This window comes from Paenibacillus sp. FSL H8-0048, assembly GCF_038002825.1.
In the GTDB taxonomy this organism is placed as follows: domain Bacteria; phylum Bacillota; class Bacilli; order Paenibacillales; family Paenibacillaceae; genus Paenibacillus_AQ.
The window spans coordinates 7,027,757-7,085,427 of record NZ_JBBODF010000001.1 but is presented as its reverse complement, the minus strand read 5'-3'; the positions used below and the strand labels follow the sequence as shown (position 1 = coordinate 7,085,427).

The window sequence follows — 57,671 nt, the reverse complement described above, 5'->3', positions numbered from 1 at the left end:
CGGCAGAATCTTATGCCGAGGACGAGACGGAGCCGGAAGAGCTTGCCAAGCAGCAGGCGAAGGGTAAGGACAAAAAGAAGGACGAAGGCTGGAGCCTCGGAATGATCTTCGGTGTAGCTGTAATGGGGATTTTGTCTTTCCTGTTCGGCAAGCTGATTTTTACGCTGGTCCCGGTATTCGTAGAAGATTTTTTGTTCAAGAATGTATTTGACAACTATATTCTGCACAACCTTGTGGAAGGCGGCATTAAGCTGGTTCTCCTGCTCGTCTATCTCTGGGCGATCTCCCAGACGCCAGTGATCAAGCGGCTCTTCCAGTATCACGGAGCTGAGCATAAGGTCATCAGCGCCTTCGAAGCCGGTGAAGAGCTGACCGTAGCGAACGTACAGAAATACAGCCGTCTGCATTACCGCTGCGGAAGCAGCTTCATGATGCTGACGATTATCCTCGGTGTAATTATCTACTCAGTCGTCCCGTGGGATTCCCTGATGGAACGGGTGCTGCAGCGTATCGTTCTTTTGCCGGTGGTCATTGGAATCTCGTTCGAGGTACTGAAGGGCACGAATGCGGTAAGAGATATTCCCGGCCTCAAGTATCTGGGGTACCCGGGCCTGTGGCTGCAGCTGTTGACTACCAAGGAGCCTAAGGACGATATGGTAGAGGTGTCGATCGCTTCCTTCAACCGGATGCGGGAGCTGGACGCTGCAATTGAAGCAAAAGGATATTCGGAGGCAAGTGTGTCAGGCGGCATTTTGGATCCTGCGAAAGGATGATTAGCCCATGATCAGACATGCTTTGATATTTTGGATTACAACAGCTCTTGCCGTATGGGGCCTGGTGGTAGATATTATGGCACGCGGCCTGATGGCCCTGTCCATCTTCATCTTACCCCTGATTCTGCTGGGACTGTTGTATTACGCCTACAAGGTAGCCCCCGGAAGAATGGGCGGCGGACCCGGCCGTTCGCGCACCAAGGTTAAGCCTTCAGCCAAGACGATGTCCAAGGTTGCCGGCATCCGCAAGACCACTGGTTCACCCGGTAAGCGCAAAAGCTATCCCTTCCAGGTCATCGAAGGCAGCAAGGGTAAGAATGACGATCAGTTGCCCAAATATCACTGAATACTGAATGTTAACGAAGTAGAGCTGCAAGAGGCATCCCCACGTGATCAAATCACGTGCGGGATGCCTTTTTTTGTTTTTGGGGCCCCCGCAAAGCACCTGACTCATCTTCTAAGCTAAAGCCGCACTTTGTGGGGTTATTTTGTTACCGCCTTGAACCTGCGGGATCAAGGGCTTCCCTCCGGGTGCAGGACGGCGGTGCCGGACGATAGTTAGCGAAGAACTCTTCTCCGGCTGCGATGCCCGCCGTATACAAGGCGTCCGTCTGTGCCTGTGTAATATGAAACTCGGTGGTGGAGATACCCAGCGTAGGGATTTTGACCGTACGAACGAATTTATCCGTCTCAATATAGCGTTCATCATGCGCGGAGAGCATCGTCTCCACCATTGCCTCCAGCATGCTGAATGGCCCCGTAATATGATGAGGCTGCGGAGCCGTCTTCCCGATCAGCTGATAGCCGATCGTTGGTGTCCTGCGCTGCGGCGAGAGGAAGCCGTCCTTCTTCTCATCGAACAGCCAGAGCGGGAAATTACTCAGCACTCCCCCGTCCACCATATAGACCAGCTGCCCGCTGAACGATTTCCCCCGGGCCGCCTCTCCGGCCAGCCGCAGGATCACCGGATCGAAGAAATACGGAATGCTGCAGCTCATCCGCACCGCCTTGGCAACTTCGAAGCGCTCAGGCTCGATCCCGTACAGCACCAGATCATCAGGCAGCACCACAATCCGCCCGTTGGTAATGTCCGATGTAATCACCCGCAGCTTGCCGCGCGGCAGATCCCGGAACGTAACTATCCCCTGCTCCAGCAGCAAGCCGCGTATCCACGATTCCAGCGCCTGACCTGAGTACAGTCCTTTCTTGAGCAGCACACGCAAGGCCGGCCCAACAAAGGCGGTGTTGTAGAGTGCTCCCCGCTTCAGAAAAGAGGTGAACGGTGTTCGCCGGATAATCCGGCTCATGATCTCCCCGCTGTACCCCGCTGCCAGCAGCGAGGCAATGATCGAACCGGATGAGGTTCCTGCTACCCGCCCGAAGGTGCGTCCCGCGCGTTCCGTCGCCTCCACCGCACCTGCCAGGGCAATTCCTTTGACTCCCCCGCCTTCAAATACTGCGTTAATCTCCATACATGACAAACCCCCGTTCCATAGAATGTATTGTTATCTATGAGCACGGGGGACTATTCATGACTTAACTCTTGAAATAGAAGCTGAGCAGACTGGCCAGCCCGTACGGGTCACGAACCACAATATCATTCGCCCGGAACAGGATGCTGCCTGATACCTCATCGTATTTCTCATTATATTTGAGCTGGTTGATAATCTGATCTCCGCTCTGCCATTCCGCTGTCTGCTTGGTATCTCCAACCTTGTAGGAAGCCAGACCGATGTACAGCTTAACCTTCGTTCCCTTAACCTCATTCACCCACCAGTCCACCAGCTTATCATAACGGGCGGCGCTGAAAGAGAGGCTCCAGTAGACCTGCGGGGCTACATAATCGATCCAGCCGTTCTGAATCCAGGTGCGCACATCCGCATACATATCATCATAGGCTGACACCCCTGCTGTAGTATCTGAGCCGGTGCTGTCCGCTTTTTTGTTGCGCCATACCCCGAACGGGCTGACTCCGTAAGAGACGGAAGGCTTCACTGCATGAATCTCCTGCCCCAGCTGACGGATGAACTGGTTGATATTATCCCGCCGCCAGTTGCCTTTGCTGGTAATCCCTTGTGTATTGTAGGTCTTGAAGGCTGTGTCATCGGCAAAAGCTACATTGGACGGATAGAAGTAATCATCCAGATGCACCCCGTCGACATCATATCCTCTGACTACCTCCATCACCGTGTCAATGATATGCTGCCGCGCTTCCGGAATCCCCGGATTGATGTACAGCTTGTTCTCCGCCTTAACAATCCAGTCCGGATGAAGCTTAGCGACATGGTTAGGGGCTAGACTGCTGGTAGAAGCGTCGGTTGTAGCCCGGAACGGATTGAACCAGGCGTGCAGCTGCATTCCCCGGCTATGGGCACTGTTAACCATATAGGCCAGCGGATCATAGCCGGGCTCCTTACCCTGAGTCCCGCTAAGCACCTTGGACCAGGGCACGATCTGTGAAGGATAGAGCGCATCACCGGAAGGTCTGACCTGGACGAATACACTATTGAATCCGGCCGCCTTCAGCTTGTCCAGCAGGCTGTCGAACTCCTTCTTCTGCTTGTCCGGATTGCCTGCCGAAGACGTTGAGGGCCAATCCAGATTATACACGGTAGATACCCAGGCACCCTTCATCGCCTTCCCGGTCTTGACACCAGGAATGGAAGGTACGGTTGGTGACGGCACCGTTGGGATAGGCACAGATGGCGTAGGTACCGTTGGTGTAGGCACTGTCGGAACGGTCGGCGTCACAGGTGTAGAAGGCCCGCCGATCTCCATGCCGGAATATAAGGAAATATGCTTCGTAGCCTGATCCCAGACTACCTGAAGCCCAAGCTGCTCGCTTACAAAGCGAAGCGGTACCATCACCCGCCCCTGCGAGATCTGCACAGAAGTATCCAGACGGACGGCAGCACCGTTAACGATTGCGCTTGTTTTGCCGCTGGTCAGCTGCAGTACATTATTATCCTTGCTGATGGTTGCTGTCTTACTGGCCTGATCCCATTTCACACCGGCACCCAGTCCCTGGCTAATCACTCCGGCCGGCACCATCGTAACGTTAGTACGTGTAATATAAGGCGGCACATCCGGGTTCAGCGTCTCCCCATCCAGTTCAATGGTGATTTGCACAGAAGCTGCCTTGACCTTCGGCGTCCACACCGGAAGACACAATATAAGCACAAGTAATGCCATAATCCATTTACGGTAATTCATAATTCCTCCCAGATTGTAAAATTATATTTATGTACAAAAACAGCCCTCTCATCCTCTGTTCAGGGAGAAGGCCGTTCTTTTGTAAACGGAAGCCTTCCTTAGGTGAAAAAGGAACGGTACCCGTTTTGACGTAAAAAAACTGGAAAGGTTGCGCTAATCAAACAAAAAAAGCCACGTTTATGAATCGCTGGCTATCTCATGGTGAATATCGTACAAGGTCTGCACACGCGCTTCATCCCGGCGGAAATATTCCACCAGCGTTTCGATCCGGGTGATGGAATCCCAGCTCAAGTGATGCTCAATGCCTTCAACATCCTTATAAATATGCTCTTGCTGTACCCCAATAATCCCGAGGAACTCCTCCAGCAGCTGATGGCGGTCCACAAGACGTTTCCCCACTTTTTTTCCTTTGCTTGTTAGGACAAGCCCACGATATTTCTCATAGATGAGATATTCGTCCTTATCCAGTTTTTGGATCATCTTGGTCACAGAGGAGGGATGGACTTCCAGCCCCTCGGCAATATCCGAGACCCGCGCATAACCCTTCTCGTCGATGAGCTTGTATATGCGCTCCAAATAATCCTCCATGCTGGGTGTTGGCATTCTAGCTTACCTCTTTTCTATAATGAGCGTAACGGTGGGACCGGGCCTTGCTCTAACAATGATACATGCTTCTGCCGCTCCTTGGCAAGTCCTGCCGGTCATCCGCTTCCCCGCTTAGTGATGTTTACCATGATTCCATTCGCCTGCGGATTGGCACAATAACGTTATCCTCATCCCTAAGGAGCGTGAAATCATGAGCTTAATCACACCCGAACGCCCTCCTGCCAAAAGAATACGCAAGCCCACCGGCCTCTTCATCCCGGAACTGGTGTTCTTTGAACCTGATGCGCTGAATTATCCCAAAGGGGAGCGGATTATGGAGTGGGTCAAGTCCCGCAATATTCCCTACCGCATGACCACCTCGCATAACCGGATCACCAATCTGCCGGGCGAGACGGAAGTCGAGCAATACAAAATCGCCAAACGGACGCTTGTGGTCGGCTTGCGCAAGACGCTTACTTTTGACCAGTCGAAGCCGTCTGCCGATTATGCAATTCCTATTGCCACCGGGTGCATGGGCCACTGCCATTATTGTTACCTGCAGACCACGCTGGGTGCGAAGCCCTACATCCGTGTCTATGTCAACACCGGGGACATCATCGATGCAGCCAAAAAATATATCACCGAGCGCTCCCCGGAAATTACGACATTCGAAGCAGCCTGTACCTCAGACCCGCTTGGCCTTGAGCATATTACCGGCTCGCTGACGGAGCTGATCGAATTCATGGCGGAAGAGCCGCTCGGGCGGCTGCGCTTCGTGACCAAATACCAGCATGTCGAGCCGCTGCTGAAGCTGAAGCATAACGGCCATACCCGTGTTCGCTTCAGCGTGAACGCAGATTATGTGATTAAGAACTTTGAGCCAGCCACCTCACGTTTCGAGGAACGGATTGAGGCCGCCGGACAGATCGCCCGTTCCGGGTATCCGCTGGGCTTCATCATTGCCCCTATTATCTGGCATGACGGCTGGGAAGAAGGCTACAGCGAGCTGCTGGAGAAGCTGGCGCATGCGCTGCCGCCGGGAATTGGCAAGGGGCTGACCTTTGAGATGATCCAGCACCGCTTCACTAAGACGGCCAAGACCGTGATCGAGAAGCGTTATCCGAAGTCGAAGCTGGAGATGGATATTGAGAAACGCAAGAAGAAATGGGGGAAATGGGGACAGAACAAATATGTCTACCCGGACGAACAGCAAACCGCCCTGCGCGAATTCATCACAGAGCGGATTTTTGAACAATTTCCGGAAGCGGGGATTGATTATTTCACTTAAGTTTCTCTTAGAAAATCAGCCAGCGCGGCGTGATGCCCTGCAGCCAAATCGTAATGCGGAACATCTGGTCGGTGAACAGCAGAATGCCCATGAATACCATCAGCCCGCCGCCCAGCTTCATCAGCAGGTTGGAGTATTTCAGGATCTTGCGCGCCCCGCCCAGGAAAAAGGCCAGTCCGAAGAACGGCAGGGCAAAGCCGATACTGTATGCCGTAATCATTGTAAACCATGTTCCGGGATCACTGGCCGATAACGCAATAATAGCAGTTAGAATGGGACCTATGCAGGGCGACCAGCCTGCCGAGAATCCGATGCCGAAAATGAAGGAGCCGAGGTACCCGGCAGGCTTCCATCGCAGCTCCAGCTTGCGTTCCCGGAGCAGAAACTGCGGTTGGAATATCCCCAGCAGAAAGAGCCCCATGACAATGATTAAGATTGCCGACAACTGACGGATCAAATCCCGCTGGCCATTGAAGAATTCACCGAACAAGCCAGCTCCAAAACCAAGCGTATAGAACACTGCCGAGAAGCCCAATATGAACGCCAGCGTATGCGAGAGGGTCCGGAGACGGACCTCTTTGCTGTTGCTGCCGCTCTTCAGCTCCTGGACCGATAAGCCGGTAATATAAGATAGATAAGAGGGATAGAGCGGCAGGCAGCAAGGCGATATGAATGACGCCACTCCGGCGGCAAAAGCGATTCCTGCATTCAGGTTGGACACGGGCGCATCTCCTTCCATAGTCGGGGTCACTCGGGTCACTTCATGTAGCAACAGTACAGATACAGTTATGTAGTTGGTGCAAAGGGCGGCCGGTTGTACGCTTAATTTTTAGGCTGGCAGCCCTTTTTTGCCGATGAGGGTTAGAGTCAATAGTGCAATTAACAGCAGAACAATCGTTGCTCCCGGAGCCAGATTCCATACTCCAGCAATGACCAGTCCGGAAGTGACAGCAATCTCGGCAATCGCCACCGACAGAATAACTGAAGACTTGAAGCTCCGGGACAGCAGCAGACTAATGGCTACAGGAATGGTCAACAGCGCAGAGACCAGCAGCGAGCCGACAATCTTGATCGCCGTACTGATCACCAGAGCCGTTAACACCGTAATCAGCATATTGAGCAGCTTCACCGGAAGTCCGCTGACACTGGCCGCATCCTCCTCGAAGCTGAGCAGGAAGAATTCCTTGAAGAATAAGGTTACGACGACTACAACCGCAATCGTTACGATTCCCACCACGACAAGATCCGTTGTATTGAGCGTATAGATGCTGCCGAACAAATAGCTCATTACATCTGCATTATACCCTTTGCCCAGGGTGAAAAATAGTGAGGCCAGCGCTACACCGCCCGACATGATGATCGCAATGGACAGCTCAGCGTAGCTTTTGTAGGCTTTGCGCAGCTTCTCAATGGCAAATGAGGCCACGACCGCAAAGATCAGCCCCGCCCCCAACGGATAAAAGCCGGTCAGAAAACCCAGCGCTACCCCGGCAATCGTAACATGCGCCAGTGTATCTCCAATCATGGACAGACGCCGCAGCACCAGAAAAACGCCGATTAGCGGCGCCGTAATGCCAATCATCAGCCCGCCGGCCAGCGCCCGCTGGAAAAAATCACTAAACAGGATTTCCAAGATGAATGTCTCCTACCTTTCAAATATAAACCTTTCATGCGAATCATGCGAAAAGCTTTATCAAACCCTTTATCAAACCCTTTTCGAGATCCCTCCCAAACCCTCCCTTCCCGAAGGGAGGGCCCCAAGGGCTCCGCCCTCTGGACACCCGCTGAGTGCAATTGGCGTGGGAGGACCGATTTTCGCTGCTTAGGGACGTTTGCGGAAGGAACGCTTTGCCTCCCTTCGGGATACGCTTCACTGGAAATGGGATTTAAACGTGTGAGAAATACTTTAACTAATGGCTTGCTGAGGGTTTACCTCGCCCTGATGAAGGTGCACGGGGTAGGCTTAGTTGTAATTTGTACAACTAAATCGCCGGATGTGCCGACAAATCTCCGTTTAGTTGTATTTCCTGCATTTAAAATGCCTCTAGTTCTGGATTTTCGCCCATCCGGGCAAATTTAGTTGTACAGACTACAATTAGACGAGGATGTCCACCCGTTTCACTGTTTTTAGTTGTACAGAATACACTTATCCCTGTTTTTCACTATGAACGCAGCTTCATCCCTTACCCCATTTATGGAATGAAATCACTTGTTTAAGTCTGATGGTCTACTAGGTCGTCCAATGTTGTACAATGGGTGCTCCAAATGATTGACGACAGTTATCAGGACAACGTATGCTGTAAATTATCGACTTCACAGTTCTGCGCCTCATGCGAGTGGCGGCAATAGAAGTTGATTTTACCGTTCTTCTGGACCGGCTCGCTGCCCAGGTAATTCTTCATCATGTCGATATCATGCGACACCATCAGGAAGGTCATATGATGATGGGCATGCATGTGCATGATCAGCTCGAAGAATCCGGCCTGGGTCTCGGCATCAATGCCGACGGTAGGCTCATCCAGAATCAGCAGATCCGGGTGGTTGATCAGCGCGCGTGCCAGGAATACACGCTGCTGCTGGCCGCCGGACAGCTGGCCGACTCTTTTCTCCGCAATATCCTGAATCCGCATGACTTCCAGGGCATCCTCACACTGCCGGTGCTGGGCCTTCGAGACCCGCCGGATCAGGTTCTTGTTGTTGTACAGGCCGGACAATACGACCTCACGGACCGTTGCCGGGAACAACGGGTTGAACGCATTCTTCTGCGGCACATAGCCGATACGCTCCCAGTCTTTGAACTTCCTTACCGGCTGGCCGAACAGCCGGATCTCACCGCTTGAAGCAGGCAACAGGCCGACAATCATCTTAAGCAGTGTCGTCTTGCCGGCACCGTTAGAACCGAGGATACCGAGGAAATCACGTTCTTTTACCGTATAATTCAAGTTCGAAATGACCTTCTGTTCCCCGTAGGAGAAGGACAAATCCTGTATTTCGATCATATGCTGATGGCAGTCCAGGGATACCGGTTGCATGTGAAGTACCGCCTTTCACTTATACTTTCCTTACTTATACTTTCCTTATTATTGTAAGGCCAGAATGAGATTTTGCAAATTTTTCTCCATTAAGGTGAAATAGTTGTCCCCGTTCTTCTGCTGAGCCTCAGTCAATCCTTCTACCGGGTTCAGTACCATCGTGGATACACCCGTCTCACTTGCCAGGGTCTTAGCCAGCTTATCAGAGACAAGCTCCTCGAAGAAAATATAACGGATGCCCTCTGCCTTGACCAGCGCCGCCAGCTTCACCAGATCCTGCCCGCGCGGCTCAGCGTCCGGCGACAGCCCCATAATGGCATGCTGCGACAGGCCGTAGTCACGTGCCAGATACGAGAAAGCCTGATGAGATACGACAATCTCCTTGTTAGGCAGCTTGCCCAGCTCTTCGGTGAACTTCAGATCCAGTGCGTTCAGGCGGTCCGCGAGCTTCTGGTAACGCTCTTCGTAGCCTGCAGTATGCTCAGGATCAACGGCTTGAAGACTATCCTTGATATTCTTGGCCATCACAAGCGCCGACTTCGGGCTTACCCAGGTATGCGGGTCGGTGTGCAGGCTGTCGCCATGCCCGTCTGCTTCAGCGCCTTCACCTTCATGGCCGTGATCATGCCCATCGTCTTCATCCGTTGTAATCAGCTTCACCCCTTGGCTAACCTCTACAGCCTTGGTCTTACTGTCACCATCGAGGCTCTTGAGGAAATTAGGTACCCATCCTTCCAGCCCGGCTCCGTTATAGAGGAACAGCTGCGCTTTGGAGGTACTTATGATATCCTGGCTGCGCGGTGTCCAGTCATGCGGCTCAACCCCTACAGGAAGCAGGTTGATTACATTGGCATCGTCGCCGCCGATTTCGGCAGTGAATTCATATATAGGATAAAAAGTAGTGATAACATTCATTTTTCCTTCAACAATGCTTCCGCTGCTCTTCGGTCCGCATGCGGCCAGTGACAGCGTAAGCAGCAGGACAGCAGCGAGCAGCAGCCCTTTTTGCAAGCTTCTTATTACCATTTCTCTATCGACCCCTTAAATCGTAAAATTTACTATCAGAATTATAATAGTAATCGTTACGATAAGTCAACTCCGATCTGAATTTCGTTATCTGCATGGCTTCCTATGCACTATGATCTTGGAGCAAAAAGAAGCAATCCCCGCTGCTTCTGGCCTGCGGGGATTGCTATTAAATCATTATGCGGATGCTCTTTGCATTCTTATTTCACAATCGCTCCGTTCGGCATGCTATCCGGCACGGTAGCAATGGTCAGCTGCTCGCCCTTGGAGGCGGCCAGGATCATGCCCTGTGACAGCTCACCGCGCAGCTTCACCGGCTTCAGGTTCACAATGCAGATCACCTTGCGGCCCACCAGCTCCTCCGGCGTGTAGAACTTCGCAATGCCGGATACCACCTGGCGCTGCTCATAACCAAGATCCAGCTGCAGCTTCAGCAGCTTATCTGCCTTCTTCACCGGCTCGCAGGCGATGACCTGGGCTACGCGCAGCTCTGCCTTGGCGAAATCGTCGATGCCGATTTCTTCCTTATGCTCCTCTTCCTCCGGATCGGCAGCCGCCGCTTCCGGAGTCACAGCAGCCGCAGCAGCAGGCGTTGCCTCTGCAGCGGCCGGCTTCCCGGCTCCCATCGCTTCGGCGATGTACGCTACCTCCTGCGCCACATCCAGGCGCGGGAAGATCGGGTCGCCCTTCACCAGCCGGGTACCTGCCGGGATCAGGCCGAAGGATCTGCCGCTCTCCCAGGTGGTCAACTCGCCCGGCTGAATGCCCAGCTGCTCCCAGATCTTCGCCGGAGCGCCGGTCAGGAACGGCTGGAGCAGAATGGACGCGGTGCGCAGTCCCTCGACCAGATGTCTCATCACTGAAGCCAGCTCAGCGCTGCGGCTCTCATCCTTAGCGAGCACCCAAGGCTGGGTCTCGTCAATGTATTTGTTCGTCCGGCTGATCAGCGCGCCGATGGCAGTCAGGGCTACGGAGAATTCCATCTTCTCCATCGCTTCTTCCACCTTGGTGTAAGTGCTCTGCACCACCGCTTCAAGCTCGCCGTCAAATGCGGTGACCTGACCGGCATAAGCCGGAAGCTCGCCGCCGAAGTATTTCTCCACCATTGCGCCGGTCCGATTCAGCAGGTTGCCCAGGTCATTGGCCAGATCGTAGTTAATCCGGTCCACGAAGCTCTCCGGCGTGAAGGTTCCGTCCGAGCCGAAGGGAACCTCGCGCAGCAAATAATAGCGTAGAGCATCCAGGCCGTAGCGGTCAATCAGCGTCACCGGATCAACCACATTACCCTTGGATTTGGACATCTTGCCGTCCTTCATCAGCAGCCAGCCATGCGCGAATACCTTCTTCGGCAGCGGTTCGCCGAGCGCCATCAGAATAATCGGCCAGTAGATCGTATGGAAGCGGACAATTTCCTTCCCGACGATGTGAACATCAGCAGGCCAGTACTTCTCGTACAGGCTGCGGTCCTCCGAGCCATAGCCCAGAGCCGTAATGTAGTTGGTAAGCGCATCGATCCATACATACACTACATGCTTCTCGTCGCCTTTTACCTTAACGCCCCAGTCAAAGGTCGTACGGGATACCGCCAGATCCTCCAGACCCGGCTTGATGAAGTTGTTAATCATCTCGTTCTTGCGGGATTCCGGCAGGATAAACTCCGGGTTCTCCTCGTAGAACTTCAGCAGGCGGTCAGCATATTTACTCATACGGAAGAAGTAGCTTTCCTCCTTGACCAGTTCCACCGGATGACCGCTGTCAGGACTTTTCCCTCCGGTAATCTTGCCGTCAGCATCACGTTCAATATCCACCAGCTGGGTTTCGGTGTAGAAGGTCTCATCCGAAATACAGTACCAGCCTTCGTATTCCCCTTTGTAGATATCCCCCTGCTTCAGCAGACGGTCAAAAATATCCGCAACTACCTTCTTATGCCGCTCCTCCGTGGTACGGATGAAATCATCATTTGAGATATCCAGCTTCTTCCACAGGTCCTTAATGCCGACGACAATCCCGTCCACGAACTCCTGCGGGGTCTTTCCGGCCTTACCGGCCTTCTCTTCAATCTTCTGCCCATGCTCGTCCGTTCCGGTCAGATAGCGTACCTCATAGCCGCGCAGCCGCTTATAGCGGGCCATCGCATCACCGGCTACCGTGGAATACGCATGCCCGATATGCAGCTTGTCGCTCGGATAGTAGATCGGTGTTGTCAGATAAAAGGTTTTGTTCTCACTCATTACTTCATCATCCCTTCGTTATCCCTAGTCGTTCATTTCACACAAAAAACTCCCGCCCCTCTATGGGGCGAGAGTAAACTCACGCGATACCACCCAACATTCCCCGGCTCCTCACAGAGCACAGGCTTCGTCAGTTCCTCAAGCGGAACTGTCCATTAACGCTGGAACACGCCGTGCGCTTACGCAGGGCCTCGGCTTCAGGCCTTCCGCTCGAACACAGTTCCTCCCGGACCATATTCAATCTGGCATTCCATACCGGCTCCCAGCAGTACCGGCTCTCTGTAATGGTGTCCACATCTACTTATCCGTTCCTCGGAATATCACTTATTATTCAAAATATAACCATCCCGGCGGCCCGTGTCAAGTCGTATGCAGCGGCTTATCCCCGGAGGGCTGCTCTTTGCGCGGCGGCACCGGGTCAAGGCCTCCCGGATGGAAGGGATGACAGCGGGCGATCCGCCTGGCAGCAAGCCATGAACCCTTCAGCGGCCCATGGACCTCAATGGCCTCCAGCGCGTAAGCCGAACAGGTCGGGTAGAACCGGCAGGTTGCGGGCTTGAGCGGCGAAATGAACTTGCGGTAGACCCGGATAGGGGCCTGCACTGTTCTTCGTAAGCTAGCCATACTCAGCGTCCCTCTTTGCTGCGGGCAGCACCGGCCGGCTCTTCTTCTCTTCCCTGCTCACAATCCTTGCAATAGCCGAATACCTCGAATTTATGCTTGACCACCCGGAACTGATCCGGCGGATCAGTTAGATTCATCGGGCAGAATTGAATCGGGTATGTCTTCATACACTGCAGGCAAATCATATGGTGATGATGGTGATCCTGACTGCAGCTTGCCTTGAATTTGACGCCTTCTTCAAATACAATCTGCTCCAGTACGCCCAGCTCCTCCATAACACGCAGGTTACGGTAGACGGTATCGAAGCTCAGCCCGCTATACTTGCGGCCCATATGCTCATATACATCCTTTGCAGACAAATATCCCGTATTCTCGCCGAATAATTTGGCAAGCGTCTTGCGCTGATCGGTGATTCGCAGCCCCTGCCCCGACATGGCTTCCAGGATTTGATCTGTCGACAGCATTCGCTCATCTCCCATAACATAGGTCGTTTGTGTTGTACTCTCTTTATAATGCCCCAAAAGCACTGCCCCGTCAATAAAAGTGCCTGCCTGAACGCATCCACAGACTTGCTGCAGAATACAAAACGGCAGCCGCCCCCTAAGGAGCGCTGCCGTTTGTATTTTTCACAATAAATTATTTTTTCGCCGGAAGCGGGGTGAAGACAAAGTTAACGGGCAGGTTGCTGCCGGAAGCGACGGAGAACACAATCTCCACACGCCCTTCATACTCTCCGGTACGGTAGACAACAGCATTCGTGTCTGATGATAGGCCTAAAGTGCCCTTATTGGGCAGGTTCACCATTGTGCCGTTTACAATCAGCGGTCCCAGATAAGGCCCCCCGCGCGGGTTGAAGGTGATCAGCGTGTTTGCTGCAACACGATCCAATACGATTTTGTAAAGCACCCCGAAGTTACCCGCATTGGAAACATACGTCCCCTTCATTGGATCAATCCCGTCCAGGTTTTTGTCCAGTTTATTGTCGCCCAGAAGCAGCTTACTTTGCGTGGTCCCCACCAGATCGGTCACGTTCATGATCCGCGTAGAATCAGGGAAGGTTCCCCGGGTATGCACACCATCGCTGTCAAGAACAGGAAGATAAGGAAGCTCAGCAAGCGGGTCCTTGGTCTGCTCCACCATGACTACGTTATACTGAACCGGCAGGTCACTGAACAGATCCGCACTCAGCGACATTACGTCTTTAGGCTTCATGGCAATTTTGTTCAGATCTGTCATGATAATCATGCTCTGTCCCGGCTGCAGGGTAACCGGAGCTTCGGTCGAGCCGGTAACCATGGATTTGAAGTATTTCTCCATCGATACTTTGCCCGTATATTCCGGTGATGTCACCGGACCGGCAATCCCCAGATACTGGGTAGTAATGGTTGCCGGATACAGGTTGTTGTTCGTAGCAATCACATAGAGCTTTTGTCTGGTAGCCATATTGTTCATATGGTGCACAAGGAAACGTGTATTGCCCACAGAGCTTTCACGGTACAGAACACCTTCCGTATTCACAGTCTCTGGACTGTTGCTGCGGATCAGAGTGTAGCCCTCTGAGGACAGGTTATACGGCAGATTCGGAAGCGACGGGATCTTCCCGCCGTCCATGCTGATGATATCCCCCGGAATGGTGAACAGCTTCGTTACTTCATCCTGCGTATACAATTGCTCGCTGGTAATATTGATGATCTTCTCAGCAGTACTGCTAAGACCATGCTTATCAGTTACTGTCAGCTGGATAGGTACAGGTCCGGAAGTAAAGTAAGCCAGCGACCGATTGTTCCAGGTAACGGTCAGCTCTTCATTCTCAGGATCATAGCTGGTATCGGTCAGGATTACCGGCTCACCCATTTTGTATTCGTCTTTATCTGTGGTGAACTGGGCCACTGGCGGCTGATTAGGCTGCAGCACCTGAATGGTCACCGGATAAGGATCACTCCACATGTTGTTGGCATCCCGTACCGAATACATAACCGTATAGAAGCCCGGCTGATCATACATATCCCGCTTGTTGTCACTCCAACGTTCTTCCACAATCGGCGTACCGTTCGGGGAAGAGCTGGAGGTCACATAAGTCACGATCGTTTCCCCGGCATAGATTTCCTTGGGCTGAACCGTGAAGGAAGCAGTTGGCTTCGTATTCAGTGTAAGAATAACCCGCTTCTGAACATTGTCAACGGTGTAAGGAATTTTGAGTGCAGAGGTTATCGAGGTTAACGGTATCATAAAGGTGCCTTTGAACTGGTAAGCAGGACCCTTCATGGTAACCTTGGTACCATCGACTGTGTATATTTTGCTGTCGGTCTTGAAGCGCATAATGCTGGTGCCCTTGGTCACAATGACCTCTTTGGTTTTGGCATCATACGTGAAGGCAACGCCTACCATTTCCACCATTGCGCGGATCGATACATAGGAGACACCATTCTTGACTGCCATCGGCTGATTGGCGGTGTAAGGCGTGCCATTTCTGAACATCTTGTTGCTGTTCATCATCAGGATCAGCTTGCCTGCCCCATCCGCGGGCGCAGCTATGCCTGGAGTTGGTGTAGGCTGCATGAATGGAGTCATCGCCGGATCTTCGGTTGGTACAACACCATCTACAGGCGCTGTTGTTACGGTACCGTCTGCAGGCGCTGCAGTCTCACCAGGAAGGGCCGTTGCAGCCGGACTTGGCGTTGCTGTGGCTGCCGGAATCCCCTGGGCCGGTGTTGCTTCAGGCACAGGTGTTGATGTTGGTGTCACTGATCCGGCAGGCGTCTCCGTAGCCAGCGGATTAGTCGACTCGGTCTGAAGCTGCGTTGCGCCGGTATTTCCCGCTGCGGCAACAGTCCCTGTTATTGTTGTCTGAGTGCTGACTGGTGCTGCGAAGGCTGGAACCGCTGCTACGGATTGCGATACCACCAATACTGCCACCAAGAACGTTCTTTTCAAATTCATTATACGACTCCTTCTGCTCCCATTTGTAGTGTATAAGGCAGTCTCTTCATTGCATTCTTTCCACCTTATATTCCCCGCAAAATTGCAACCGCCCTCTTAGAGAACGGAAGAATGTTTTGCCACGTTCATTTTACAAAACATAGTATTAGACGCATGTTATAGCGAAAAGTTTCATTCTGTGTAAAAAGAAAACAAAAAATAACGACCACCCCTGTACCCGGGCAATCGTTATGGCTGGCAACCCGCTAGGTACGGGCATCGGTCGCCCCGAACCTGCTGCGGTATTCCTTCGGGGTCATTCCTGTCTGCTTCTGGAACACCTTGGTGAAATAACGCCGCTCCTGATAGCCGACGCCCGAACTGATGGCCGTGATGCTCTTGTCGCTGCTGGCGAGCATGAACTTGGCAGCTTCAATCCGCTGCTGGGTGACATACTCCACGAAGGTCACCGCGAAGCGGTTCTTGAAGAGCAGGCAAAAATAACTGCTGCTAATGCCAATCGTATTCGCCACCTCATCAATACCGAGATCTGTGTGCAGGCGCTCCGTAATGAACTGTGCGGCTTGATTCATCAGCTGCTCCGGTGTTTTTTTGACAGGCTCATCAGCCGCAGGCACTTCCTGAAACAACGGGATGCTGTTGTACAATTTGTCCTTATACTGCCTGCTGCGTATCCGCGAGCCGATTTCCCGTACCTTGTCGCCAAGCTCCCCGTAATGAATCGGCTTGCAGATATACTCCTTCACCCCGAGCCGGATCGCTTCACGCGCATAATCGAATTCCTGGTAACCGCTGAGCAGCAGTACCTCGCTCATAAGCCCCATCTCCCGCAGCTTGCCGATGAATGTCAACCCATCCATCACCGGCATACGGATATCGCAGAGCACCAGATCAGGCGGCGTTTCCTCTGCCAAGCGCAGCGCCTCCATCCCGCTTCGTGCCAGCCCCGCAACCTCCATCCCCATGTCCTGCCAGGGCAGCACAGTGTTGAGATTGCTCAGAATGGGCGCTTCATCGTCAACCAATAATACTTTTAGCATAATGGCCTTCCCCCTGCCCGTATTTCGGAATGACGCACTGGATGATCGTTCCTTCCCCAGGACTAGCACATATGAAAATCCCATATCTGTCGCCGTATTCAATTCGTATCCGGTCCGCAACACTTCGTACACCCAGCCCCCGCCGCTCCTGATGAATGCCCTGCTCCGGCCTAGCTTCCGTCTGCTGCTCTGCCGCGTCATTCACCATGTATTGAAACATCGACAGCTGGGACGGGGTCATCCCGATTCCGTTATCCTGTATCCGCAGCACCAGATTGCCTTGGGTCTCCCACACCTTAACACTCACCAGACCCTTATACCCGATCCCCTCAAAACCATGCTGAATGCTGTTCTCCACCAGCGGCTGGAGCGTAAGCTTCAGAATCCCGCAGCCCAGCAGCTCTGCCGGAATCTCAAGCTCATAATCGAACAGGTCCTCGAACCGGAATTTCTGGATATCGAGATAATTGCGCAGATGCTTAACCTCTTCCTCCAGCGTAATCTCATCCCTGTCCTGAATGCTGATCCGCAGAATACTTGCCAGCCGGTAGACCATCTCACTTACCTTGCGCCCTTCATTTTGCACAGCCAGCACATTGATCGATTCCAGAGTATTGAACAAAAAATGCGGCTTGATCTGGGCCTGCAGCACACGCATTTCCGCTTGATTCTTGCGCTGCTGCTCCACGTGAACCCGGCTGAACAGCGAGTTGATTTTGTCCATAAGATCATTGAAGCCTCTGGCCAGCAGCGTCATCTCATCGTTGCCCTTCTCCTCAACACGGGTAGTAAGATCTCCGTCCTCTACCCTGCGCATGAAGCGTACAATGACAGCAATCCCGCCAGTAATCCGGTTCATGAAGAACAGATTGAAGATGACAGCGCCCAGAAGGCACAGGAACATCACTATGACGAACCAGCGGGCGAACACCGTCACCTCATGAGACAGAGTATCCCAGGAAGTGACAGAGACCAGACTCCAGGGATAGTCCTTGAGATGGTAGACCGACAGAATGCTTTTCTCGCCACCGAACTGTGTCTTGAAGCTCTGAAAGCCTGGCTTAAACGTAATATCCTTCGTGGTGAAGCTGCGGAAATCCTGCCCGTCCAGCTGCCTGTCCGGGTCCAGCAGAATCATTCCATCATCGTTAACCAGCATGAAGGACACCTTCTGGTCGGTACCCCCGATCTTAAGATTGCGAAATATCGACTCGAACTCCCAATTCTTGATCTGCACCACCAGAATGCCGATATTCTGAAAGAAGCTAAGCTCCTTAACCAGCCGGATTTGCGTAAATACAGCCTCCGTTCCGGTTAGCTCAGGGTACTCATGCGGGGCCAGCCATTTCGGAACCCCGTTCAGCTTCATTACCTCCTGGTACAGCTCGCTGCCTTTGAACTTGTCATAGGGCAGGGTGCGGAAATTCTCCTTGTTGAAGACCGAGACGATCTCCGAGCTCCCTTTTCCGTTGAAATTATACAGGAAGGCATAGCTGATCGACGGATGATTATAGAGCAGGCTGCGGAAATTACGCTGGCTGGCATTCAGGCTAAGCTGCTCGGCATCGGTCAAATCCTGTTTGGAGGGATCATCTGCACTAAGCGCCATATGAAAGACCGAGGTGGCAATTCCGTTGTCAGTCACATTGTCCATATCCTTGAACACATTAGAAATGCTGTAGCTGATCGCTTTGAGCGAATATTCGGACTGCTGGCTATATTTCTTCTCAATGGAATTATAAGTCACGAAGAACATAATCATGCCAAGAATGAACAGCGGAATGATAATCAGGCCTAAGAATGCCGTAAACAATTTGTAGCGCAGATTCATCGGCTGTTGCTCCTGACATGATTGATATTATCCTTTTACACTGCCTGCGGTGACGCCTTCAATAATCTTCTCCTGCAGGACCGCATAAATCACTATAACCGGAACCACACTGTAGACAATTCCCGCCGACATCTGTGCGTAATTCATCTGGTACTGATCGCGGAACTGGACCATCCCTACGGGGAGCGTACGCAGCTCGTCATTAGACAGAAAATAGTTGGCCAGCAGGAACTCATTCCAATTTCCCAGGAAATTAACAATGAATACCGTAACCATCGCCGGAACTGTCAAAGGTACAATAATTCTAGCAAATATACCCGGGGCCTTCAAGCCGTCCATGACCGCCGCTTCTTCGATTTCACTGGGCAGCGAACGCATGAAAGCCGCCAGAATAATGATCGTGAACGGGATTGCATTCGCAATGTAAGGAATAATGAGCGCCCAGTGGGTATTGAGAATATGCAGCTTGCGGACAATCGTGTAGATGGGCAGCATCAGCGCATTGTTCGGAATCAGCATCCCGATCAGGACCAGCGAGAAAAGAATGGCATTCCACTTCCCCTGGCGCATCCGCGTGACCGCGAAGGCGAACATGGACGCCAGCAGAATAGACACTACTGAGGCCAGAACCGAGATATATAAGCTATTGAAAAAATAAGTGCTGATCTTGGCATTGACCCACGCTTCTACATAATTGGACCATTCGAAGCTCTTCGGAATGCCGAACGGGTTGAGGGCAATCGCATTATTATCCTTCTTCACCGAAGAGAAAAGGACGAAGAGGAACGGGAACAGCACAATTACCAGATAACCCAGCAGGGCAATGTGCGGCAGACTTTTTTTCAGCGGGCGCGGCATCAGTATTCAATCCTTTCCGTACGGCGGGCAAACACCAGCTGGTAGAGGGCGGTTACAACGAGCGTGAACAAGAAGATCAGAACGGCGATGGTATTGCCGTACCCGTATTTGAAGTTGGTAATCGCATACTTAATCATATAGGTGGCCATTACCTCGGTTGAACCTGCCGGTCCGCCCTTGGTCATTACGATAACGATATCGGCAGCCTTCATCGCTCCGGCAATCGATAGCATAATCACCACCGAGATGATTGGTACGATCAGCGGCAGGGTGATGCGTGTAGCCCGCTGGAACCCCGTAGCGCCATCGATGGCTGCTGCTTCCTCAAGCTCACCGGGAATAGAGAGGATCGCCGCCAGCACCATTACAATGTAGAAGCCGGTCCACTGCCAGGCATTCGTAATCAGAATCGACAGCATCGCGAACCGTTCGTCCGACAGCCAGTAGACCGGCTCAATGCCAACCAGACTTAGTACTTTGTTGAACAATCCAATGTTCGGCTCGTAAATGAAGCCCCAGAGAATGCCGATTACTGCAGTAGACATAATGGATGGCATGAATACCGCTGTCTTATACAGCCCCTTCAGCTTCTTCACATTGGCAATCAGTAAGGAGAAGAACACAATCAGCGGCACCTGTATGCCTACGGAGAAGAGAATGAACCAGCCGTTATTTTTCACAGAGATCCAGAAGCGTTCATCTCCCAGAGCTTTCTTGAAGTTGTCCACTCCGGCATATTTGACCGTCTCGGACACACCGTTCCAGCTGGTGAAGCTATAGTAAATCGAGCTGAAGATCGGATAGATGAAGAACATAATGAATAGCACCAGTGCCGGAATAACGAACAGAATGAACACCAGAGGATTTCTCAGTGCCTTATTCATAGCTACCTCCATATTGCTTTTCTTTTGAAAAATGCACCCTGGAGCAAGCACCAGGGCACATATAGTTCACCGCTTCTTATTCCACGGCCGCATTAGCCTCTTCCTGAATCTTCTGAAGCGCTTCGCCCATCTTCTCAGGAGTCGTCTGCCCGCCGATCAGGCTCTGGATCTGGATGTTACTGATCTCGGTGGTAACATCTGCCTGCACCAGTGAGTCAAAGGCCGGGAAGGACGACTTGGAGCTGTTCAATACTGCGACAATCTCACTCATTAGGTCATCCGTAATATTCTTGTTCAGCACTGCCTGATCAATCTTCATGGCAGGCAGAACTCCGTCCTCTACCAGACCGCGCAGTTGCATCTCTTCATTAAACATATTCTTAATGAAGGATTTCACTGCTGCAAGCTGCCGCTCATCTTCACCCGCCGAAGCGGAGAAGCCATAACCGTTGTTCACATCCCGCATTAGCGCTGTCTGATCCCCCACTCCGCCTTCAACCGCCGGAATATTGAAGAAGCCGACCTTGCCGATTAGACCTTCGCCGGATTGGCCGGCTTTGAACACGGAAGACTTCCAGGTTCCGTCATACATCAGGATCGCTTCCCCGCTGGTGAACTGGGTAGTGTATTCGGCATATTCGAAGCCCAGCTCGCCCTTCTTGAAGTAGCCCTTATCGACCCATTCTTTGTATTTTGCCAAGCCCTTAACTACGTTAGGATCATTCCACTTCGCTTCACCCGTAGCGAACTTCGCAGTCACATCCGGTCCGGCATAACGGGACCAGAGATGATTGGCCAGCATCAGCGGTACCCAGCCTGCTTTGGAAGCACCAGCCATTGGCACTTTACCATCCGCTTTAATATCGGCCAGCTGCTGCTCCAGTTCGGCGAAGGTCGATGGAGCCTTCCAGCCCTTGCTTGTATAGTATTCTTTATTATAGAAGAAGCCTTCACCGGAGCCGCCGATCGGCAGGCCGTAGATTTTACCTTCATAGGTGAACGGGTCCAGATTGGAGAACTTGTCTTTGATGCCTAATTCATCAAGGATCGGGGTCAGGTCCAGCAGTTTGCCTTCTTTGGCATAGATCTTGGAATCCGGGCTGCCGAACAGGTCGAAGATCTCCGGAGGGTTACCGGCCGCCATTTCACCGCGCAGCTTCTCCTTACGGTTCACATCCGAATCTACTCCATCAAGCTTGAAGGTCAGTCCGGGCACATCCGCCTGCACCTTGCCCACCACATCCTCCAGAATAGCCAATCGTTTCTGTTTGTCTGCCCCAACCTGAGTATGACGGATCGTCATCTCAAAGGGCTCCGCACTTGCAGGCTCTTCCGTTGCGGCAGCATTGGTAGCAGCAGCCTCTTCCGTCGCCGCCGGCTCACCTTTATTGTTGGCAGCATTATTCTTGTTACCTCCGCAGCCAGTCAGCAGCGCCGAGGTGACGAACATCAGGGACAACAGCAGTGTTAGACTTTTTCTCATTACGGGTGACCCTCCCTATTTAATGATTTCCCTTACAACTCTAATTATAGAAAATCACATTTGTAATCGTAAGGTTAAGATTTATCTTCAATAGGGATAAAATCCTCTAATGAAAGCGAAATCAGTTAGGTTTCCTGACACACAAAAAAAAGCGAAACTCCTCAGAATAGAAGCTCCGCTTTTGATAATTACTATATTTAATTAGACCAATGCAGACTCTTTACGACCCTCTTCAATCAGCCGGTACGCACGCTGCACTTCTTCATCGGAAGGTGACTCCACCCCTTCAAGCTCATAGGGACGGCCAAGTTCTTTCCATTTGTAGATCCCCATTACGTGATAAGGCAGGATTTCGAACTTCTCCACACCCTTTAAGGTGCCGATGAACCGTCCGAGATTCTGTAAATCCTCTTCATTATTATGAATGCCGGGAACATAGACATGGCGAATCCACATTTTACGGTTATTATCAGATAACCAGCGGGCCAGCTTCAAGGTACGGTCGTTGGATTTGCCGGTTAGCTTGATGTGCGCTTCGTCATCAATATGCTTCAGATCTAAGAGTACCAGGTCGGTAACATCCAGCAGATCGCTGATTTTCGAACCATCATTATAGCCGTTAGTATCAAGCGTGGTATGCAGATTCCAGCGTTTCTTCACCTCGGTGAACAGCTGCTTCACAAAATGCGCCTGGAGAGTTGGTTCACCGCCGGATACGGTCAGACCGCCGCCGGACGTTTTATAATAATTCAGGTAAGGCTCAATTTCCGCCAGCACTTGCTCGACGGTCATTTCCTTGCCTTCATTCAATTCCCATGTATCCGGGTTGTGGCAATACTGACACTTGAGCAGGCAGCCCTGCATAAAAAGCACGAAGCGGATACCCGGGCCATCCACCGTTCCAAAGGTTTCTAAAGAGTGGATATGTCCTTTAAGCATGAGATGTCATCCTTTCAAAAAAACTTAAAATTTTAACCACTTTCAGACAAGAGTGTACCGCCCTCTTGCAAGGGCGGCAGCTCTTTAGTTCATTTCAGTTCTTGCAGAACATGAACGTATCTTACATGGAATCGTGGAATGTACGGTTGATAACATCCATCTGTTGTTCACGGGTCAGCTTGATGAAGTTAACAGCATAGCCGGATACGCGAATGGTCAACTGTGGATAGTTCTCTGGATGATCCATAGCGTCGAGCAGCTGCTCACGGTTAAATACGTTAACGTTCAAGTGCTGAGCGTTATTGTGGAAATATCCGTCCATCATGAAGACCAGGTTGGACTTACGGGAATCTTCGTCTTTACCCAGTGCCTTAGGAACGATGGAGAAGGTATTCGAGATACCATCCTGTGCATCGGAGTAAGGAAGTTTGGCAACAGAGTTCAGGGATGCCAGGGCGCCCTTCTTGTCGCGTCCGTGCATTGGGTTAGCACCAGGAGCGAATGGTTCGCCTTTTTTACGTCCGTCAGGAGTAGTACCGGTCTTTTTACCATATACAACGTTCGAAGTGATAGTCAGTACCGATTGAGTAGGTACAGCGTCACGATATGTTTTGTTTTTGCGGATCATCGACATGAAGGTTTCAACCAGTTCAACTGCGATGCTGTCAACAGCGTCGTCGTTGTTACCGTAGCAAGGGAATTCACCCTCAGTTTCAAAGTCGATTGCGATGCCTTCTTCGTTACGGATTGGCTTAACCTTAGCGTATTTGATCGCGCTCAGGGAGTCAGCAGCAACGGACAGTCCGGCGATACCGCAAGCCATTGTACGCAGAATGTCGCGGTCATGCAGCGCCATTTCGATACGTTCGTAGGAATATTTGTCATGCATATAGTGAATGATGTTCAGCGTGTTGACATAAGTCTTAGCCAGCCATTCCATCATTGGTTTGAAACGTTTCATTACTTCATCATAATCCAGGTATTCAGAGGTGATCGCAGGATATTCAGGGCCTACCTGAACGCCGGATTTCTCATCTTTACCGCCATTGATCGCATACAGCAGAGCCTTAGCCAGGTTGGCACGGGCACCGAAGAACTGCATTTGCTTACCGATACGCATTGGGGATACGCAGCAGGCAATCGCATAATCTTCACCCCAGTATGGACGCATTACATCATCGTTCTCATATTGGATAGCGCTGGTCTCAATGGATACCTTGGCACAATATTTCTTGAAGCCTTCAGGAAGCTTCTCGGACCACAGTACAGTCAGATTTGGTTCTGGAGCCGGTCCCAGATTGTACAGGGTATGCAGGAAGCGGAAGCTGTTCTTAGTTACGCGGGTCGTACCGTCTTCAGCCATACCACCGATGGATTCTGTAACCCAAGTCGGGTCACCGGAGAACAGGTCGTTATAGTCAGGCGTACGCAGGAATTTCACGATACGCAGCTTCATTACGAAATGGTCAACGATTTCTTGAGCTTGCTCTTCAGTCAGAGTACCTTCTTCAACGTCGCGTTGAACGTAGATATCAAGGAAGGAAGATACACGTCCCAGTGACATTGCCGCACCATTCTGTTCTTTAACAGCTGCCAGATAACCGAAGTATACCCATTGTGTAGCTTCTTTGAAGTTGACAGCCGGTTTGGAGATGTCCATACCGTGAGCTGCAGCCATTTGTTTCAGTTCGCCCAGAGCACGCATTTGCTCGGACAGCTCTTCACGCAGACGGATAACATCTTCTGTCATGGAGTCTACTTCAAGCTCAGCCAGTTGCTGCTTCTTATCTTTGATCAGGAAATCAATACCATACAGAGCAATACGGCGGTAGTCGCCGATGATACGTCCGCGGCCATAAGCATCAGGAAGGCCTGTGATTACGCCGGATTTACGCACAGCTCTCATATCTGGTGTATATGCATCAAATACGCCTTGGTTATGCGTTTTGCGGATGTTCGTGAACATGTCAACGATATTCTGCGGAAGCTCGAAGCCGTAAGCCTTAGTAGCATCGATCATCATTTTGATACCGCCGAACGGTTGGATGGAACGTCTGAAAGGCGCATCAGTCTGAACGCCGACAATCTGTTCCTTGTCCTTGTCAATGTAACCAGGAGCATGGGAAGTGATAGTGGAGACAGTATCGAGGGAAACGTCCCATACGCCGCCTCTTTCTCTTTCTTCCTTACTCAGCTGGGAGATAATCTTCCACAGTTCAGTAGTATTGCTGGTAGGACCTACGAGGAAATCTTCATTTCCTTCATAAGGCTTGATGTTCTTGGCAATAAAGTTATTAACGTCAACTTTCTTGGACCATGTACCTTTTGTGAAATTTCTCCAGCCAGACTTAACCTCTTGTACTTCTTTTTCAATCACCGACATGCTAAATCCCTCCATTTATATTTAGTATATTTGTAGAGATCGCGGGCTTGAAGGTTGATCCCGTGTCTCGTGATCCCATGAGCTATGGTTGTTATAAAATTCACAATCGCATCTTCATAACCGGGACCGTTGTTTATATAAACATTTTAGTTTATTTTCTGAAAAAGGACTGTGACAAATATCACTCTTTCGGTGATATTTGTCACTTCCATCCAGTCCCATATTAACCTTTAACCTTATTCTTTGTCAGGCAATCGTTACTTAGTTATCGAATTTTCCGTAGAATGCGTTGCGGTATACATCAGCAAGCTCGGATACCAGCGGCATTTTAGGGTTGGCAGTTGTACATTGGTCTTCAAATGCACGGTCAGCCAGATAGTCTACACGGGATTCGAAGTCCTTAGGATCGAAGCCAAGCGCCGAGAAGGATTCTTCGATACCGAGTTTTTTGTTCATATCGCGGATTGCATTGATCAGGCTTGTTACGCCTTCTTCGGTAGTGCGTGCAGGCAATCCCAGAATACGGGCAATCTCAGCATAGCGTTCGTCAGCTACAAAGTGAGAATATTTAGGGAACGAAGCGAACTTCGTAGGCTTCTTGGCATTGTAACGGATAACATGCGGCATCAGGATTGCATTGGTGCGGCCATGTGCGGTGTGATACTGTCCGCCCCATTTGTGCGCCAAGCTGTGGTTAATCCCCAGGAATGCATTGGCAAAAGCCATACCGGCAAGTGTCGATGCGTTGTGCATTTTCTCACGGGCCAGCTTGTCGCCTTGCAGTGCGGATTTCTCCAGCCACTGGAATACCAGTTGAATGGCTTTGATTGCCAGACCATCGGAATAGTCACTGGCCATTACTGATACATAAGCTTCAATAGCATGTGTCAATACGTCCATACCTGTATCGGCAACAGCGGTTTTAGGCAAGCTGTATACAAACTCAGGATCGATAATAGCTACGTCTGGAGTCAGCTCATAGTCAGCCAGCGGATACTTAGTATTATTCCCCGTTGTTTTATCTGTGATAACTGCGAACGAGGTTACTTCGGAACCTGTACCGGAAGTTGTAGGAATCGCAACGAATTTCGCTTTGTTGCCAAGCTTAGGGAATTTGTATACCCGTTTGCGGATATCCATGAACTTCTGCTTCAGACCATTGAAGTCTGCATCCGGATGTTCGTAGAACAGCCACATGCCCTTGGCAGCATCCATTGGGGAACCGCCCCCGAGTGCGATGATGCAGTCCGGCTGGAATCTGTTCATCATAGCTGTACCTTTTTCCACTGTAGTAGTCGACGGATCAGGTTCAACTTCCGAGAACACTTCGATTGCTACAGGAGTCTGGCGTTGACGCAGATAGTGCTCAACTCTTTCTACATATCCCAGCTTCACCATCACAGGGTCAGTGATAATAGCTACGCGTGTAATATCAGGCATTTTGGCCAGGTACTGAGTGGACCCCTTCTCGAAGTAAATCTTGTCAGGTACTTTAAACCATTGCATATTCACGGTACGACGGTTCACCCTTTTCACGTTGATCAGATTGATGGCAGTCACGTTCTGCGATACCGAGTTGCGTCCGTAAGATCCGCAGCCAAGTGTCAATGAAGGGATATTGGTGTTGTAAATATCGCCGATTGCGCCATGTGTAGATGGCGAGTTGACGAGAATACGTCCGGTCTGCAGACGGTTGGAGAACTTCATGATGACTTCTTCATTATTGGAATGGATAGCTGAGCTGTGGCCCATGCCGCCAAATTCAACGATTTGAGCTGCGCGTTCGATACCCTGGTCAGCATTCTTCACTTTGTAGCAAGCCAGAACCGGGCTCAGCTTCTCAGCAGACAATGGATATTTAGTACCTACGCCTTCAAGCTCAGCTACCAGGATCTTCGTTCCGGCCGGAACCTGAATGCCGCACATTTCAGCGATCTTCACAGCCGATTGGCCAACGATAGCCGGGTTAACCGCACATTTCTCTACGTTCATTGCGCCGCTGGTCAGCTTGGCAGCTTCTTCTTTGTTAACGAAGTAACAGCCGTTCGCAATCATTTTCTTCTTCACTTGATCGAAGATGGCTTCTTCAATGATGACTGCCTGCTCGGAAGCACAGATCATACCATTATCAAAAGTCTTCGACAGGATAAGGTCTGTTACAGCCTGATCAATGTCAGCACTCTTCTCAATGAAGGCAGGCACGTTACCAGGACCTACGCCGAGTGCCGGCTTGCCGCAGCTGTAAGCTGCCTTGACCATTGCCGATCCGCCGGTTGCCAGAATCAGTGCAACGTCCGGATTGTTCATCAATGCGTTTGTTTTGTCCATCGTAGGAAGCTCAATCCATTGGATGAAGTTCTCAGGTGCGCCGGCTGCTACGCCTGCATCATGCAGAATTTTGGCTGCTGCCGCACTGCACTCTTGCGCTGACGGGTGGAAACCGAATATAATAGGGTTACGTGTCTTAGCGGAAATCAAAGCTTTAAACATCGTGGTGGATGTTGGGTTGGTTACCGGTGTGATACCCATAATGATTCCGACTGGTTCAGCAATCTTCTGGAAGCTGTCATAAGCGTTATCCTCAATAACGCCTACAGTCTTGTCGTACTTAATTCCGTGCCAGATATATTCAGTGGAGAAGATGTTCTTCGTGATTTTGTCTTCGTATACTCCGCGTCCTGTTTCTTCAACTGCCAGTTTTGCCAGGTACATATGCTTGTCGAGTCCGGCCAGCGCCATTGCATGAACGATTGTGTTTGTCTGCTCTTGGTCCAGGCCCATGAACGCTTCGTGGGCTTTCTTTGCTTTATCCACCAAAACCTGAATATACTCTTCAGCGGTGGTTTGTTTCACTTGGGCGGCGACTTCGTTTTTAACTGCCATCTCCCTCGTCCTCCTGTCAATTTTTAGGTTGTTTCTTTCTATACATTTATCTTAGCACATCCTTTTCACCTTGTATAGTGAAATCTTTCACAAAGTTTAAAGTTTTTTTTGAGTTGTTTTCAAAGCGCTTTCATTCGATCATTTACCGGTATCTTTTCCATATTATATGTATTATTTAATTAATATTTGTCTAATCTGCGAACGCAATACGGCCAGTTGTAGCGTTGATGACCCATCTCAACCTTATGAAGCCGGGTGGGTTTCAGTAATTCTGCTCATGAATGCCAAGCCGTCACTTCGGCTCATCCGGCACTCTTCTATAGAATAACTCTGACAGGGTGAATATAAATATAAATCTCTTTATGTCCATTTGTATGGATTTTTTCTGCTAAATAAAAACCAGCCCACACAAACTTCCCGCGTTAGACTGGTTTTATAGTGTTTCATCCTGAGCATATTGCGCCGGACGGCTTATATTAGCTGTAAATCCCTCTAAAAACCGGAATTTCTTTCTCCATAATAAAATCATCCATGACGAATCCATTGCCGATATCCGCCATTTGCTCCCGTAGGATACGGAAGCCTTTTTTCTTATATACCACAATACTGGATTCGTTGTCACGATTGACTGTCAGCCAGATATGAGTCAGATTACGGTCCTCACACAGCTTCTCCAGGAAGGCCAACGCTTGACTGGCATAGCTGCGCCCCCTGTACTCCTTGCCGATATAGAACTTACTCAAAAAGAGCTTGCCATCTTCTTCTCTGGCCGACATATATCCGGCAATAGAGCCATCGCCATTATGGATCAAGTAATATTCGTAGCCCTGATGATGGATTTGATCCGTTATCGCGGGAGCCGATTGGAACTTTTCAATCATGTAATCAATCTGCTCGATGGTAATAATGGAGACATAATATTCTTGCCATATTTCTGCAGCCAATCGGGCAACCTCAGCGGTTTCTTCCGCTGTAGTCACTTGTAGAAATCTAAGCTCCATAATATGTACCCGCTTTTCCTGGGGCTCGGGTATACCCTTGCAATTGCAGCCATGAGCCACAGGCATCCGTCCAAGTCTTAGTGTGCGGCTCTTCAGGGGCTAGGCCCAGACCGTGTACGCCGTGTGCATAGATATGCAGATCGAATGGAACCTTATGACGGCTAAGCCCTGCAGCAAACAACAGGCTGTTCTCTACCGGGACATAATCATCATCCGAGGTATGCCAGAGGAACGTTGGCGGCGTGTCCGGGGTTACCTGGAACTCGCTGCTGAGCTTAAGCGACAACTCTGCACCGGGAACAGCTCCCAGCAGATTCTCCTTCGAGCCCTGATGTGTAACCCCTTCGGTCATCGAGATGACCGGGTAGCATAGAATCAGGCGGTCAGGACGGCTGGATAGCCGCTCCAATGGCTCCGGGTGATCAGGATTGCCCAGATCATAAGATACCCCGGCGGTAGAAGCGAGATGTCCACCTGCCGAGAAGCCCATAATGCCGAGACGGTCCGGGTCAATGCCGAATTCGTCCGCGCGGAAGCGGATCGTACGCAGCGCCCGTTGCGCATCCTGGAGCGCACTCGGGTATTGATAAGGCGCTACACGGTAGCGCAGTACGAAGGCGGAGATGCCCAGCGTATTCAGCCACTCCGCAACAGGACCGCCTTCATGGTCGGCTCGCATGGCGTACCCGCCTCCCGGACAGACCAGCACAGCAGCATTCCCCTTGCCTTCCACTAAATAAGGTGTAATCGCAGGCTGATCCTCTTCGCTGGTTCCCAGCGCTCCTGGCACCCCTTTAGGCCATAGCAACAACGTTTCCATTATCATCCCTCAAGCTTTCCTTCTATAAATAGAATAGATAATAGAGGAAAAAGTTCCTCAAGGGCCATTCTATCAAGCTCTTACAATTCATGCAATCCGGATATCACCAGATCCGCTGCAAGGCTGATGGATTGAACTTCAGGCATTTGTACGGACATCATTACCCTGCGGGAAACCAAAAAAGCAGCTCCCTCTCGAGAATTATCCAGAACAGAGGGGGAGCTGCTATAATATCCTATAACACAGGAACAGGAACTCTTTTCAGGGCAAAAACGTAAGCAATCTCACACAAATGAAGTGAAAATTATCACAATGTTAAAAATTCGACACTTTTAAGGGAAAATTTTTACCCATAAAGAGGAATTTCAAGGTATAATTAATTTAAAATTTACTGAAAAACTGAGGGAATAAAGGGGATGTCGATTATGATAAAGGAACATTATAATGTTATCGAAGCCCGCGGCAATACAAACTGTTTCTCCGAGCAGAACTTTAACCGCCTGCTGGTCACCATGAAGGAACGCGTAGTCCCTGAAGGATCACACCTGTTCTGGGAAGGCGATTTTTCGGATAAACTGTTTTATATCAAGCGTGGACGTGTGAAATTAACCAAATCTACAGACGAAGGCAAAGAACTGATTCTGTATATGTATCAGGCCGGCGACATGGTCGGTCAGGCTGACCCGTTCTTCAGCACGAAGCACAGCTTCACAGCCGAAGTCATTGAAGAGAGTGAAGTTGGCGTGATCGAGCAGAAGGATCTGGAGATTCTGATCTGCCAGCACTGTGACTTCGCCATCGACTTCATGAAGTGGATGGGGATTCATCACCGTCTCACCCAGACGAAATTCCGCGATCTGATGATGTACGGCAAACCGGGCGCACTCTGCTCCACACTGATCCGTCTTGGCAACACCTATGGTGAGAAGACGGGCGACAGCATTCTCATCAACAAAAAAATCACGCATACAGATCTGTCCAACATGATCGGCGCTACCCGCGAGAGCGTTAACCGGATGCTAAGTGATCTGCGTAAAAAAGATGCGGTAGAGTATGAGAACGGCATGATTGTCATCAAGGATCTGGCGATGCTGCAGGAAATCTGCCACTGCGAATTATGTCCCAATGAAATTTGCCGAATTTAATTTCCTATCAATAATACCCTCTATTCACCTCATTGAAACATATCTGACCCAATAAATTTAATAGAGTGGTCAAGGCGCCTGTCCGGCGTCTTTTTTTCATTCCAGGATGAACTGATCTACATTGATAGGATTCCTTCAGACGGATATTTCATTTAGGAATACAAAACATAAAAAACCTCTTTTGAATTATCTGTCCTGATAAAACAGATAATTCAAAAGAGGAATTCTGCGGATTACGAAACGTTTATCATATTGCTCGCTTGATTTCCCTGTTGATTAGACTTACCCATATGTATATACTGCATTAAACCTCCTAGCAGGAGTAAAGCGCTTAGAAGGAGGAACATAACTCCCCCACCAAATTTAGCTAAAACAAAACCGCAAATAGTGGGACCAATCAAACGGGGAATCTGCATATACATTCCGAATATGGAGAAATATCGTCCGCGTTTATCTAAAGGAGCCATTAAAGATACATATTTCTGCAAGTGATTAATTCCAATCATTTCAGATAAGGAGAAGATGATTTCAACAATAATGAGTGTAAGAAAGCTTGGTGAATAACCATATCCAAAGCTGACCAGTGCAAACAAAATATAGCTTATAGTTATCATATTTTTAGAGGACTTATTCTCTGATTTCTTAGCAATCCAGATATTGGAGCTCATTACCAGAACAGCATTTACGGTGAACAGCACTGCTAGAATTGACGTATGATTTACAAAGTTATCTTTAAGGTGAAGAGGAAGCGTCGTTTCAACCTGCGAATAAAGTAAACCGACGGGAACGGCGAAAAGTGTAAAAAGATAAAGTTTTTTATTGTCTATCCAAGACAATCTTGGAACCTTTTGTTTAATATTTATTACTTCCCTTTGCGGTAAAGTCTCGGGGATTTTCCACCATACAATTAAAGTATATAGACCAAATGCAGCAGATGCAATTGCAAATACAACAGCCTGATTCCAAGCAAATACCGCCAATCCAAGTAAAGGTCCAATGGCTGGACCTACGTTAAATGCAGTATGCAGCAAGGCAAATACCTCGGCCCTTTTATCCGGCGGTACAATATCGGCAATTTGTGCATTTGCTGCAGGAACAAAGAGTGGCACACCAAATCCGTTCAAAAAGCTGAGAATTGCAAATGCCCAAACTGAATCCGCAAATATAAATCCGGTCATCGTCATAGCCTGAACCAGTAATGAAGCTACCATCACTGGCTTACGCCCAAAACGATCTGAAATTCCTCCGCCTATTAAACTTACTGCAATACTGGCTAGCGGCTGGAGACCTACAATCAATAACGGTACTATAACTGTTCCTTCCAAACGGTCATATAGATATAAGATGAGAAACGGACGAAGCATAAAATTTGTAATTGATGTAATAGCCGAGCCGAAAAAACGTATCCATATTGCTACCTCATAGTATGAGAGTATTTTGAAGATTCTTCTCATCATATCCTCCGCTCTTGTTTAATAAGCTCTATAAACCTCTTCATAACCTTGGTGTCTTCTACCGATAACCTGACATAGGATCTCAGTTCAGAATCAGCATATGGAATTAATTGATTAACATAATAACCTTCTTTTTTCCAGTTTGCTGTCCACAAATCTATCTGTGGATGTGAACAACATAAAAAGTTGGTCTGTGAAGGTAATACGAAAAATCCTGCTTGTTCAAGAGCTGTTTGAAGGATCTCCCGCAATTGTATAGTCTGCTGCCTGCCTTCCATATAACGATTCTTATCTTGGAGACAAACTACCGCCCTTTCAATAGCCGGAATATTCACATTCCATAATTGCAGATAAGGGCGTAAAGTTCTGAATAATTCAGGATGAAGCAGGGCATATCCAATCCGTAAACCTGCAAGAGCATAAAATTTAGAAAATGTCCGTACGATAATACAATTCGAATATAGTAACTCATCTATTGTAAAACAATCATCTCCTATTTCACGTACATCTATATATTCAATATAGGCCTCATCCAATAGAATCGTAGTTGAGTCCGGCAGACTGGAGAGAAGCCTTAGTATATCTTTCCTAGTCACATATCTGCCCGTGGGATTATTGGGATTACACAAAATTAATAGCGAATTCTCCGGCACCACTTCAGCGATTTGATCTACATCCCATTCTCCTAGGCCAACTGGGATTCTGATTACATCGGCGTTGTAAACCCTCTCTAACTCTTGGTATAATATATAAGATGGCCATGGAAACAATATTTTCTTGTGATTCAAATGAGCCCATAGAAAAATAGTTGAGATAATTTCCGTCGACCCGTTACCGATCAGGACCTCCGTATCGCGTAGACCAAACTGCAAACGAAGCAAGCTTCGTAGCTGTTCATACCCCGGATCAGGATAACGGCAATAACTCTGATCAACTAACGGGTTCTCATTAAGATGCATCCGGATCATAAAAAGCCGCCGTAGGATTCGAGATCCAACTGGCCGTTTCCTGTAAGCAAGGCGACTATGTTTTTATTCTCATACTGACTGCAAATTTTCTTAATGCCATATATGGTATAGGAGCTTTCTGGAGAAGCAATAATCCCTTCAATTCTTGCAAACTCCACTGCGGAGGCCATGGCCTCCGCCTCATCAAAGGCCTGAGCTTCAATGATGCCTTGATTGACAAAGTGGGATACGATCGGCGCAGCAGCATGATACCGTAAACCAGAAGCATGCATCGAGGGCGGATTAAAATCGTAACCTAGGGAATACATAAGCAACTTACTGCCTCCGCCTTCTCCATCTGCATAATCATAGTCGTATACCCCCCTGGTGAGCGTTGGTATGGCTGAGGATTCCGTACATATTACCCGTTCCAACCGATCTCCATAATAATCGACAATAGGCAGAGCAAATCCTCCGAATGAACTGCCACCGCCCACACAACCGATCACAATATCCGGTTCAATATGGTTAGTGGAGAGTTGTTCAATCACTTCCAAACCAATAACAGTGTTATATGTAAGCACAAAATCAAATAATGAGCCTGCAATGTTCATACTACCTTTTGAAAGTGCTATTTCCTCCAATACCTCAGATGTTGCAAAAGCAATCGATCCATTATTTTCTCCTTTTGCTATAAATGCTCTTCCTGCTCCAGTTAAACTACTTGGAGAAGCGACTACTTCAGCACCATATGTTTCCATCATCAGCCTTCTCAACTTCTTTAATTCATAAGAACTGCGAACCATATAGACTTTGCAATTCAAACCAGTTAACTTTGCAGCAAGTGCTGCTGCTACACCTGTCTGACCCGCACCTGTTTCGGTAATTACAGACACTTTCCCCTCCGTTGAACCATAATAAGCCTGTGGTAGAGCTGAGGTGATTTTGAAACTTCCATTACTCAGTGTATCTTCACGTTTGATATAGATTCTGTTGGTTGTCTCAAAAGCTTGTTCCAAGCGATATGCTCGATGCAATGGCGTTTGGCGGCCAACCATTTAATAGCTTTGAAGAATCGGCTGTGGAATGTCGATCCATCGCTCTTTAGATACACCATGCTCAACAACCTGGGCTGGGTGATATTTCAGGTATTCTTCCATCTCTTCATATTTATAGATCTGATGCAGCTGCTCCTCTGTAAGCATACTACGTACATTAAGCCATTGATTAACCATTAGCCATGAGCTCCTTTTAAAGAAGTAGCACAAGCGCACTTGTGTTGTTCGGGTTCCGTTATTTCCAGCACAGCTTCCAAAACTGTCATCATTCTCTCTATGGAGGTTGCAAAGCTTGTAACAACCTCTTCATGGGTAGACGGCAGTTCAGGATGTACCTGGCTGTTCAGTACACAAGCCATATCTGTAACGACTCCGAGGGACATATAGCACATTCCGCGTTCCCGAGCTAATACCACTGTATGTCTGAGGAGGGTTTCCCATATGATGTTGTTGCCTTAAAAGACATATTCTGCTCTAGCAGTTGATAAAGTCCGCTACCACCTATAATTCCCACTGCCTGATCCGTCATAGTTGCACCCTCTGACATTCATCTATTAAAATAAGCGGAAGTAAGTCTACTCCGAACTGCTCATGCAAAATAAATTCCGCTTGTTCTTGACGATCAACAATAGATGAATACCCTACTATCGTAACCGCTAATTCACGCAAAATTTTGCAACATCTTACAGCCGCTGAACCTCTTCCTGTCACATCGTCAATCAGCAACACACGGCTGCCTGAAGGCAAATCGCCCTCAATCAGGCTGGATTTTCCGTAAGATTTAAGCTTCTTGCGGATCATGAAGCCATGCAATTGTTGTCCTCTTAAAACACTTAAAGTCATAATTGCACCGATAAGAGGCAAGGCAGAAGTTGCTTCGCCTCCAATATGCGTGGCTCTCCGTTCATACGCAATACTAAGCATCTTCTCGGCTGCAAGAGTTAAAACCTCTGGATGGTATAGTAAATGCGCAGAATCCACGTAGACGTCACATCTACCTCCGGAACGACGGGATATGGGTTCATAAACGATAGATTGAGAAACGAGTTTTTTAAGACGCTCCATGATCGACCGCCTCTAAGTTATCCACAATAGCTCCGATTTCGGCAAATGCAGCGTCAATTCCTAAGTTCGCTGATGAAATGATATGCATTCCAAAATGTTCACCCACAGTCCGGTAGCTGGTCAGACTCTTCAACAGATGTTCCCGTTCGACAAAGGAGTCTTCAAAGCTTTTGCGTTGTTGTATTCTTTCAACACTCGTTTCCAGATCGACATCCATAAGAAATGCCACATGCGGCTGGCGAATAGATGGAAGTAGCTCAATAAGCCACGGCTCCGGGGAATGTCCGCGAGCAATCATTGTTGCTAGCATTGTATAAATATAACGATCACTGATTACGTAAATCCCCTCTTGCAAGGCAGGCTCAATAATTTCTCTATAGTGCTGCTTTCGATCTGCGAACATATACATCTGCAAGGCGTTATAATCTACAAGATGACGTTTTTCAGGTTCATAAATATACGTTCTGAAAATATGGAGCTGGCGCATTTCCGGCGTTGGCTGCATAGTCAATAGCACCTGCTTGCCTTCTTTGCGGAGCTTTTCTGCAAGCATTTCGATCATTGTGGTCTTTCCTGCACCGTCAACACCATCAAATACGAATAGTCTGCCCTGATATTCATCGTTGGAAATCGGATTAAGCGCGGGAAACATAGATTGACCTCCTCTAACGTTAATTAGTATTTATTGCTGTATAGGTCTCTGCAATCTGGATGTATCCATTAAAACCTCCTGTAAAGCAGCATTAGCTGCTCCAAAGGTACAAAATTTCTGCTGAAGCGTGATCCTCCTGATGTTTCCCTGTGCCGTCAGTTGCGTAATGGAAATTCCATTTTCAGTGGTAACTCGACCACCTGCTTCCTCAAGAATCAGGGAGGAGGCCAAAACATCAACCAGTTTTGCCGTAAAACTAATATCCACAAAAACAGAAGCGGCGCCAATTGCCACACAACAGAGATCCAGTGCCGCACATCCCATAGCCCTGTAACTCTTCAGTTGAAGAATTACTCTTTTCATAGCTTGCAGTTCACGTTCAGTCTTGGCCAATCCAACAAAAATGCCGTCGCATTGATTAAGATGCTGATGTTTCATTGTATGAATAGGCTGTCCGTTTCGAAAGGCACCTACTCCTTTAATAGCAGTATATTCATGGCCATTAGCCAGATTAATGACATATGATCCACGTACATGACCGTTCTCATCTAAGATAGCTATTGAACAAGCATAATAGGACAACCCCATAGTAAAATTCTTGGTTCCGTCAAGCGGATCAAGGATGACAGTAAACCGGCCCCGGTTGAAATCGAGATATCCGCTTTCTTCACTAATGATATTGCGGATAGATGGAATACCTTTAAAGAAGTTTACACAAAGCTCTTCAAGTATGAGATCAATCATCAGACTTCTTTCACCGTACGCGTTAACTTCTTGAACATTAAATAATGATCTTTGATTCAGGCATGCCACTTGTTTAAGAGCATAGCCCAATTTGGTGCACTCCCTGATAATATCTTCGACTTGTTCCATGCTGTCTGTCATGATCTCACCTACTTTTTTTAGTGCAAGAAGCACCGTTCCTTTGAGAAAAGAATTGTACAACCGGTCTTTTCAAATTGGTTAAGCAACACCTCATCATTAGAGGAATAACCTGGAAGATTGAATGCAGAAATATTCGCTTTTATGATTTGTTGAACCGGAATTTCATGCGGAAAATTACCATCAACCGCTATAACAGCATGAGTAAAATCAGTAGTATGTGCATGATAAATTGCTTTGTGGATTGCATGCTCTACTGCAGTGACTCCATACTGATGTCCGGCAGCCACTGCCAAAGTGCGCCCCCCCTTTACGATCACTGCGCAGTATCTTGAATAAGTCTCGTGCCATCAAGCAGATCAATGGCTTCAATACGCCTTAAATTAGAACAAACACTTGCTCTCATAGTCAACAACCGTAGACTGCTAGATATTCCTTCTTCAAAGGAGGGTGCTGCAACACCATCAAAGGGATAAGCTTCGATTTCACGCATATGATCTGCTGTCAGTTGGTGATTGACCATCAAAATACCATTTTCGGCTGCCCTATGGTCGGTTGCAGTTGCATTCTTCCACCGTACGGAGAAAGATGAGCCCGCTGATAACCCTGCAATATTCGCATGTTTTATTATGACGGCAGCTGGTTGTGCAAAATATTGAAGCAGCGAATACCCTGTATTGATATTATTGATATCGTTTAGCGAAAGATTTGAACCCTCAGACAGCATAGCGTTTTGATGACATTCCCAGGAAGCTGTCTGATGAGGATTCTCACCATACTTTAACTTTATTACCCCTTTTATCTTCACTCGTTTAGTCCACCTTCATATTCATTCTCATGGTTACTCCATACCGATATAAGTAGGAGAAAGCAAGTGGTGCATTAAAGGTAAAGTGCACCAAAACAGCAACCCACACCGACCCACTGTATACATAGAGCAATCCTGAACACAGACCCATTACAAATTGTGCTAGATAATCAGGAAGCTTGAAAGTTGATGACCTTGCATGGACCAGATGATCAAATACGAACAGTAAAGCGGAGATTATTACAGCTGCTACAGCTCCGGTCAATGGCATTAATAAAGCTATTACAAATGCTTTGTAATACAATTCCTGCAGGACTGCGGAACAGAGGTATGAATACACCTCCAAACAAGCTGCATTTAAACTCAAGGGGGGGAAGAAAAGTGTCAAATCTTTGTTGTAAAACGGCTTAATCTCACCAAACCTGGGAATCAGAAATATTAATCCCGCCAGCAGAGCAAGTGAAAAAGATATGATTAAATTTCCTTTCTCTAATGAAGGACTTGAAAAAAAACTATATGCTATCAAATACGAAAAAAAGTAGACTGATCTCCTCACCCAATTCGCTCCTTTAAAGGCAGAATCACGAATACGGTAGGCATTAAGATTAATCAATAACTGAGTTTGCGTGAAAATCAACAAATATAGTGTTTCTTGTCTAGGATGAATAATAAGTATTGCTGTAAGAAGAATATATACAGCTCCAATCGCACACCATTTCGTTCTGTTCATAATTAAACCTCAATAAGCTCTTTCTCTAACAGTTCTTTAATAAATTGTTTTATATCAAGCTCTACAGTTTCTAGAGGCTCATTATAAATATTTGAAATATTCTCTGCAATTTGCTGTACGGTAGTTTCACCGTCCAAAGCGTCCCAGACGATTTCACCGATTTCATCCAATTCAAATACATGGTAATTCTTCATAATGAATTTGGTTCCTTTGATTACCCTATATTGAACAAAAACATCCCTGGTTGGCTTCATCCCTATCACTTTCCTTTCTGAAAGTAAGAGATACCGGAAGTTCATTTCCGGTATCTCTACCTGTATGATCTCATTAATAATTCATCATGCCTGGAGTAAGTTTCACTTGCTTCAGCTTCGGAGCATTGTATTTCTTCATGGCTATCACCTCCTTTCAATACACTATTCACGTAATCTGTATGTTAAGCTCTTTGTCTTACCTGAAGAGCTAGCTGAGTTCTAGAGTTTAAATCCTGAGCAAATCTCATTGCTTTTTTAATAAACACTTTTACTGAACTCTGTTCAAACGAATGAGTTTGGAAATACATATATTTTTCTAAAAGATCACGATCTTCGCTTTGCTCTTGGTAACGCAATAATTTTCTATACATCCATTTAAGATTTGGATTCGTTTCCCCGTGAATCGCCAGATGAGAAACAGTTGCCAATTCTACCAATCTACGGACCATAAAAAAGGCTGAACCAAAATCTTCAGATAATAAAGCTCCTTGAATATCTTCAACAAATGAAGTAAACCGCTCAGACAAGGTCACTGCCTGATAGAATCCAAGATTCTCAAAGGGAACCGTAGAGTAAAATTCCAGGAACCCTTCAATGTTTATGAGCGGCCTAGCATACTTTAAACGGTGTAGCAGAACAATATCCGAGTCTGAAATACGTTCAATATGATTAATTTTATTAATATCGAACTCCTGCAGTTGCCGCACGGCATTATTAAAATCTTTTAGGGTCCAATATTCGAAGTCAAAACGAACCTGCTCATGAATCAGATTACGTACCAGTGTTTTTCCTTCCCATAGATAACTTTCACCTGAATTATCATAACCAATGGAAAAATCTTCAGGAATTACATTACAAATAACATACACATCAACATCTGAGGTCTGGTTTCCAAAACCCTCCATTAACGAACCTGAAACATATACATAACCATCATTCAGTTCCAAACCATGTAAATAATTAAGTATCTGCTCCGGTTGGAGCAAAATTTGTTCTGCAGCGATTTGCAAATTGCTAACCTCCTTCTAATTAATCTAAATTCGTTGTTATAAGAATAATCACTATAGATATTTAATGTTTTTTATCAGACAACAGCGCAAAAAAACGGAATTCCATAAGGAATCCCGTTCAATAAAATACATAACTTCATTTAGACACAAGGACATGATGATTAAACATAGATGCAAATCTCGCGAAGAAATATAGCATGATTTCGTATTGATGTGATCCCCCATAGTCAGATAATTTACGGTTATCCGGTAGAAACGTTCAGGCCATATCCCTGAGTATATATGAGAGTTATTCAATTAATTGGTAATATACTACCATTATATTGATTTAAAAGTAAATAGTTTCAAATAGTATAAAATAATAAATATTTGTGAATAAATTTTCTCCACAACTCATCTGTTAATACAATAATTATCTTAATGGAGGCAAAAGGCTATTAGAATATGGACTTTACAGACTGGCTTCCATTAATCATTCAGGGGATTGGGTATCCCAAATTTTATGCCAATCTAGCATATCTAAATATTTTATTACCTATAGGTGATACCAACAGTCTTCTGGATATGTGATTGGTGCAACCAATCACATCCTACTAGGCAGATTCACACTAGTACCTTATCAGATTTAAAATAGTTAACTTTTGGTAGACATGATATAGTGAAGAAAAAAAGAGGTATCGACCATGAAACAACGTGAATTTGCGGTCTGTTTGAACCCGGAGCAACAGAAAGAATTACAAGGAGTGCGCTTCTCAAAAAGGTGTGGATTGGCAATTTACTACTGAAGAGGCACGAGTCAAACTCAAAAGGTTGTATCCACAGTTTAAAGACTGATGAGCTACTAGCAGCACATCCTATGTACCTTTTACTTCCCAATCATCATAATATTCTGGCGTTAAAGGCAGCTCCTCACCCTAAGGAACTTAGCAGCATGTACGGCTAACGGAGAAGCTAAATCGAGGGTTATTCTAGTGATATCCACCCATTCCGCCCCGCGGGAATCCTGTTCTTCGAATAGTGCCCCAAAATGGTTAAAGCTTGCCATATAAGCCCTCTCCACCGTTCATTTTCTAAATAGATTACTTGATCAGTAGGCTATACCGACACGGGATCTGATGAAATCGCCAGCATCAATTTGACTATAGGTGAATTCCGCTGTATCCGCTACAGATATTTCAGTACCCCCTGCGGGCAGAATGTCTTGTCTTACACGATAGGTCCCCATGCGTTCTCCGTCCAGCAGAGCGGTTGGGCACACAATGGTCCATTTCAGAGCTGATCGCTCCAGCATGCGATAGGCTCGTTCATGTTCTTCTGCAGCACATGTAGACCTGCGTTTAGATTCGTTGGATTGGTAACGCAGGAGTTCCGGGGAAAGCTCACTTTGAAGAATGCCCGCAGTTCCCACGGTAATAAAGCGCTCTATCCCTTCCTCATACATAGCTCCGATAATAAAAGGCATACTGTCTGTAAGCGTGGTTGTCCCGTCGGTGTTCAATGCACTAATCACTACATCATTTCCCTGCACTGCCCGGGTAACATCATCTTGATTAAGAACGTTACCTTCGATAATCGTCAGGTTGGCATGGAGAGGTTGAACCTTCTCCGGCGTACGGGCCAGCGCGGTCACATGGTGTCCATCCTGAAGAGCATGGGTAACAATGTGGCTTCCCACCCGGCCGGTGGCACCAAGAACCAATATATTCATATGAAATAACCTCCTAGAGTGTATCTCCTATCACTCATTCATTTTAGGCCGCAAAGTTACCAGATTACAACTGGATATGCGAGTCCATGGCCAGGCAGCAGCTTGTTCGAGTAATGCAGGGAAACGCAGTAATAGAAAAGAGCCGATTCTTGATCGGCTCTTTTCTGGCTCTTTTTTCAACGCTGAAAGCTTCATTCTTATAAATGAGTTATTTGCCTGATAATATCACCTGAGCTTAATACCGCTACTCCGATGTTCTTTAGCTCTTCAACCCCTTTATCGTATACCCCGGATATGGCGTCAACGGCCATCACCACTCTGAGATCCCGTTCACTGGCTTCATACATGCTTGTCCGCGGGCAGTTTGGAAAATTGCATCCGGCAAAAACTAAGGTATCAACCTTCTGCTGAGTGAGAAACTCTTCAAGTCGGGTCTGATAAAAGGCCCCCCACCGCGGTTTATACATTGCCCAGTCATACGGTCCCAACTGTTGAAAATGCCCTTCGAGGAGCAGTTCACTGTCTAGAAGCGGACTCTGTAGAGGCTTGATTTCGTTCACTAATTCTGCCCCGGCCGTATTCGGCAATACCAAAGTACTGCCCTTTTCAAAACCATCCCTGCGGCAGATATCAACATTGGTACCATCCTCTTTATACAGACGAATGACATGTACGATAGGCAATTGTGCTTGGCGGTATGCTTCCGCAAGCCGCCTCATCGCCGGCAGAATTTCTGGAGTTCCTGCTACCTCCGCTTTTGATCCGGATAACGAATTGTCATTTTGAGTATCAATCGTAACCAATGCACATTGGTTCCAATGGGGTTCAGTGTATGGCGGCATGCGATTATCATCCTTTCATAACCTCTCGGAGTGTATCAACCATTCCTGTTAGGCCGCTAAGTTGGAATCACTAAGGGAACGGTCTGCCCCCTGCTTTTGCGTTGCAGCGATTTGAATGAAGAACATGATAATATTAATTAGAATCATCCCTATTAAAGCAAAAGAAAAGCTATTAGATGCATCATGAATCCAGCCCAGAAGGATGGGACCCGTTGCACCAATTACGTATCCGGCAGACTGCTGCATGGCTGACCAAGAGGTAGCTTCGCCAGCAGTGCTGGTAGCATCCATGGGTAATAAAAGATTCAGTATAAATAAGCCTCCCGCTCCAAGCCCAAACAGCAAAGCGGAGACAACCGGTAATGTACCTGAAATTAATAATATCAAGCTTGCGAGCACGATGAAGGATTCCGTCAGCATCCATAGCCGTCTTGAAGGGAATTTCTTCAGCATCACAGGAAGGATAAAGCTAACCGGGATTTGAACGAGAACAAATACAGTTAGGCATAGAGATGCATATGACTTGGAATACCCCATCTCCTGTATGATTAACGGAAGCCAGGCTGTAAATGCATACATTAACATAGCCATCGAACCAAAGGAAAGAGTAAGCACCCAGGCCCGTCTATTATTCCAAGGCAAGGACATTTTCGGACCTCCTGAGGCTTTAACCGTTTTTGCAGAACCCGGTTTAACCAATACCCACCAGAGCATCGCAGCAATAAAAGCAAGCATCGCCCATAATCCAATCGCCTTCTGCCATGATTGGAAGTATTCCTGAACTGGACCTGAAAGCATCGTGCTTGAAGCGGCGCCTATCGTTAATGCTATGCTGTAAACAGCAATGACGGAGGGTACGTGGGACGGGAAATGTTTTTTAATAAAACCTGAAGTTAGAGGCCCTATAGTGGCAATACCTATTCCCGCAATTAATGAAGATAAGAGAAGAACATTAGCCGAATGAGTAAATAAGCGAATGATTGTCCCTACTCCAATAATCAATAAAGAATATCCTATAATCCGTTCAATCCCCCATCTGCTGCTTGCCTTCGCTGCAAATGGCGAGAATAGTCCCATACAAAGGACAGGAATTGAAGTCAGCAAGCTGGCTAATGCCGCGCTCATTCCAAGATCAACCCTGATATCCTCCAGTAGGGGAGCTACGGAATTAATGGCTGGACGTAAATTCAATGTGGCAATAAATAAGGCAATAACTAATAATACATTTTTCCTCATCTGTTAACTCCCTTTGCAAGTATTTAAATTTCTTAATATATTGTAAGGTATGGGAGAGATCAAGATGTGGGGTGTTAAAGACATAACTATAGGGCGAACAGGACAGAAAAGGGGGAATAACCATGGACATTAAATCTAGTGCATTTATTATGTCTGGAGACGGATGCTTTGAACCGGGTGTGCCGATCAGTGTAAACCGGGTATATGAAACCTTTGAGCTGAGCACCCATGCACATGATTTTATTGAAATAACCTATATCAGTGAAGGTACGGGGGTACATTACATAAATGATGAGGCGCTTCCGATTGAGCAAGGGACTGTAGTATTCATTCCGGTTGGAGCAAGCCATGTGTACCGGCCCAAAACATTCAAGAATGGCGATCCTCTCGTTGTATTCAATTGTTTGTTTCCGGTAGAATACTTGTCGGAGCTTCAATCCAATTTCCCGCAAACCAAAGACATCTGTGAATATTTCTTAAATGAACAAATCCCCTGGTTCTCCATGAAAGATTCGGATGCTACTTATCATTTTCTGTTTCGGGAGCTATACCGTGAATTCTCGGCCAAGCCGCCGGGATATCTCGCAGCCCTTTCGGCTCTGCTCGTGCAATTATTAATTGGCCTATTCCGGCACCGGTTGCAAAGTGATAAGGTCTATACAGAGAAGCCGCAATGGGAAGCCGTCCACGAAGCTATTGTATTTGTAAATTCAAATTTCTCTGGTTCGCTTAAGATTAGTGAACTTGCTGACAAAGCAAATCTAAGTCAAAGGCATTTCAGTCGTCTGTTTCAGAGCCATACTGGAATGAGCTTTACAAATTACCTGCAAAATATCCGCATGGAGGCTGCATGCCGTTACTTATCAGAAAGCAGCAAGAGTATAGCTGAGATTGCTGCAGCGGTAGGATATCATGACATGAAGTTTTTTCATCAGCTATTCAAGAAAAAGATCGGAATGACGCCCATGGAATATAAAAAGACTATTCATTAATGAACTCTGTCAGATGGCGGATTTCCTTCCTCACATGAAAAGCCCCGCAGCCATGAAACCGCTGCGGGGCCATTCCTATCTAGCTTGCTTTCTTAGTCTGAGGAGGAGCAGATACGTTACGCGGAGTTCGCACAGGTGAGATCAGCCAGTAAGCCATTCCGACAAAGACACCGCCGCCGATAATGTTGCCAAGCGTAACAGGAATCATGTTGTGAAACCAACCGGCGATGCTCACCGTCTCTGGATGATTCGGCAGCAGCACGGCTACACTGAGCAGCGTCATGTTCGCCACACTGTGTTCATATCCGCTCGCAATGAAGGCGAACAGACACCACCAGATTAGGACCAGCTTCGCCGTTTCACTCTTGGCGCGGGAGGACATCCACAGTGCCAGGCAGACCAGCCAGTTACAGAGGATGCCTCGGAAGAACAGCTCTGAGAACGGCAGGCTCATCTTTTTGGCGGCGGCGGCAAAAATCAGATGCTCTGCAGGCGCTGCCTTGAAGAGGCCCGATCCCTGAATCAACAGCGCCAGCACCACAGCACCGGCCACATTGCCGAGGAATACCAGCACCCAGTTCTTCACCGTGTCCCAGACTGTAGTTCTCCCGGCAAGCGTGCTTACCGTGAAGAACATATTATTACCTGTAAACAGCTCTGAGCCTGCGAATACAATCAAGGTCAAGGCAATCCCGAAGGATGCTCCCATAATCAGCGGCTGGAACGGTGACTTGATCGCCGCCAGCGGTGCCCCCAGTGAGAAGATCAGAATAATACCAATACCCACATATGCGCCTGCCAGGAGGGCCGCCAAAAAATATTTGGGCAGGCTCTCATTCATTTTGTCGCGTTTCCCTACGGCTGTCTCAACGATATTCTCTACGCTCTGCGTAAACATATCCGCACCTGCTCTTCCTTTAATTTAGGGTTGTTACTGCCGCAGGCAGAGTGACCTTAACAACTCCGCCCTCTACGGTAACCGGATAGACTTCTGCCTGCCCCCGGTCCGGTGCCTGAACCTCTCCGGTGCGAAGGTCGATCTTCCAGTCATGCAGCGGATCATATAAATAATAGCCTGATACGATTCCTTCTGCGAGCGGACCGCCCTTCGGATGGGGACTGTGGTTGCGTACCGCATAGACTGCGCCGTTCGATGTACGGAATATCGCTAATTCGACCTCTCCCGCATGAACTACCCGGCCGATCTGCAGCATGAAATCTTCCACTGCGCCTATCGTATATTCCCGATTGCTCCGTTCCATTATGCTCTCTCCCTCTCCCTTTAGACTATACCTGTGTCTCTTCGAACAGCGCGGTGCGGGTGTTTTTGTCATCCAGCATTTTCCGCCAAGGATCACTCACCTGGGCCAGAGCAAAGTCAATACGTGCCGCAAGCTCTTTACGGTTGTCGTCATTACCCATAACCACGGTCTGGATCTGCTCAAGACCCATCCGCTCTACCCATTCGGAGGTTCTCTCCAGATAATTACCGGTCTCACGGTAGTACTGGATGACAGCGGAGCAGACCTCAACCAGTTCCTCGTCGGTCTTCACCTTGCAGAAGGCATCTGCGATGCGCGGCTTAATCCCGCCGTTACCGCCGATGAACACTTCCCAGCCGCCGTCGTTGCCGACAATCCCAATATCCTTCGTGCAGGATTCTGCACAGTTACGCGGACAACCGTTAACCGCCATCTTGAACTTGGCCGGCATATCCAGCCGCTCATATTTACGCTCAAGCATAGCGCCCATGCCCATGGAATCCTGTGTACCGAAGCGGCAGAACTGCGAGCCCACGCAAGTTTTGACCGTACGCAACGACTTGGCATAACCATAGCCGGACGGCATATCCAGCTCCTCCCATACCTTAGGTACATCTTCTTTTTTGACACCGATCAGGTCAAGGCGTTGTCCGCCCGTTACCTTCACAACCTTCACATCATACTTCAGGGACACATCGGCAATCCGCTTCAAATCCTCAGGAGTGGTCACCCCGCCATACATCCGCGGGATAACGGTATAAGTTCCGTCCTTCTGAATATTGGCGCTCATCCGTTCATTGACGAACCGGGATTCCTTCTCGTCCTCATGAGTGTCAGGGTAGATCATCCCCAGATAATAGTTCACTGCCGGGCGGCATTTGGAACAGCCTTCTGCCTGCTTCCAGTCCAGGACATGCATGACTTCCTTGGTGGTCCGGAGGCCTTTTGCCGTAATCTCGGCTACGATCTCATCCCGGCTAAGCGAGGTGCAGCTGCAGATTCCCTGCTTGGCGCTCTGCTGGAAGCTGTCTCCGAGAACGAATTGCAGAATCTGCTCCACCACCGGCTTACAGCCGCCGCAGGAGCGGGTTGCACCCGTGCAGGCTTTGATCTCATCCACCGTAGTGAAGCCGTTCTCCGTAACAGCATCCACAATCGCTTTTTTGGTTACGCCGTTACAGCCGCAGACGATTTCTTCATCAGCCATCGCTTCAACGGACATCCCCTTCTTGGCTCCTCCTCCGCCGCAGCAGCTTGTGCCCATAACCTCATCATAGATTTCATTCGTCATCTCTGTGCTGTTTTTCACAAGCTTCTGCAGGTTCGCAGATTCCGTTACATCACCGAACAGAACGGCACCGACAATCACATTATCCTTAAGCAAAATCTTCTTGTAGGTTCGCTTCCATTCATCCTTGGCAGAAATAACGGTATGCTCCGGCGTTTCGGTGAATTCACCGGCGGAGAATACATCTACCCCGGAAATTTTGAGCTTGGTTGCTACAACCGATCCTTCGTAACCTGGAGTCTGTACACCTGACAGATGCTTGGCGAGAACCATGCCCTGCTCGAATAGCGGTGCAACGAGTCCGTAGCAGGTTCCCCGGTGCTCTGTACATTCGCCGACAGAATACACATCTGCCATAGAAGTCTGCATATAATCGTCAACTACGATCCCGCGGTTAACAGTGATTCCGCTGTCCTTCGCAAGCTGGACATTCGGCTTGATTCCCACAGCCATTACTACAAACTCTGCCGGCAGCACACTGCCGTCACTGAAGCGCAGACCGGTAACCCGTTCTTCGCCGGTCAATTCAACCGTCTGCTTGCCCATGGCGAATTTCACACCTTGTCGTGTAAGCTCTGCCTGTAGCATTGAAGAAGCGGTGCGGTCCAGCTGACGCTCCATCAGATCCTCCAGCAGATGCACAACGGTAACATCCATGCCCAGATTGACCAGGCCCTTCGCCGCTTCAAGACCCAGCAGTCCTCCGCCGATAACAGCCGCCGTGCGGTACTGCTTCGCCGCTGCCAGCATCGCATCGCAGTCCGCGATATCGCGGAAGCCGACTACCCCATCCTTAGTGCTGCCGGGTACGGGTAGAATGAAAGAATTCGAGCCTGTTGCAATAATTGCTTTATCGTAAGGAACCGCCAGTCCATTATCGGTCAATATTACTTTGTTCTGTTCATCGATCCGGGTAACCGTTGTGCCGGTATGCAGTGTAATATGATTATCTTCATACCACCCGAGATCATTGAGAATGATGTCTTCAATCGTTTTGCTGCCTTCAAGTACATAGGACAACATAATCCGGTTATAGTTGGGATGCGGCTCACTGCCGAAGACAGTAATATCATAAGCGCCGCCCAGCTTCAGAATCTGCTCAATAGTGCCTACTCCCGCCATGCCATTCCCAATCAGCACTAACTTTTCTCTTTCCGCTGCCACTGGTAGACCCTCCTTCTGAAATTCTGATTTCTTCAATAACTTTACCTGATAGAGAAATTATACTGTCCCCCATTCCATGGCAAGTGTGACCACAGTCACACCTTATGTGAATTTTTTCACACAAGTGGAGGCGAGTTCGCAGTCCTTATGCTGGACAACTTATGGCGTGAAGCATAGAGATTTATTATTCAAAAAAACGGATACCCATGCAGTTTCGCACAGATATCCGTTCATCGGGTACACACTCTCACTCATTTACTTCATTCGCTTATTTCAGTACCAGAGAAATCTCCAGCTTGTCCTGCGGACTGAGCTTCATGTCCACACCATTGCCGAGCAGCCCTTTGTCGTTGACCTTCAGTCTCCATTCCTCGCTGCTGAGCGGGGTATATTCCATTACAGTAAGAACGGTACGGTTATCCTCAGCAAGCCGGACCATACCGCTATTCTTGAGCAGTCCCTTGACGGACATATCCTGCATGAAAGAAAGCACATGCGAATGTGTCAGCTCCGGCTGCTCACTCCCCCCGTTCACCGTGATGATGACAGGCTGAAACAGCTTTCCGGTTCCGGCAGGCCCTGCTGACATCGTAATGGCTGAACCCGGCTCCAGGGCCGTATTCAGCTCTTGAACCTTCTTGCCGTTCACCTGAATCTCCCAGCTCATATCCTCACCCAGGGAGACCTTGTTCACCTCAAGAATACTAGTTCCATCCGCTGAAAAAGTAACAACGCCGCTCTTCTTGAACAGCTCTATTAATGAATTTCCGGGTACGTAAGCTTCGTTAAGCAATCTGGCCGAGCTCCCGGCCATTTCGCTGTCCCCTACCTTAACCGAAAAGGTTAATCCCTGGCCCCCGTTACTGCTGCCGCCATTCCCTGATCCCAAGCCACAACCGCTTGCCGCGGCCAGCAAGAGAAGGCACAGCATTAAGCGAATCCATTTCGTGGACATCCCACGGCACCGCCTTCATATGTATTTTCCCAGACTCTTTAAGGATAACGCATAGAGGAAGGGTTCTCAAATCATTTCTCCCGGTATATAAAGTAAAAAGCCCCCGAAGGGACTTTTACCTTGCAGCAGATTCTATTGATAACGCAGGAACAGGATGTTGTTCTCCAGATGCACATGCTCAAAGGTCATGCCTTCCAGCTCTTCAAGACGGGCATAGGTCAGACGATAAGTCGTGCAGGCATGTGCGGGCGGTGTGTAGTCATTAGTAACTCTGCGCAGCTCACGCAGAATCTCTCCGGCCCCGTCATGCTCGGCTTCCAGATTATGCAGCAATCCGCGCAGCTCAGCAAGTCCTTCTTCGCTCGGGTTCTGAGTGTAAGCCAGCATCTTAGGGAATTCGCTCTCTTCTTCCTTCGCCGTATGCTGCAGCAGCTCTTCACGCAGCATATTGAACAGGCGGTGCATTTCTCCCAGATGCGGTGAATCCTCACCGTGAACGCGGAACACCTTGGTTACATTCTGGCTGATTAGCGGAAGCTCTTCACGCAGGTAACGGTGATGCTTGTTCACAATATAATCCACCAGCTCCTCTGACGAAGCCTCGTTCCATGAGGTATCCTCTTCCAGCACCGGATGCTGTTCCTGCAGCTTGTTCAGCTCCTGTACCATTGCTGCCGGATCAAGACCCTTCTCGGCCGCAGCTTCAGCCAGCGGCTTGGCACCTCCGCAGCAGAAATCGATCCGCTGTGCTTTGAAATAATCTGCAGCTTTGGGGAACTGCAGGACAATATCTCTGACCATTGCTTCCGGGGTGAACCCGGGATGAATTGTTGTATCGTTTAATTGATTGGACGCCATGTTGGCCCCTCCTCAGGTTAAGATGTAGGTTTGTGCTGCTTTTCACTTCTACACCTTATCACTGGCCTTTGGCCAAACTTGTGATTGTACGCACTGAATATAACAAATTTTAATGAACGTGAAATTTCAGTATCCCAATGTTAAATATACTAGACATTTTGTTTTATATATTTTACAATATGCGTGAGGTGAGGGAATGGGGAAAAACTTAAGGCTCAAAGCCTCCAGAGCGGCAAAAGACATGTCGCAAAAACAACTCGCAGATGCCGTGGGGGTCACAAGGCAGACGATTATCGCGATTGAGAACGGTGATTACAACCCCACCCTGAGGCTGTGCATTGACATTTGTGAAACACTTGGGAAGACACTGGATCAACTATTTTGGGAGGGAACGAAGGATGAGCAGAACGAACCTGGATGAGAGACAACTGCAGAAGCGTCACAAGGCGGGGAATCAGGCATTTCTTTTGATGGCATTCTTGTTGCTGGCAGACATGGGGCTGCAAAACTACGGAATGAAGTGGCTGGAGTATCCGCTTAGCAATTACACAATCTTCATGCTGGGTGTGGGTTCCTATCTGGTACGGCTGATCTGGAGCGGTGCGTATGTAGGACCTGACGGCAGGCAGAGCGGAATAGGCGGGAAAAGCATAGCCGGTGCAGTACTGGCCATTGTGGTGGCGGCCTGTATTCTTATTGTTACCTTCGTGAATCCAACCGCCCAATCCGCAGCTAACGGCGGTGCGAACGGGACGGTAATACTAATCATTTCTGTTACAGCAGGACTGGTCATCTTAAGCACTGTGTACTTGATCCGGCGTAGGAATAACCGGGCGGAGTAGAGCGGTTAATATCAGGAAATCCAAACTGGGCAGCGGCCGGAAGTCCAAATGTTCACCGCAGTGACGACCTCGCTTCAAGTTCAAGTCTTTTTTCGAGTTTACCTTGTTTATTGAACCGTCGCCTGCATATAAGTCCGCTTGCCCTGCGCATCCTTCAGGTAAGGGCCAAGTCCGGCGAACCGTGAATGATCCACATATACACCCGTCATCCATCTGCCTTCGGTCAGGCCGCCGTTCCACTGCAGCACCAGATCGGGGGCAGATATCCATTCCTGATACACTCTGATGTTCTTGTCCTTATATTCTTTGGCTGGCTTGTTCAATTCGATGAGCGGTGCCGGAGTCAGATAGGTTGGCACGAAGTATACAGAGATTAGCTCCATATCCTCCTCACTTAGAAAAGCCTCCTCCCCCAAGTAAGGCTGAAGCAGCCGGGTGTTCTCATACATAGACCAGATTACAGCTTGAAGTACCATGCTCTGACTAATTCCATTATGAAAAGTAAAACGGCGCTGAGCATTTGAGCCACTCCCTCCTCTTGCCGTTACAGGCTCCAGACAATGCCGTTCACAGCCGATGCATTTCCAGCCGGATGGGCCTTGAATCCATTTCTGAAACACACTCCCGCTGTCATTGTCCCCTTTATATAGAGAAGAAATGATCTCATAAGGCACACCGATCCATGCATCCCACAGAGAATCCGGGAGATGGTTATGAAGCATGAATAACACCTTGTCATAGATCAGCTGCACTTTAATCGAAGCAGTCTCCAGTTCGGCGACATCCTTTTTTCCATAGGTTATTTCCCGGGAAAACAAGGTGATGGTCATAGTCCTCGCCTCCTAAAAGTTGTGTAAGCCCTCCGCTTCCCTTCCATCAGCATCGTCCAAAACACATCCCGTAAGCATCCGCCTGACATATAACCCTGGGCTTTTCCTACTTTTGTTAACGCTTCCACACATCCGTAATATTTAGTATGTTCTATTATATTACACAGGTAGGGCTTAAGTGCAAGGTTTATTTGGGCAAAACCTGCATAAACAAGCGGAAACGGCTTTGCCGTCCTTATAAAGGATGGTACCGTTTCAGCGAAAAATAGAAGGATAAGTTATCGTGTGAAACCTATAAGTTCTTATATTTCAAGCAGAACAGCATATGAAAAGCCCCTTACCCGGATACCGGGCAAGAGGCTGTCTCATATATATTACGGTATTGCTACTCCACCCAGCTCTCGGCCCAGGACTGGATTTGCTGCATGACCGGCTCAAGCGCACGGCCCTTCACTGTTAATTCATACTCAATGCGCACCGGTGTCTCCGGGTACACATGCCGTACCAGAATGCCCTCGCATTCCAGATCCTTCATGCGCTCGGACAGCATCTTATCGCTCATTGACGGAATCAGTCCGGAAATATCCTTGAACCGCTTGGGGCCGCTCATCAAGGTCTGAATAATGAGACCGTTCCAACGCTTGCCCAGAAACGAGAAAGCCGTCTCAAATCTCGGGCACATCGTCAATTGATGTTCTTCCATGGTTATCACCTCTCACTTATGAAGCTTACAATTAGTTAGTATATATAATTTTACCACATTTATTCTGGAATGAACATCGTTTGCCAAAAAAAAGTTCATTAACCACTATTATTATATTTCCGCTCTCAATCCTTGGTGTCTTCTGCCTTGCTTCTTAGCTGGATGGCCTCTGTAACCACATAGGCAAGATCATCGTTACTATAGAGAGAGAGTACCCCCAGCACAGTATCATCGGAGATGAACCCGGCCTCCTCTGCGGGTACCGTCAGGGCCAGCGCATTGGCCAGCGCCTGGTTGCCCTCCTGCTGCGGATAAGCCTGCAGATACAGGGCATGCGGGTCCAGCCTGTTATTCACACACCACTGGGCAAATACGAGAATCATCATTTCCTCATCCCGCTTATAGCTCTCGATGATCCGCTCTTCCATCGACTTGTTGTCATAATCCTCCATGTTGTTCTCCTCTCTGCTGCGAATCTGACCGCTCAGCGGCTTAGTCTTGCTGCTAATTCATGGCTTGGCAATACGGCCGAAGCGGAAATGCCGCACTGCTCCGGTGTCGCTATATTGCTGAGATAATGGCTGACCGCTCCGCTGAAGCCTCTGCGCTCCAGCACAGTATCCCAGCTGCCGAAGTTCTGCGTGCGCGGCAACGACCCCTGCTCATATAATATAACCCGTTCCATGTCCGTCACCTCAACCGATCTGCCATGTCCGTGCAGCTCCAGCTTCTCCAGATCGGCCCCGGCATCCCGGACCATGCTGTAATGGCCGGTGGTGCCGTTCTCCCAGCCCAGCATTCCCGAAGCCTGCAGAAGCCTGCCCTCCGCATCAGCCCTCAGGCTGCTATGCAGCAGCTCATAATCCCCGCCGGACAGCCAGAGCAGCAGATCCAGCATATGGATCAGGTCATCATGGACCGTCTCATGGCTGCTGCCCTGCTGCAGCTTCGTCCTGTGTTTGACTGCGGTGGATTGGCTGATGCCTCCGGCCTTAAGCAGCCAGGATTTGGCGGCGGTATACATCGGAGCATAGCGGCGGTTGAAACCCACGCCCAGCAGCAGCCCCTTGTTCTCAGCAAGCTCTGCCATCCGGCGGGATTCCTCCAGATCATAGGAGAGCGGCTTGTCCACATACACGGACACACCATGCGCGAGACAAGAGGTCACCAACTCATAATGTGTAGTTGTAGGACTATGTATGAACACAGCATCCAGATCCCAGGACAGCAGCTCCGTAAGCTCGGTTGTGCCCCGCTGAAGGCGATAAGCCTGGACTGCCCGCTCAACCGTAGCAGAGGAATGGCTGAGCACCCCCACCACCTCGGCCTGATCATGCCGGGAGAGCAGCGGCAAATAGACTTTACGGGCAATATCGCCAATGCCGATCAGGGCCACTCTCTTGCGGACAGATTGTTTCATTAACAGCATCTCCCTTACATAATGGGGGAATTTCTATTCCCTTATAGATGTATTATACCGTGACATGCTGCGGGAACAATGATCTTTGCTTCAATAATTGCTTTAATTGCTTTTTTTTCAGTATGATGAAATGGATGGAGTGAAGAAGGGGCATAGTATAATGAGAAAATGGCTAACGGTTATTCTATATGTTTCGTGCATAATCCTCGCGTTTATCTACAGGTATGAACTTCTGGCCTGGCTTAGAGAGGATCATCCTTTGTATTTGTCCATGCTCGCCGCCACAGTGCTGGCCTTGTTTCCGGTCCTGCCCTATAAGCTGATTATCGGTCTGTTCGGATATGCTTATGGAAGCTTCGCAGGAGCGTTAATCTGCTGGAGTGCAACTACAATAGCGGCAGCCCTTGTCTATGGAGTCGTTGCATCCATGTTCCGGAGCAAATCTATGGCCTATCTAAGCAGAATTTCGGCGCTGGACAGATTTGTGTCCGCTGTGGAGCAGCGTCCTTTTGCATCCGTAGTGATTGCCCGGCTGGCACCGTTTATCCCGCAGATGGCTGTGAATATCTACGCCGGTGCCGCCGGACTGCCTTTCTGGAGCTATCTTGGAGCCACCGCACTTGGCAAAATCCCCGGCATCGCCCTCTACGCCTTCCTCGGAGGACAGATGTTCCAGCATCCGCGAAGTGCCGCTGTAGCTATAATCGTGTATATTGCCGTACTGGCTGTGGCCGGATTGTCCATGCGCCGCCGTCCTTCTGCGGGCCGCTGACGCTTCAAGAATATCAGGCATGCTGGCAGTAAGCCTCTATTTGATTTATAATTAAATTGTGATCTATTTAATTGCATTCTACAGATGGAGGGATAACAATGAGTGAATTTCAAGCTGATTCTATAAATTTCAAGACCGAGCAAGCCACCTTCGCCGGTGGATGCTTCTGGTGTATGGTATCCCCTTTTGAAGAGCTTCCCGGCATTGTCAAAATTATCTCCGGCTATACAGGCGGACATACTGTAAATCCGACCTACGAAGAGGTATGCTCGGAAACGACCGGACATGTTGAGGCGGTACAGATTACGTTCAATCCGGATATTTTCCCATATAGCAAGCTGCTTGAGCTGTTCTGGCAACAGATTGACCCCACCGATGCCGGAGGACAATTCCATGACCGCGGCACTTCTTATGGAACGGCCATCTTCACCCATTCGGAGGAGCAGCGCCAGCAGGCAGAGGCTTCCAAGGCGGCTCTTCAAGCCAGCGGACGATTCTCCGCTCCCATTGTAACGCCTATTCTTCCGGCTAAGCCCTTCTATCCCGCTGAAGAATATCATCAGGGCTATCATCACAAGAATCCCGGCCATTACAAGCGTTACCGTAAAGGTTCAGGCCGGGAAGCGTTCATCGAAGCCCACTGGACCCATAAGGAGGACCCGCAGAGCCTGAAGGAACGCCTGACTCCGCTTCAATATGAAGTGACGCAGAACAGCGCAACGGAATCTCCGTTCCGCAACGAATTCTGGGATCACCATGGGGACGGGATCTATGTGGATATTGTCTCCGGGGAGCCGCTGTTCAGCTCAGAGGACAAGTATGATTCCGGCTGCGGCTGGCCGAGCTTCACGCGTCCGATCCGGGACTACGCGGTCAAGGAGAAAAGCGATCTCAGCCACCTGATGGTCCGCACTGAGGTACGCAGCAAGACAGCGGATTCCCACTTGGGCCATGTGTTCAATGACGGCCCTGGCGCGAACGGACTGCGGTACTGCATCAACTCGGCAGCCCTGCGCTTTGTTCCCAAAGAGGATCTGGAGAAGGAAGGCTACGGCGAGTATCGTGTGCTCTTCCAGCATGTTTAAGGCTGGAGATTCCGGCTTGCCTGCCCTCCAATAGATAGCCTCAAGCTATAGCTTCATGTATTGCATAACTTACCTTTGGCCCGAATGTATGCTGTTTTCCACATACATTCGGGCCACACGCCCACAACAGAAGAAGATCATAATTCCCGAACAAAACAAAGCCTCCAGCCCGAATTCATCGGGTATGGAGGCTTTATTCTTTACATAAATGATCCTTATGTTTATTTGTGCATTCCGTTCTACTTGTTCTGCTTACCCGTATTCTCCTCTTCCGGTGCGGCCGGAACTACAGGTGCCACTTCAGGATGAGGCTGCGATTCCCGGTCAGACAGACGATTGCCGCCCTGCCGCGCCTGTTCAAGGTGCGCGGGCTGGCGCCGTTTGAAGCTTTTCCGTAACCAGAGCACCAGTGCAACCACCACTCCAGCTACCAGCAGGACGGGGAGCGCAGCCGCCAGTACAACAACAAGCCACTGGAACATCACAGACAACGCCTTCAAGCTGCTCTTGAGTGCTTCCGAAGCCCGTTCACCCAGCGGTCCCTGGGCATTACTCTTCGTAAGGGTAAGACTCTTCTCGGTCTGGTAGAGGCGGAGCTCCACTGTAGAGAACGATACGTTCTGATCGATATACCGCATTCTGCCTTTAATCTGTTCAATTTGCTCCTGAATTTCCCCAAGCTGGTTAGCGAACTGGACGAGATCGGCTGGTTTGGTCGCTTTTTTCATAAAATCAATATATTGTGCCTCCATCATCTGCTTCGCCTTAAGGCGTGACTCCAGGTCCACATATTCCTCCGACACATCCTGCCCCTGGATGCTTCTCTGGAGCTTCTCATGCTTAATCTTCTCCAGATTGTTCAGGAACGGAGAGAAGCCCGCCGCAGGCACTTTCAGGATAAAGGTTCCGCCCTGTTCATATTCAGACATATTCTCTGAGAATTCGATAATGTAGCCGCCGGCCAGAGTGACCATATTCCGCACTTCCGTCTGCGCTGCCCCGTAGTCGCTTACCTCCATATTGAGGTTCGCCTTGTAGATCAGCTTCTTGTTCAGCCCTGCTACCACATCGGTGCCGGTGAATCCGGCAGAAGCATCTGTTCCTTGCCCAGCAACGGCCCCAGGGAGTGCCGAATTTCCGCCGCCGCCCTTCACTGCAGCCTGATCATTGACAGCCATCGCCGTGTTAGCCAGACTATCCTCCTTACCCTCTACCGCTGCAGGCGCACTCTCCGCTGATCCTTCTGATGCTGCTTCATTTCTGAACGCGCTGTCTGTATTCGCTGCCGAATCTGAATTATTACTCGACGCGCCGCATCCCGCCAGAACTATGGCTACAACCACTAGATACAATAAGTAATGCAGACCCCATTTTCGCATGCTCATTCCTCCATTAAAGTAATAGTATTCTGCTTCCGGTACTTCAGCTTCCACGGCGAAAGGCCGTTATCTGTATCGGTCCGTTCCGCGCTTATCCCTCTTGACGTTCCAAAAGCTGGAAGGTTGCAGCCATTTACGGAAAATAACAAAAAAGACCATTCAGCGATGAATTTCCCTGTATAGCCTTGTTTGCGTAATGTCTCTGTATTTGTTACAATTACGATGATAAAACGGCAAAAAAACACCAAAAACCCTATTCGCATAGAATAAGGTTATGGCGCTATTCGGACAAGCTCCACCTTGCCCGGGCAGCTGTATTGATTTCTTGCCGATTTATGTTGCCTACTACTACAAGAGGAGGTGAACCCTCATGGCAAAAGACGTATTGTGCGCAGTTAATTCTTGCACCTACTGGGCTGAAGAGAACAAATGCAACGCTGAATCCATCTTCGTTGCTTACCACAGCTCCAAGCAGCCTACACAATCTGAGGAAACA

Annotated in this window: 56 protein-coding genes and 1 riboswitch (2 of these 57 running past the window's edge); of the genes, 10 read left to right on the top strand and 46 right to left on the bottom strand. The window is 48.8% G+C overall.

What is annotated here, in order from left to right; translation table 11 throughout:
* Both NSU18_RS30580 and NSU18_RS30575 read left to right on the top strand, forming a co-directional pair.
* Positions 1–773 carry the 3' portion of a DUF1385 domain-containing protein gene (locus NSU18_RS30580; RefSeq protein ID WP_445321880.1) on the top strand. 181 nt of this gene lie to the left of the window's left edge, so only the last 773 of its 954 coding nucleotides appear in the window; its start codon lies off the left edge, out of view; it ends in the stop codon at positions 771–773.
* Positions 774–780: 7 nt separating this feature from the next.
* The gene (locus tag NSU18_RS30575) at positions 781–1,119 is read left to right on the top strand and encodes a hypothetical protein (protein ID WP_341150853.1); all 339 of its coding nucleotides are present in this window, start codon (positions 781–783) and stop codon (positions 1,117–1,119) included.
* A gap of 145 nt (positions 1,120–1,264) precedes the next feature.
* Here the strand turns inward: NSU18_RS30575 and NSU18_RS30570 are convergent, their stop codons facing one another.
* From NSU18_RS30570 to mntR, 3 genes are all read right to left on the bottom strand, one after another.
* The gene (locus tag NSU18_RS30570; RefSeq protein WP_341150852.1) at positions 1,265–2,245 is read right to left on the bottom strand and encodes a patatin-like phospholipase family protein; all 981 of its coding nucleotides are present in this window, start codon (positions 2,243–2,245) and stop codon (positions 1,265–1,267) included.
* A 64-nt stretch (positions 2,246–2,309) separates the two neighbouring features.
* Positions 2,310–3,986, bottom strand: coding sequence for a family 10 glycosylhydrolase (locus NSU18_RS30565; protein WP_341150851.1), 1,677 nt, complete (start codon positions 3,984–3,986; stop codon positions 2,310–2,312).
* 177 nt (positions 3,987–4,163) lie between these two features.
* A complete protein-coding gene (gene mntR, locus NSU18_RS30560) occupies positions 4,164–4,589 on the bottom strand; it encodes a transcriptional regulator MntR (RefSeq protein WP_036698430.1) in 426 nt (141 codons plus the stop codon).
* A gap of 193 nt (positions 4,590–4,782) precedes the next feature.
* On the opposite strand from mntR, the gene splB reads away from it, so the two are divergent.
* Positions 4,783–5,859: a spore photoproduct lyase gene (gene splB / locus NSU18_RS30555; RefSeq protein WP_341018099.1), complete on the top strand. Its 1,077-nt coding sequence runs from the start codon at positions 4,783–4,785 to the stop codon at positions 5,857–5,859.
* A gap of 7 nt (positions 5,860–5,866) precedes the next feature.
* Here splB and NSU18_RS30550 read toward each other — a convergent pair whose 3' ends face one another.
* The 18 genes from NSU18_RS30550 to NSU18_RS30465 form a co-directional block, all read right to left on the bottom strand.
* Positions 5,867–6,598 carry a cytochrome c biogenesis CcdA family protein gene (locus tag NSU18_RS30550; protein ID WP_445321831.1) on the bottom strand — a complete coding sequence of 244 codons (732 nt, stop codon included), beginning with the start codon at positions 6,596–6,598 and terminating at the stop codon, positions 5,867–5,869.
* A gap of 90 nt (positions 6,599–6,688) precedes the next feature.
* Complete coding sequence (locus tag NSU18_RS30545; protein ID WP_341018096.1) at positions 6,689–7,492, bottom strand: metal ABC transporter permease; 804 nt, start codon at positions 7,490–7,492, stop codon at positions 6,689–6,691.
* A 649-nt stretch (positions 7,493–8,141) separates the two neighbouring features.
* Complete coding sequence (locus NSU18_RS30540; RefSeq protein ID WP_341018095.1) at positions 8,142–8,891, bottom strand: metal ABC transporter ATP-binding protein; 750 nt, start codon at positions 8,889–8,891, stop codon at positions 8,142–8,144.
* 48 nt (positions 8,892–8,939) lie between these two features.
* Entirely contained in the window at positions 8,940–9,917 is a 978-nt protein-coding gene (locus NSU18_RS30535) for a metal ABC transporter substrate-binding protein (protein WP_341150850.1), read from the bottom strand.
* Between the two features lie 200 nt (positions 9,918–10,117).
* Positions 10,118–12,148: a methionine--tRNA ligase gene (gene metG, locus NSU18_RS30530; RefSeq protein WP_341018092.1), complete on the bottom strand. Its 2,031-nt coding sequence runs from the start codon at positions 12,146–12,148 to the stop codon at positions 10,118–10,120.
* A gap of 360 nt (positions 12,149–12,508) precedes the next feature.
* On the bottom strand, positions 12,509–12,772 hold the full coding sequence (yidD, locus tag NSU18_RS30525) for a membrane protein insertion efficiency factor YidD (protein ID WP_339249555.1): 264 nt from the start codon (positions 12,770–12,772) through the stop codon (positions 12,509–12,511).
* A gap of 2 nt (positions 12,773–12,774) precedes the next feature.
* Complete coding sequence (locus tag NSU18_RS30520) at positions 12,775–13,236, bottom strand: Fur family transcriptional regulator (protein WP_036731890.1); 462 nt, start codon at positions 13,234–13,236, stop codon at positions 12,775–12,777.
* Between the two features lie 172 nt (positions 13,237–13,408).
* Entirely contained in the window at positions 13,409–15,712 is a 2,304-nt protein-coding gene (locus NSU18_RS30515; protein ID WP_341150849.1) for a copper amine oxidase N-terminal domain-containing protein, read from the bottom strand.
* Between the two features lie 245 nt (positions 15,713–15,957).
* Positions 15,958–16,752 carry a response regulator transcription factor gene (locus NSU18_RS30510; protein ID WP_341018089.1) on the bottom strand — a complete coding sequence of 265 codons (795 nt, stop codon included), beginning with the start codon at positions 16,750–16,752 and terminating at the stop codon, positions 15,958–15,960.
* Positions 16,730–18,583: a cache domain-containing sensor histidine kinase gene (locus NSU18_RS30505; protein ID WP_341150848.1), complete on the bottom strand. Its 1,854-nt coding sequence runs from the start codon at positions 18,581–18,583 to the stop codon at positions 16,730–16,732. Before NSU18_RS30505 ends, NSU18_RS30510 begins: the two co-directional genes overlap by 23 nt.
* A 27-nt stretch (positions 18,584–18,610) precedes the next feature.
* Positions 18,611–19,441: a carbohydrate ABC transporter permease gene (locus NSU18_RS30500; protein WP_341150847.1), complete on the bottom strand. Its 831-nt coding sequence runs from the start codon at positions 19,439–19,441 to the stop codon at positions 18,611–18,613.
* Positions 19,441–20,325 carry a carbohydrate ABC transporter permease gene (locus NSU18_RS30495; protein WP_341018083.1) on the bottom strand — a complete coding sequence of 295 codons (885 nt, stop codon included), beginning with the start codon at positions 20,323–20,325 and terminating at the stop codon, positions 19,441–19,443. The genes NSU18_RS30500 and NSU18_RS30495 overlap by 1 nt, the downstream gene beginning before the upstream one ends.
* Before the next feature lie 76 nt (positions 20,326–20,401).
* Positions 20,402–21,808: an extracellular solute-binding protein gene (locus NSU18_RS30490; protein ID WP_341150846.1), complete on the bottom strand. Its 1,407-nt coding sequence runs from the start codon at positions 21,806–21,808 to the stop codon at positions 20,402–20,404.
* Between the two features lie 201 nt (positions 21,809–22,009).
* A complete protein-coding gene (gene pflA, locus NSU18_RS30485; RefSeq protein WP_341018080.1) occupies positions 22,010–22,747 on the bottom strand; it encodes a pyruvate formate-lyase-activating protein in 738 nt (245 codons plus the stop codon).
* A gap of 121 nt (positions 22,748–22,868) precedes the next feature.
* Positions 22,869–25,130, bottom strand: coding sequence for a formate C-acetyltransferase (pflB, locus tag NSU18_RS30480; RefSeq protein WP_341018079.1), 2,262 nt, complete (start codon positions 25,128–25,130; stop codon positions 22,869–22,871).
* Between the two features lie 261 nt (positions 25,131–25,391).
* Positions 25,392–28,013, bottom strand: coding sequence for a bifunctional acetaldehyde-CoA/alcohol dehydrogenase (adhE, locus tag NSU18_RS30475; RefSeq protein ID WP_341018078.1), 2,622 nt, complete (start codon positions 28,011–28,013; stop codon positions 25,392–25,394).
* Positions 28,014–28,489: 476 nt separating this feature from the next.
* Positions 28,490–29,014, bottom strand: a complete 525-nt coding sequence (locus NSU18_RS30470; protein ID WP_341018077.1) for a GNAT family N-acetyltransferase — start codon at positions 29,012–29,014, stop codon at positions 28,490–28,492.
* A complete protein-coding gene (locus NSU18_RS30465; RefSeq protein ID WP_341018076.1) occupies positions 29,004–29,834 on the bottom strand; it encodes an alpha/beta hydrolase in 831 nt (276 codons plus the stop codon). Before NSU18_RS30465 ends, NSU18_RS30470 begins: the two co-directional genes overlap by 11 nt.
* Before the next feature lie 425 nt (positions 29,835–30,259).
* Between NSU18_RS30465 and NSU18_RS30460 the strand changes: the two genes are divergently transcribed.
* Entirely contained in the window at positions 30,260–30,979 is a 720-nt protein-coding gene (locus NSU18_RS30460) for a Crp/Fnr family transcriptional regulator (RefSeq protein WP_405115098.1), read from the top strand.
* A 233-nt stretch (positions 30,980–31,212) separates the two neighbouring features.
* Here the strand turns inward: NSU18_RS30460 and NSU18_RS30455 are convergent, their stop codons facing one another.
* From NSU18_RS30455 to NSU18_RS30385, 15 genes are all read right to left on the bottom strand, one after another.
* Positions 31,213–32,436 (bottom strand): MDR family MFS transporter, encoded by a 1,224-nt coding sequence (locus tag NSU18_RS30455; protein WP_341018075.1) that lies wholly within the window; start codon positions 32,434–32,436, stop codon positions 31,213–31,215.
* Positions 32,433–33,401, bottom strand: coding sequence for a pyridoxal phosphate-dependent aminotransferase (locus NSU18_RS30450; protein WP_341018074.1), 969 nt, complete (start codon positions 33,399–33,401; stop codon positions 32,433–32,435). Before NSU18_RS30450 ends, NSU18_RS30455 begins: the two co-directional genes overlap by 4 nt.
* Positions 33,398–34,438: a TrpB-like pyridoxal phosphate-dependent enzyme gene (locus tag NSU18_RS30445; RefSeq protein ID WP_341018072.1), complete on the bottom strand. Its 1,041-nt coding sequence runs from the start codon at positions 34,436–34,438 to the stop codon at positions 33,398–33,400. Before NSU18_RS30445 ends, NSU18_RS30450 begins: the two co-directional genes overlap by 4 nt.
* A complete protein-coding gene (locus NSU18_RS30440) occupies positions 34,439–34,615 on the bottom strand; it encodes a hypothetical protein (protein WP_341018071.1) in 177 nt (58 codons plus the stop codon). It lies immediately after the preceding gene.
* Between the two features lie 348 nt (positions 34,616–34,963).
* Positions 34,964–35,503, bottom strand: coding sequence for an orotate phosphoribosyltransferase (locus tag NSU18_RS30435; RefSeq protein WP_341018069.1), 540 nt, complete (start codon positions 35,501–35,503; stop codon positions 34,964–34,966).
* Positions 35,490–36,155 (bottom strand): dTMP kinase, encoded by a 666-nt coding sequence (gene tmk, locus NSU18_RS30430; protein WP_341150845.1) that lies wholly within the window; start codon positions 36,153–36,155, stop codon positions 35,490–35,492. Before tmk ends, NSU18_RS30435 begins: the two co-directional genes overlap by 14 nt.
* A gap of 30 nt (positions 36,156–36,185) precedes the next feature.
* Complete coding sequence (locus tag NSU18_RS30425; RefSeq protein WP_341150844.1) at positions 36,186–37,040, bottom strand: inositol monophosphatase family protein; 855 nt, start codon at positions 37,038–37,040, stop codon at positions 36,186–36,188.
* Between the two features lie 17 nt (positions 37,041–37,057).
* Positions 37,058–37,333 carry a hypothetical protein gene (locus tag NSU18_RS30420; protein ID WP_341150843.1) on the bottom strand — a complete coding sequence of 92 codons (276 nt, stop codon included), beginning with the start codon at positions 37,331–37,333 and terminating at the stop codon, positions 37,058–37,060.
* Positions 37,334–37,353: 20 nt separating this feature from the next.
* Positions 37,354–37,845 (bottom strand): hypothetical protein, encoded by a 492-nt coding sequence (locus NSU18_RS30415; protein ID WP_341018063.1) that lies wholly within the window; start codon positions 37,843–37,845, stop codon positions 37,354–37,356.
* Positions 37,846–37,849: 4 nt separating this feature from the next.
* The gene (locus tag NSU18_RS30410) at positions 37,850–38,575 is read right to left on the bottom strand and encodes a CPBP family intramembrane glutamic endopeptidase (RefSeq protein ID WP_341018061.1); all 726 of its coding nucleotides are present in this window, start codon (positions 38,573–38,575) and stop codon (positions 37,850–37,852) included.
* A gap of 2 nt (positions 38,576–38,577) precedes the next feature.
* Entirely contained in the window at positions 38,578–38,829 is a 252-nt protein-coding gene (locus NSU18_RS30405; RefSeq protein WP_341018059.1) for a PqqD family protein, read from the bottom strand.
* Positions 38,830–39,011: 182 nt separating this feature from the next.
* A complete protein-coding gene (locus NSU18_RS30400) occupies positions 39,012–39,839 on the bottom strand; it encodes a hypothetical protein (RefSeq protein WP_341150842.1) in 828 nt (275 codons plus the stop codon).
* 204 nt (positions 39,840–40,043) lie between these two features.
* A riboswitch (purine riboswitch) is annotated at positions 40,044–40,145 on the bottom strand.
* Positions 40,146–40,926: 781 nt separating this feature from the next.
* Positions 40,927–41,547: an NAD(P)-dependent oxidoreductase gene (locus NSU18_RS30395; RefSeq protein WP_341150841.1), complete on the bottom strand. Its 621-nt coding sequence runs from the start codon at positions 41,545–41,547 to the stop codon at positions 40,927–40,929.
* Between the two features lie 197 nt (positions 41,548–41,744).
* Complete coding sequence (locus NSU18_RS30390) at positions 41,745–42,350, bottom strand: cysteine hydrolase family protein (protein WP_341150840.1); 606 nt, start codon at positions 42,348–42,350, stop codon at positions 41,745–41,747.
* Positions 42,351–42,437: 87 nt separating this feature from the next.
* On the bottom strand, positions 42,438–43,625 hold the full coding sequence (locus NSU18_RS30385) for an MFS transporter (RefSeq protein WP_341150839.1): 1,188 nt from the start codon (positions 43,623–43,625) through the stop codon (positions 42,438–42,440).
* Positions 43,626–43,747: 122 nt separating this feature from the next.
* Here NSU18_RS30385 and NSU18_RS30380 point away from each other — a divergent pair, with 122 nt between their 5' ends.
* Positions 43,748–44,617, top strand: coding sequence for an AraC family transcriptional regulator (locus NSU18_RS30380; protein WP_341018052.1), 870 nt, complete (start codon positions 43,748–43,750; stop codon positions 44,615–44,617).
* 79 nt (positions 44,618–44,696) lie between these two features.
* On the opposite strand, the gene NSU18_RS30375 is transcribed toward NSU18_RS30380, so the two are convergent.
* The 5 genes from NSU18_RS30375 to ric form a co-directional block, all read right to left on the bottom strand.
* Complete coding sequence (locus tag NSU18_RS30375; protein ID WP_341150838.1) at positions 44,697–45,515, bottom strand: formate/nitrite transporter family protein; 819 nt, start codon at positions 45,513–45,515, stop codon at positions 44,697–44,699.
* Positions 45,516–45,534: 19 nt separating this feature from the next.
* On the bottom strand, positions 45,535–45,879 hold the full coding sequence (nirD, locus tag NSU18_RS30370; protein WP_341150837.1) for a nitrite reductase small subunit NirD: 345 nt from the start codon (positions 45,877–45,879) through the stop codon (positions 45,535–45,537).
* A gap of 25 nt (positions 45,880–45,904) precedes the next feature.
* Entirely contained in the window at positions 45,905–48,331 is a 2,427-nt protein-coding gene (nirB, locus tag NSU18_RS30365; RefSeq protein ID WP_341018049.1) for a nitrite reductase large subunit NirB, read from the bottom strand.
* A gap of 268 nt (positions 48,332–48,599) precedes the next feature.
* Positions 48,600–49,220, bottom strand: a complete 621-nt coding sequence (locus NSU18_RS30360; protein ID WP_341018048.1) for a hypothetical protein — start codon at positions 49,218–49,220, stop codon at positions 48,600–48,602.
* A gap of 198 nt (positions 49,221–49,418) precedes the next feature.
* Positions 49,419–50,114 (bottom strand): iron-sulfur cluster repair di-iron protein, encoded by a 696-nt coding sequence (gene ric / locus NSU18_RS30355; protein WP_341018667.1) that lies wholly within the window; start codon positions 50,112–50,114, stop codon positions 49,419–49,421.
* Positions 50,115–50,340: 226 nt separating this feature from the next.
* Here ric and NSU18_RS30350 point away from each other — a divergent pair, with 226 nt between their 5' ends.
* Together NSU18_RS30350 and NSU18_RS30345 are read left to right on the top strand one after the other, a co-directional pair.
* Positions 50,341–50,565, top strand: coding sequence for a helix-turn-helix transcriptional regulator (locus NSU18_RS30350; RefSeq protein WP_341018046.1), 225 nt, complete (start codon positions 50,341–50,343; stop codon positions 50,563–50,565).
* Positions 50,543–50,986 carry a DUF6773 family protein gene (locus NSU18_RS30345; RefSeq protein ID WP_341018045.1) on the top strand — a complete coding sequence of 148 codons (444 nt, stop codon included), beginning with the start codon at positions 50,543–50,545 and terminating at the stop codon, positions 50,984–50,986. Before NSU18_RS30350 ends, NSU18_RS30345 begins: the two co-directional genes overlap by 23 nt.
* 107 nt (positions 50,987–51,093) lie before the next feature.
* Here the strand turns inward: NSU18_RS30345 and NSU18_RS30340 are convergent, their stop codons facing one another.
* From NSU18_RS30340 to NSU18_RS30325, 4 genes are all read right to left on the bottom strand, one after another.
* Positions 51,094–51,816, bottom strand: coding sequence for a hypothetical protein (locus NSU18_RS30340; RefSeq protein ID WP_341150836.1), 723 nt, complete (start codon positions 51,814–51,816; stop codon positions 51,094–51,096).
* A gap of 385 nt (positions 51,817–52,201) precedes the next feature.
* Complete coding sequence (locus tag NSU18_RS30335) at positions 52,202–52,519, bottom strand: winged helix-turn-helix transcriptional regulator (protein ID WP_036698497.1); 318 nt, start codon at positions 52,517–52,519, stop codon at positions 52,202–52,204.
* Positions 52,520–52,644: 125 nt separating this feature from the next.
* Positions 52,645–52,971 carry a hypothetical protein gene (locus NSU18_RS30330; protein ID WP_341150835.1) on the bottom strand — a complete coding sequence of 109 codons (327 nt, stop codon included), beginning with the start codon at positions 52,969–52,971 and terminating at the stop codon, positions 52,645–52,647.
* Between the two features lie 32 nt (positions 52,972–53,003).
* Complete coding sequence (locus NSU18_RS30325) at positions 53,004–53,939, bottom strand: Gfo/Idh/MocA family protein (protein ID WP_341150834.1); 936 nt, start codon at positions 53,937–53,939, stop codon at positions 53,004–53,006.
* 160 nt (positions 53,940–54,099) lie between these two features.
* On the opposite strand from NSU18_RS30325, the gene NSU18_RS30320 reads away from it, so the two are divergent.
* Positions 54,100–54,711, top strand: coding sequence for a TVP38/TMEM64 family protein (locus tag NSU18_RS30320; RefSeq protein ID WP_341018039.1), 612 nt, complete (start codon positions 54,100–54,102; stop codon positions 54,709–54,711).
* A gap of 98 nt (positions 54,712–54,809) precedes the next feature.
* The gene (gene msrA / locus NSU18_RS30315) at positions 54,810–55,796 is read left to right on the top strand and encodes a peptide-methionine (S)-S-oxide reductase MsrA (RefSeq protein ID WP_341150833.1); all 987 of its coding nucleotides are present in this window, start codon (positions 54,810–54,812) and stop codon (positions 55,794–55,796) included.
* A gap of 239 nt (positions 55,797–56,035) precedes the next feature.
* Here msrA and NSU18_RS30310 read toward each other — a convergent pair whose 3' ends face one another.
* The gene (locus tag NSU18_RS30310) at positions 56,036–57,175 is read right to left on the bottom strand and encodes a DUF4349 domain-containing protein (RefSeq protein ID WP_341150832.1); all 1,140 of its coding nucleotides are present in this window, start codon (positions 57,173–57,175) and stop codon (positions 56,036–56,038) included.
* 370 nt (positions 57,176–57,545) lie between these two features.
* Between NSU18_RS30310 and NSU18_RS30305 the strand changes: the two genes are divergently transcribed.
* On the top strand, positions 57,546–57,671 hold the 5' portion of the coding sequence (locus tag NSU18_RS30305) for a DUF1540 domain-containing protein (protein ID WP_076079942.1). The gene runs 27 nt beyond the window's last position; only the first 126 of its 153 coding nucleotides appear in the window; the start codon lies at positions 57,546–57,548; its stop codon lies beyond the right edge, outside the window.

What these genes read in the sequence shown, in the direction of transcription:
- NSU18_RS30575 (WP_341150853.1), top strand. Translation starts at nt 781, where the DNA reads ATGATCAGACATGCTTTGATATTTTGGATTACAACAGCTCTTGCCGTA.
- NSU18_RS30570 (WP_341150852.1), bottom strand. Translation starts at nt 2,245, where the DNA reads ATGGAGATTAACGCAGTATTTGAAGGCGGGGGAGTCAAAGGAATTGCC.
- NSU18_RS30565 (WP_341150851.1), bottom strand. Translation starts at nt 3,986, where the DNA reads ATGAATTACCGTAAATGGATTATGGCATTACTTGTGCTTATATTGTGT.
- mntR (WP_036698430.1), bottom strand. Translation starts at nt 4,589, where the DNA reads ATGCCAACACCCAGCATGGAGGATTATTTGGAGCGCATATACAAGCTC.
- splB (WP_341018099.1), top strand. Translation starts at nt 4,783, where the DNA reads ATGAGCTTAATCACACCCGAACGCCCTCCTGCCAAAAGAATACGCAAG.
- NSU18_RS30550 (WP_445321831.1), bottom strand. Translation starts at nt 6,598, where the DNA reads ATGGAAGGAGATGCGCCCGTGTCCAACCTGAATGCAGGAATCGCTTTT.
- NSU18_RS30540 (WP_341018095.1), bottom strand. Translation starts at nt 8,891, where the DNA reads ATGCAACCGGTATCCCTGGACTGCCATCAGCATATGATCGAAATACAG.
- NSU18_RS30535 (WP_341150850.1), bottom strand. Translation starts at nt 9,917, where the DNA reads ATGGTAATAAGAAGCTTGCAAAAAGGGCTGCTGCTCGCTGCTGTCCTG.
- metG (WP_341018092.1), bottom strand. Translation starts at nt 12,148, where the DNA reads ATGAGTGAGAACAAAACCTTTTATCTGACAACACCGATCTACTATCCG.
- yidD (WP_339249555.1), bottom strand. Translation starts at nt 12,772, where the DNA reads ATGGCTAGCTTACGAAGAACAGTGCAGGCCCCTATCCGGGTCTACCGC.
- NSU18_RS30520 (WP_036731890.1), bottom strand. Translation starts at nt 13,236, where the DNA reads ATGCTGTCGACAGATCAAATCCTGGAAGCCATGTCGGGGCAGGGGCTG.
- NSU18_RS30515 (WP_341150849.1), bottom strand. Translation starts at nt 15,712, where the DNA reads ATGAATTTGAAAAGAACGTTCTTGGTGGCAGTATTGGTGGTATCGCAA.
- NSU18_RS30510 (WP_341018089.1), bottom strand. Translation starts at nt 16,752, where the DNA reads ATGCTAAAAGTATTATTGGTTGACGATGAAGCGCCCATTCTGAGCAAT.
- NSU18_RS30505 (WP_341150848.1), bottom strand. Translation starts at nt 18,583, where the DNA reads ATGAATCTGCGCTACAAATTGTTTACGGCATTCTTAGGCCTGATTATC.
- NSU18_RS30500 (WP_341150847.1), bottom strand. Translation starts at nt 19,441, where the DNA reads ATGCCGCGCCCGCTGAAAAAAAGTCTGCCGCACATTGCCCTGCTGGGT.
- NSU18_RS30495 (WP_341018083.1), bottom strand. Translation starts at nt 20,325, where the DNA reads ATGAATAAGGCACTGAGAAATCCTCTGGTGTTCATTCTGTTCGTTATT.
- NSU18_RS30490 (WP_341150846.1), bottom strand. Translation starts at nt 21,808, where the DNA reads ATGAGAAAAAGTCTAACACTGCTGTTGTCCCTGATGTTCGTCACCTCG.
- pflA (WP_341018080.1), bottom strand. Translation starts at nt 22,747, where the DNA reads ATGCTTAAAGGACATATCCACTCTTTAGAAACCTTTGGAACGGTGGAT.
- pflB (WP_341018079.1), bottom strand. Translation starts at nt 25,130, where the DNA reads ATGTCGGTGATTGAAAAAGAAGTACAAGAGGTTAAGTCTGGCTGGAGA.
- adhE (WP_341018078.1), bottom strand. Translation starts at nt 28,013, where the DNA reads ATGGCAGTTAAAAACGAAGTCGCCGCCCAAGTGAAACAAACCACCGCT.
- NSU18_RS30470 (WP_341018077.1), bottom strand. Translation starts at nt 29,014, where the DNA reads ATGGAGCTTAGATTTCTACAAGTGACTACAGCGGAAGAAACCGCTGAG.
- NSU18_RS30465 (WP_341018076.1), bottom strand. Translation starts at nt 29,834, where the DNA reads ATGGAAACGTTGTTGCTATGGCCTAAAGGGGTGCCAGGAGCGCTGGGA.
- NSU18_RS30460 (WP_405115098.1), top strand. Translation starts at nt 30,260, where the DNA reads ATGATAAAGGAACATTATAATGTTATCGAAGCCCGCGGCAATACAAAC.
- NSU18_RS30455 (WP_341018075.1), bottom strand. Translation starts at nt 32,436, where the DNA reads ATGATGAGAAGAATCTTCAAAATACTCTCATACTATGAGGTAGCAATA.
- NSU18_RS30450 (WP_341018074.1), bottom strand. Translation starts at nt 33,401, where the DNA reads ATGATCCGGATGCATCTTAATGAGAACCCGTTAGTTGATCAGAGTTAT.
- NSU18_RS30445 (WP_341018072.1), bottom strand. Translation starts at nt 34,438, where the DNA reads ATGGTTGGCCGCCAAACGCCATTGCATCGAGCATATCGCTTGGAACAA.
- NSU18_RS30440 (WP_341018071.1), bottom strand. Translation starts at nt 34,615, where the DNA reads ATGGTTAATCAATGGCTTAATGTACGTAGTATGCTTACAGAGGAGCAG.
- NSU18_RS30435 (WP_341018069.1), bottom strand. Translation starts at nt 35,503, where the DNA reads ATGGAGCGTCTTAAAAAACTCGTTTCTCAATCTATCGTTTATGAACCC.
- tmk (WP_341150845.1), bottom strand. Translation starts at nt 36,155, where the DNA reads ATGTTTCCCGCGCTTAATCCGATTTCCAACGATGAATATCAGGGCAGA.
- NSU18_RS30425 (WP_341150844.1), bottom strand. Translation starts at nt 37,040, where the DNA reads ATGACAGACAGCATGGAACAAGTCGAAGATATTATCAGGGAGTGCACC.
- NSU18_RS30410 (WP_341018061.1), bottom strand. Translation starts at nt 38,575, where the DNA reads ATGAACAGAACGAAATGGTGTGCGATTGGAGCTGTATATATTCTTCTT.
- NSU18_RS30405 (WP_341018059.1), bottom strand. Translation starts at nt 38,829, where the DNA reads ATGAAGCCAACCAGGGATGTTTTTGTTCAATATAGGGTAATCAAAGGA.
- NSU18_RS30395 (WP_341150841.1), bottom strand. Translation starts at nt 41,547, where the DNA reads ATGAATATATTGGTTCTTGGTGCCACCGGCCGGGTGGGAAGCCACATT.
- NSU18_RS30385 (WP_341150839.1), bottom strand. Translation starts at nt 43,625, where the DNA reads ATGAGGAAAAATGTATTATTAGTTATTGCCTTATTTATTGCCACATTG.
- NSU18_RS30380 (WP_341018052.1), top strand. Translation starts at nt 43,748, where the DNA reads ATGGACATTAAATCTAGTGCATTTATTATGTCTGGAGACGGATGCTTT.
- NSU18_RS30375 (WP_341150838.1), bottom strand. Translation starts at nt 45,515, where the DNA reads ATGTTTACGCAGAGCGTAGAGAATATCGTTGAGACAGCCGTAGGGAAA.
- nirD (WP_341150837.1), bottom strand. Translation starts at nt 45,879, where the DNA reads ATGGAACGGAGCAATCGGGAATATACGATAGGCGCAGTGGAAGATTTC.
- NSU18_RS30350 (WP_341018046.1), top strand. Translation starts at nt 50,341, where the DNA reads ATGGGGAAAAACTTAAGGCTCAAAGCCTCCAGAGCGGCAAAAGACATG.
- NSU18_RS30345 (WP_341018045.1), top strand. Translation starts at nt 50,543, where the DNA reads ATGAGCAGAACGAACCTGGATGAGAGACAACTGCAGAAGCGTCACAAG.
- NSU18_RS30340 (WP_341150836.1), bottom strand. Translation starts at nt 51,816, where the DNA reads ATGACCATCACCTTGTTTTCCCGGGAAATAACCTATGGAAAAAAGGAT.
- NSU18_RS30335 (WP_036698497.1), bottom strand. Translation starts at nt 52,519, where the DNA reads ATGGAAGAACATCAATTGACGATGTGCCCGAGATTTGAGACGGCTTTC.
- NSU18_RS30330 (WP_341150835.1), bottom strand. Translation starts at nt 52,971, where the DNA reads ATGGAGGATTATGACAACAAGTCGATGGAAGAGCGGATCATCGAGAGC.
- NSU18_RS30325 (WP_341150834.1), bottom strand. Translation starts at nt 53,939, where the DNA reads ATGAAACAATCTGTCCGCAAGAGAGTGGCCCTGATCGGCATTGGCGAT.
- NSU18_RS30320 (WP_341018039.1), top strand. Translation starts at nt 54,100, where the DNA reads ATGAGAAAATGGCTAACGGTTATTCTATATGTTTCGTGCATAATCCTC.
- msrA (WP_341150833.1), top strand. Translation starts at nt 54,810, where the DNA reads ATGAGTGAATTTCAAGCTGATTCTATAAATTTCAAGACCGAGCAAGCC.
- NSU18_RS30310 (WP_341150832.1), bottom strand. Translation starts at nt 57,175, where the DNA reads ATGCGAAAATGGGGTCTGCATTACTTATTGTATCTAGTGGTTGTAGCC.